Annotated in this window: 59 protein-coding genes (1 of these 59 cut by a window edge); 25 read left to right on the forward strand and 34 right to left on the reverse strand. The window is 65.5% G+C overall.

Translation table 11 applies throughout. The features are described from left to right. The first annotated feature begins 130 nt into the window (after positions 1–130). Complete coding sequence (locus AzCIB_RS17010) at positions 131–1,477, forward strand: sigma-54 interaction domain-containing protein (protein WP_050416964.1); 1,347 nt, start codon at positions 131–133, stop codon at positions 1,475–1,477. Positions 1,478–1,519: 42 nt separating this feature from the next. Here the strand turns inward: AzCIB_RS17010 and AzCIB_RS17015 are convergent, their stop codons facing one another. The 7 genes from AzCIB_RS17015 to trhA all read right to left on the reverse strand — a co-directional run bounded on the left by AzCIB_RS17015 (position 1,520) and on the right by trhA (position 9,681). After that, positions 1,520–1,867 carry a GFA family protein gene (locus AzCIB_RS17015; RefSeq protein WP_050416965.1) on the reverse strand — a complete coding sequence of 116 codons (348 nt, stop codon included), beginning with the start codon at positions 1,865–1,867 and terminating at the stop codon, positions 1,520–1,522. Between the two features lie 149 nt (positions 1,868–2,016). Next, on the reverse strand, positions 2,017–2,499 hold the full coding sequence (locus AzCIB_RS17020; RefSeq protein WP_050416966.1) for a GNAT family N-acetyltransferase: 483 nt from the start codon (positions 2,497–2,499) through the stop codon (positions 2,017–2,019). Positions 2,500–2,523: 24 nt separating this feature from the next. Further along, entirely contained in the window at positions 2,524–6,048 is a 3,525-nt protein-coding gene (locus AzCIB_RS17025) for a WD40 repeat domain-containing protein (protein ID WP_050416967.1), read from the reverse strand. Continuing rightward, the gene (locus AzCIB_RS17030; protein ID WP_232299254.1) at positions 6,045–7,595 is read right to left on the reverse strand and encodes an SIR2 family NAD-dependent protein deacylase; all 1,551 of its coding nucleotides are present in this window, start codon (positions 7,593–7,595) and stop codon (positions 6,045–6,047) included. The genes AzCIB_RS17025 and AzCIB_RS17030 overlap by 4 nt, the downstream gene beginning before the upstream one ends. 129 nt (positions 7,596–7,724) lie before the next feature. After that, positions 7,725–8,102, reverse strand: a complete 378-nt coding sequence (locus tag AzCIB_RS17035) for a hypothetical protein (protein ID WP_232299255.1) — start codon at positions 8,100–8,102, stop codon at positions 7,725–7,727. 112 nt (positions 8,103–8,214) lie between these two features. Continuing rightward, positions 8,215–8,676, reverse strand: a complete 462-nt coding sequence (locus tag AzCIB_RS17040; RefSeq protein ID WP_050416968.1) for an SRPBCC family protein — start codon at positions 8,674–8,676, stop codon at positions 8,215–8,217. A gap of 30 nt (positions 8,677–8,706) precedes the next feature. Beyond that, entirely contained in the window at positions 8,707–9,681 is a 975-nt protein-coding gene (gene trhA, locus AzCIB_RS17045; RefSeq protein WP_353611521.1) for a PAQR family membrane homeostasis protein TrhA, read from the reverse strand. Here trhA and AzCIB_RS17050 point away from each other — a divergent pair. Both AzCIB_RS17050 and AzCIB_RS17055 read left to right on the forward strand, forming a co-directional pair. Further along, positions 9,598–11,280: an ExeA family protein gene (locus AzCIB_RS17050; RefSeq protein ID WP_050416970.1), complete on the forward strand. Its 1,683-nt coding sequence runs from the start codon at positions 9,598–9,600 to the stop codon at positions 11,278–11,280. The genes trhA and AzCIB_RS17050 overlap by 84 nt on opposite strands. A gap of 1 nt (position 11,281) precedes the next feature. Next, the gene (locus tag AzCIB_RS17055; protein ID WP_050416971.1) at positions 11,282–12,130 is read left to right on the forward strand and encodes a general secretion pathway protein GspB; all 849 of its coding nucleotides are present in this window, start codon (positions 11,282–11,284) and stop codon (positions 12,128–12,130) included. A gap of 186 nt (positions 12,131–12,316) precedes the next feature. On the opposite strand, the gene AzCIB_RS17060 is transcribed toward AzCIB_RS17055, so the two are convergent. The 9 genes from AzCIB_RS17060 to AzCIB_RS24280 form a co-directional block, all read right to left on the reverse strand. Then, positions 12,317–13,225, reverse strand: coding sequence for a LysR family transcriptional regulator (locus AzCIB_RS17060; protein WP_050416972.1), 909 nt, complete (start codon positions 13,223–13,225; stop codon positions 12,317–12,319). 11 nt (positions 13,226–13,236) lie between these two features. Next, a complete protein-coding gene (locus AzCIB_RS17065; protein WP_050416973.1) occupies positions 13,237–13,824 on the reverse strand; it encodes an ankyrin repeat domain-containing protein in 588 nt (195 codons plus the stop codon). After that, the gene (locus AzCIB_RS17070; protein WP_050416974.1) at positions 13,808–14,266 is read right to left on the reverse strand and encodes a hypothetical protein; all 459 of its coding nucleotides are present in this window, start codon (positions 14,264–14,266) and stop codon (positions 13,808–13,810) included. Before AzCIB_RS17070 ends, AzCIB_RS17065 begins: the two co-directional genes overlap by 17 nt. Before the next feature lie 124 nt (positions 14,267–14,390). Further along, the gene (locus AzCIB_RS17075) at positions 14,391–15,089 is read right to left on the reverse strand and encodes a tetratricopeptide repeat protein (RefSeq protein ID WP_232299256.1); all 699 of its coding nucleotides are present in this window, start codon (positions 15,087–15,089) and stop codon (positions 14,391–14,393) included. Between the two features lie 260 nt (positions 15,090–15,349). Further along, entirely contained in the window at positions 15,350–15,748 is a 399-nt protein-coding gene (locus tag AzCIB_RS17080; RefSeq protein WP_050416976.1) for a DUF3597 domain-containing protein, read from the reverse strand. Positions 15,749–15,909: 161 nt separating this feature from the next. Beyond that, a complete protein-coding gene (locus AzCIB_RS17085) occupies positions 15,910–16,221 on the reverse strand; it encodes a hypothetical protein (RefSeq protein ID WP_050416977.1) in 312 nt (103 codons plus the stop codon). A gap of 150 nt (positions 16,222–16,371) precedes the next feature. Further along, positions 16,372–16,650 (reverse strand): hypothetical protein, encoded by a 279-nt coding sequence (locus AzCIB_RS24275; protein WP_157058518.1) that lies wholly within the window; start codon positions 16,648–16,650, stop codon positions 16,372–16,374. 35 nt (positions 16,651–16,685) lie between these two features. Beyond that, positions 16,686–16,907 (reverse strand): excalibur calcium-binding domain-containing protein, encoded by a 222-nt coding sequence (locus AzCIB_RS25000; protein ID WP_353611556.1) that lies wholly within the window; start codon positions 16,905–16,907, stop codon positions 16,686–16,688. A 265-nt stretch (positions 16,908–17,172) separates the two neighbouring features. After that, entirely contained in the window at positions 17,173–17,439 is a 267-nt protein-coding gene (locus AzCIB_RS24280) for a hypothetical protein (protein WP_157058519.1), read from the reverse strand. A 176-nt stretch (positions 17,440–17,615) separates the two neighbouring features. Here AzCIB_RS24280 and AzCIB_RS17095 point away from each other — a divergent pair, with 176 nt between their 5' ends. Further along, positions 17,616–18,695: an IS110 family RNA-guided transposase gene (locus AzCIB_RS17095; protein WP_050416979.1), complete on the forward strand. Its 1,080-nt coding sequence runs from the start codon at positions 17,616–17,618 to the stop codon at positions 18,693–18,695. Positions 18,696–19,078: 383 nt separating this feature from the next. Here the strand turns inward: AzCIB_RS17095 and AzCIB_RS17100 are convergent, their stop codons facing one another. The 7 genes from AzCIB_RS17100 to leuA form a co-directional block, all read right to left on the reverse strand. Then, entirely contained in the window at positions 19,079–19,921 is an 843-nt protein-coding gene (locus AzCIB_RS17100; RefSeq protein ID WP_050416980.1) for a hypothetical protein, read from the reverse strand. Between the two features lie 305 nt (positions 19,922–20,226). Continuing rightward, positions 20,227–20,988, reverse strand: coding sequence for a CBS domain-containing protein (locus AzCIB_RS24285; protein WP_157058520.1), 762 nt, complete (start codon positions 20,986–20,988; stop codon positions 20,227–20,229). Between the two features lie 86 nt (positions 20,989–21,074). After that, positions 21,075–21,656: a hypothetical protein gene (locus AzCIB_RS24290; RefSeq protein WP_157058521.1), complete on the reverse strand. Its 582-nt coding sequence runs from the start codon at positions 21,654–21,656 to the stop codon at positions 21,075–21,077. Then, entirely contained in the window at positions 21,637–22,182 is a 546-nt protein-coding gene (locus AzCIB_RS24295; protein ID WP_157058522.1) for an early set domain-containing protein, read from the reverse strand. The genes AzCIB_RS24290 and AzCIB_RS24295 overlap by 20 nt, the downstream gene beginning before the upstream one ends. A gap of 131 nt (positions 22,183–22,313) precedes the next feature. Continuing rightward, positions 22,314–22,619, reverse strand: coding sequence for a hypothetical protein (locus AzCIB_RS17110; RefSeq protein WP_050416982.1), 306 nt, complete (start codon positions 22,617–22,619; stop codon positions 22,314–22,316). 106 nt (positions 22,620–22,725) lie between these two features. Continuing rightward, the gene (locus AzCIB_RS23890) at positions 22,726–23,526 is read right to left on the reverse strand and encodes a S1 family peptidase (RefSeq protein ID WP_198149554.1); all 801 of its coding nucleotides are present in this window, start codon (positions 23,524–23,526) and stop codon (positions 22,726–22,728) included. A gap of 773 nt (positions 23,527–24,299) precedes the next feature. Next, positions 24,300–25,997, reverse strand: a complete 1,698-nt coding sequence (gene leuA / locus AzCIB_RS17115; RefSeq protein WP_050416983.1) for a 2-isopropylmalate synthase — start codon at positions 25,995–25,997, stop codon at positions 24,300–24,302. Between the two features lie 169 nt (positions 25,998–26,166). On the opposite strand from leuA, the gene AzCIB_RS17120 reads away from it, so the two are divergent. From AzCIB_RS17120 to AzCIB_RS17130, 3 genes are all read left to right on the forward strand, one after another. Beyond that, positions 26,167–26,637, forward strand: coding sequence for an Lrp/AsnC family transcriptional regulator (locus AzCIB_RS17120; protein ID WP_050416984.1), 471 nt, complete (start codon positions 26,167–26,169; stop codon positions 26,635–26,637). Positions 26,638–26,819: 182 nt separating this feature from the next. Beyond that, the gene (locus tag AzCIB_RS17125; RefSeq protein WP_050416985.1) at positions 26,820–27,455 is read left to right on the forward strand and encodes a response regulator; all 636 of its coding nucleotides are present in this window, start codon (positions 26,820–26,822) and stop codon (positions 27,453–27,455) included. Positions 27,456–27,468: 13 nt separating this feature from the next. Then, entirely contained in the window at positions 27,469–27,879 is a 411-nt protein-coding gene (locus AzCIB_RS17130) for a response regulator (protein ID WP_050416986.1), read from the forward strand. Here the strand turns inward: AzCIB_RS17130 and AzCIB_RS17135 are convergent. After that, positions 27,873–29,297: a CHASE3 domain-containing protein gene (locus AzCIB_RS17135; RefSeq protein ID WP_050416987.1), complete on the reverse strand. Its 1,425-nt coding sequence runs from the start codon at positions 29,295–29,297 to the stop codon at positions 27,873–27,875. The genes AzCIB_RS17130 and AzCIB_RS17135 overlap by 7 nt on opposite strands. Before the next feature lie 202 nt (positions 29,298–29,499). On the opposite strand from AzCIB_RS17135, the gene AzCIB_RS17140 reads away from it, so the two are divergent. From AzCIB_RS17140 to AzCIB_RS17175, 9 genes are all read left to right on the forward strand, one after another. Continuing rightward, a complete protein-coding gene (locus tag AzCIB_RS17140) occupies positions 29,500–29,919 on the forward strand; it encodes an EF-hand domain-containing protein (RefSeq protein WP_050416988.1) in 420 nt (139 codons plus the stop codon). A 63-nt stretch (positions 29,920–29,982) separates the two neighbouring features. Further along, positions 29,983–30,621: an MlaC/ttg2D family ABC transporter substrate-binding protein gene (locus AzCIB_RS17145; RefSeq protein ID WP_050416989.1), complete on the forward strand. Its 639-nt coding sequence runs from the start codon at positions 29,983–29,985 to the stop codon at positions 30,619–30,621. Between the two features lie 25 nt (positions 30,622–30,646). Then, entirely contained in the window at positions 30,647–30,955 is a 309-nt protein-coding gene (locus tag AzCIB_RS17150; RefSeq protein WP_050416990.1) for a BON domain-containing protein, read from the forward strand. A gap of 66 nt (positions 30,956–31,021) precedes the next feature. Continuing rightward, positions 31,022–31,219, forward strand: a complete 198-nt coding sequence (locus tag AzCIB_RS17155; protein WP_050416991.1) for a YMGG-like glycine zipper-containing protein — start codon at positions 31,022–31,024, stop codon at positions 31,217–31,219. Between the two features lie 159 nt (positions 31,220–31,378). Continuing rightward, positions 31,379–31,504, forward strand: a complete 126-nt coding sequence (locus tag AzCIB_RS24920) for a hypothetical protein (protein ID WP_286130867.1) — start codon at positions 31,379–31,381, stop codon at positions 31,502–31,504. A gap of 172 nt (positions 31,505–31,676) precedes the next feature. Continuing rightward, a complete protein-coding gene (locus AzCIB_RS17160) occupies positions 31,677–32,945 on the forward strand; it encodes a glycerate kinase type-2 family protein (protein ID WP_050416992.1) in 1,269 nt (422 codons plus the stop codon). A gap of 39 nt (positions 32,946–32,984) precedes the next feature. After that, complete coding sequence (locus AzCIB_RS17165) at positions 32,985–33,386, forward strand: GlcG/HbpS family heme-binding protein (protein WP_050416993.1); 402 nt, start codon at positions 32,985–32,987, stop codon at positions 33,384–33,386. A gap of 205 nt (positions 33,387–33,591) precedes the next feature. After that, positions 33,592–35,010, forward strand: coding sequence for a pyruvate kinase (gene pyk, locus AzCIB_RS17170; protein WP_050416994.1), 1,419 nt, complete (start codon positions 33,592–33,594; stop codon positions 35,008–35,010). Positions 35,011–35,124: 114 nt separating this feature from the next. Further along, on the forward strand, positions 35,125–35,514 hold the full coding sequence (locus AzCIB_RS17175; protein ID WP_050416995.1) for a DoxX family protein: 390 nt from the start codon (positions 35,125–35,127) through the stop codon (positions 35,512–35,514). A 28-nt stretch (positions 35,515–35,542) separates the two neighbouring features. On the opposite strand, the gene AzCIB_RS17180 is transcribed toward AzCIB_RS17175, so the two are convergent. The 6 genes from AzCIB_RS17180 to hyfB form a co-directional block, all read right to left on the reverse strand. After that, positions 35,543–36,106, reverse strand: coding sequence for an NADH-quinone oxidoreductase subunit B family protein (locus tag AzCIB_RS17180; protein WP_050416996.1), 564 nt, complete (start codon positions 36,104–36,106; stop codon positions 35,543–35,545). Further along, on the reverse strand, positions 36,106–37,650 hold the full coding sequence (locus AzCIB_RS17185) for a hydrogenase large subunit (RefSeq protein WP_050416997.1): 1,545 nt from the start codon (positions 37,648–37,650) through the stop codon (positions 36,106–36,108). Before AzCIB_RS17185 ends, AzCIB_RS17180 begins: the two co-directional genes overlap by 1 nt. A gap of 86 nt (positions 37,651–37,736) precedes the next feature. Further along, positions 37,737–39,191 (reverse strand): hydrogenase 4 subunit F, encoded by a 1,455-nt coding sequence (locus tag AzCIB_RS17190; RefSeq protein ID WP_050416998.1) that lies wholly within the window; start codon positions 39,189–39,191, stop codon positions 37,737–37,739. Then, positions 39,191–39,850, reverse strand: a complete 660-nt coding sequence (locus AzCIB_RS17195) for a formate hydrogenlyase (protein WP_050416999.1) — start codon at positions 39,848–39,850, stop codon at positions 39,191–39,193. Before AzCIB_RS17195 ends, AzCIB_RS17190 begins: the two co-directional genes overlap by 1 nt. 6 nt (positions 39,851–39,856) lie before the next feature. Beyond that, complete coding sequence (locus AzCIB_RS17200) at positions 39,857–40,804, reverse strand: respiratory chain complex I subunit 1 family protein (RefSeq protein WP_050417000.1); 948 nt, start codon at positions 40,802–40,804, stop codon at positions 39,857–39,859. Next, positions 40,801–42,801, reverse strand: a complete 2,001-nt coding sequence (hyfB, locus tag AzCIB_RS17205) for a hydrogenase 4 subunit B (RefSeq protein ID WP_050417001.1) — start codon at positions 42,799–42,801, stop codon at positions 40,801–40,803. Before hyfB ends, AzCIB_RS17200 begins: the two co-directional genes overlap by 4 nt. A gap of 113 nt (positions 42,802–42,914) precedes the next feature. On the opposite strand from hyfB, the gene AzCIB_RS17210 reads away from it, so the two are divergent. Continuing rightward, entirely contained in the window at positions 42,915–43,100 is a 186-nt protein-coding gene (locus AzCIB_RS17210; protein ID WP_050417002.1) for a ribbon-helix-helix protein, read from the forward strand. Between the two features lie 195 nt (positions 43,101–43,295). Here AzCIB_RS17210 and AzCIB_RS17215 read toward each other — a convergent pair whose 3' ends face one another. Both AzCIB_RS17215 and AzCIB_RS17220 read right to left on the reverse strand, forming a co-directional pair. Next, complete coding sequence (locus AzCIB_RS17215) at positions 43,296–44,144, reverse strand: UDP-2,3-diacylglucosamine diphosphatase (protein WP_050417003.1); 849 nt, start codon at positions 44,142–44,144, stop codon at positions 43,296–43,298. A 2-nt stretch (positions 44,145–44,146) separates the two neighbouring features. Beyond that, positions 44,147–45,373, reverse strand: coding sequence for a glycosyltransferase family 4 protein (locus AzCIB_RS17220; RefSeq protein WP_050417004.1), 1,227 nt, complete (start codon positions 45,371–45,373; stop codon positions 44,147–44,149). Between the two features lie 95 nt (positions 45,374–45,468). Here AzCIB_RS17220 and AzCIB_RS17225 point away from each other — a divergent pair, with 95 nt between their 5' ends. From AzCIB_RS17225 to AzCIB_RS17240, 4 genes are all read left to right on the forward strand, one after another. Further along, complete coding sequence (locus tag AzCIB_RS17225) at positions 45,469–45,726, forward strand: DUF3862 domain-containing protein (protein WP_050418429.1); 258 nt, start codon at positions 45,469–45,471, stop codon at positions 45,724–45,726. Positions 45,727–45,915: 189 nt separating this feature from the next. Further along, positions 45,916–47,118, forward strand: a complete 1,203-nt coding sequence (locus AzCIB_RS17230) for a cation:proton antiporter (protein WP_050417005.1) — start codon at positions 45,916–45,918, stop codon at positions 47,116–47,118. Beyond that, on the forward strand, positions 47,115–48,242 hold the full coding sequence (locus AzCIB_RS17235) for a YbdK family carboxylate-amine ligase (protein ID WP_050417006.1): 1,128 nt from the start codon (positions 47,115–47,117) through the stop codon (positions 48,240–48,242). The genes AzCIB_RS17230 and AzCIB_RS17235 overlap by 4 nt, the downstream gene beginning before the upstream one ends. After that, complete coding sequence (locus AzCIB_RS17240; protein ID WP_050417007.1) at positions 48,239–49,021, forward strand: gamma-glutamyl-gamma-aminobutyrate hydrolase family protein; 783 nt, start codon at positions 48,239–48,241, stop codon at positions 49,019–49,021. The genes AzCIB_RS17235 and AzCIB_RS17240 overlap by 4 nt, the downstream gene beginning before the upstream one ends. Here AzCIB_RS17240 and AzCIB_RS17245 read toward each other — a convergent pair. Then, positions 49,018–49,938 (reverse strand): DMT family transporter, encoded by a 921-nt coding sequence (locus AzCIB_RS17245; RefSeq protein WP_050417008.1) that lies wholly within the window; start codon positions 49,936–49,938, stop codon positions 49,018–49,020. The two genes, AzCIB_RS17240 and AzCIB_RS17245, sit on opposite strands and share 4 nt — an antisense overlap. Before the next feature lie 308 nt (positions 49,939–50,246). On the opposite strand from AzCIB_RS17245, the gene AzCIB_RS17250 reads away from it, so the two are divergent. From AzCIB_RS17250 to AzCIB_RS17265, 4 genes are all read left to right on the forward strand, one after another. Continuing rightward, positions 50,247–51,449, forward strand: a complete 1,203-nt coding sequence (locus AzCIB_RS17250; protein WP_050417009.1) for an ammonium transporter — start codon at positions 50,247–50,249, stop codon at positions 51,447–51,449. Between the two features lie 269 nt (positions 51,450–51,718). Continuing rightward, positions 51,719–52,165: an SRPBCC family protein gene (locus AzCIB_RS17255; protein WP_050417010.1), complete on the forward strand. Its 447-nt coding sequence runs from the start codon at positions 51,719–51,721 to the stop codon at positions 52,163–52,165. A 194-nt stretch (positions 52,166–52,359) separates the two neighbouring features. Beyond that, positions 52,360–52,938 (forward strand): YceI family protein, encoded by a 579-nt coding sequence (locus tag AzCIB_RS17260; protein ID WP_050417011.1) that lies wholly within the window; start codon positions 52,360–52,362, stop codon positions 52,936–52,938. Between the two features lie 90 nt (positions 52,939–53,028). Continuing rightward, positions 53,029–53,781, forward strand: a complete 753-nt coding sequence (locus AzCIB_RS17265) for a gamma-glutamylcyclotransferase (protein ID WP_050417012.1) — start codon at positions 53,029–53,031, stop codon at positions 53,779–53,781. Here the strand turns inward: AzCIB_RS17265 and AzCIB_RS17270 are convergent. Further along, a protein-coding gene (locus AzCIB_RS17270) for an FUSC family protein (RefSeq protein ID WP_050417013.1) crosses the window boundary here: on the reverse strand, positions 53,774–54,788 show its 3' portion. The gene runs 80 nt beyond the window's last position; only the last 1,015 of its 1,095 coding nucleotides appear in the window; the start codon falls outside the window, past its right edge; it ends in the stop codon at positions 53,774–53,776. The genes AzCIB_RS17265 and AzCIB_RS17270 overlap by 8 nt on opposite strands.

A 54,788-nucleotide genomic window follows, 5' to 3' on the forward strand; every position in this document is an offset into this window, starting at 1 on the left:
GCACCGTGCCACCTTCTACAAACGATTGATCCCAATCATTTTTCCCAGCGGCGATCGCTGTTGAAATGTGGTCGCCAGCACAACTGAACGTTCACGTTGAACGTTCAGTCTGAACGGAAGGAGGATTTCGATGCCGAGTCTGGCGACCTTGAGAGTGTTTCTCGACAGCCTCGAAGAAGGCGTGCTGTTTCTGGATGCCACGCGCCGCGTGCTCGAGATGAATAGCGCCGCCGCGCGGATGATCGGGCGCGACAATCCGCGCGTGGTCGATGCACTGTGCCCGACCTTGTTCCCGGGCACGGAGTGTGCCCGCGCCTGCGAAGCGCGCGGACAATGTTCGCTGACCCCGGCGACGGGCGAGGACGACAAGATCCAGGACATCGTGATCCGCTCGCCGACAGGCATCGACATCCCGCTGCGCATGTGGGCGATGCTGTTGCCGCCGAACGAATCCGGGCTGTACTGCGCGATCATCCTGCGTGACCGCTCGCGCGAGCTGGAACTGGAGGCCGAGGTGCGCGACCGCTGGCAGCTCGGCGGGCTCACCGGCCGCAGCCGTGCGATGCAGGACTTCTACCAGAAGGCGCTGCGCGTCGCGGCGAGCGAAGCGAACGTGCTGATCACCGGCGAAAGCGGCGTCGGCAAGGAGTTGGTCGCCCGTGCGCTGCACGACAATTCGCCGCGCGCGAAAGGCCCGTACGTGGCCGTGCATTGCGCTTCGCTGCCCGAGAACCTGCAGGAATCCGAACTCTTCGGTCACGCGAAAGGCTCGTTTTCCGGCGCCACCGGCGCGCGCATCGGCCGTTTCGAGGCGGCCAACGGCGGCACGCTGCTGCTCGACGAAATCGGCGAAATTTCTCCCGCGACGCAGACCCGGCTGCTGCGCGTGCTGCAGGAACGAGAGATCGTGCGTGTGGGCGAGAATCATCCGCGCAAGGTGGATGTACGCGTCGTCGCGGCGACGCACCGCGATCTGGCTGCGATGGTCGGCCGCGGCGAGTTTCGCGAGGATCTCTATTACCGCCTGCACGTCCTGCCGCTGCACGTGCCGGCGTTACGCGAGCGCCGGGAAGACATCGCACTGCTCGCGAGCCAGTTGCTCGGCGAGCTGAGCGGACGCTACCACCGGCCCGAGCTGCGGCTGTCGCCGGAGGCAATCGTGGCGATGGAGTCCTACGCCTGGCCCGGGAATGTGCGGCAACTGTTCAACGCGCTGGAATATGCGGTCGTAAACTCGGATGGCGCGACGATTCTGCCGCGGCACCTGTTGCCCGACGTGGCGGCGCGGGCCGGATCGCCCCCCGCCGCGCCCCCGCCCTTGCCGCTGACGCGCTACTACGCGACACCACTGACGCCGGACGAAGAGCACACGCAGATCCGCCGCATGCTCGACGCGTGCGGCGGAAACAAGGCCGAGGCCGCTCGTCGCCTCGGCATGTCGCGCACGACCTTGTGGAAACGGCTCAACCGCGCCTGAGCCGATCGGCAGCGGACGCCCTGGCCCGGCAGACAGGAGCGCCTAGCGCGAGCGCCCGTCGAAGTGCTTCACCGGAAGGGACGCGAGCTTCACGCCCTCGAGGCAACGCGCGTTGATCGCCGCCATGCGGTTACCCGCCGGATCGGTGCCCTCGCCGTAGGTATGGATGCCGCAGGTCGGACAGAAGCGGTGCTTGATCGTGTGCGTATTGAAGGTGTAGGTGCTGAGCTTGTCCTCCGGCGTCAGCAGGCGCAGCTTGTCGCGGGGAACGAACCACATCAACGCCCCCTTGCGCGTGCATATCGAGCAGTTGCAGTCCATCACCTGGGTGAGTTCGCCTTCGACCTCGAAGGTCACCTGACCGCAATGGCAGCTACCCTTGTAGATCATCACCTTGCTCCTTTCATCGGAATCGGCTCCGACGGAAACTCATCACCGGCAAGCCAGCGGTCGTCGCTTTAGCGCCTTCACGACGGGATTGATCGTCTGAAATTCGGGGATGTATCAGTTTCACTCCGGTTCCTCACGCCAAGGGGCACTCACGGCGCCCGGCAATAGAACTTCGAGTCGACCGCCATCACGGGAAAACTCGCGGGCAGGTCGCCACGGGCGATTTCGCGGAAGCCATTCTTCTCATAGAAGCGATGCGCTGCAAGAAACTTCGCCGTCGTGCCGAGATACACGGCATGCACCTCGCGTGTCCGGCACCATTCCAGCAGGGTTTCGAGCAGGTGCCGCGCGACGCCATGCCCCCCGCCGCGGTGCGAGGCCTTCACGAACATCTTGCGCAGTGCCGCCTGGTTCGCGCCGATATCGAGCAAGCCGATGGTCCCGACGGGCAGGCCGCCGTCCAGCGCAACCCAGAAATTGCCGCGCCCCTGCTGATAGAAGCCGGGAATGTTGCGCAGATCGGGTTGCCCCTCCAGCGTGATCGGGATACCGAATTCGGACTGCTGGATGGGCAGGATCACATCGACGACACCGTCGGCATGTGCCGGTGAGTAAGGGGCAATCTCGATCATTGCTTTTCCTCTCATATCGGGTGGCTAGTCCTCGCCATCGCGGGTCTCGCGCTGCAGGCGCTGCGCCGCTGCGTACAATTCGTCGAAACCTAGCGGCGACACGTTGAAGGTCTTGTCGCTGCTGGCCGTCGCCAGGCGGGTCCCGTCCGGGCTGAAGGCGAGGTCGCGCACGTCGTTCTTGTGCACGGTGATGGTCTTCACCAGTTCGAGCTTGTCCATGTCGAAGATCCTCACGCCGGCATCGTTGCACGCGACGGCAAGCTGCCTGCCATCGTGGCTGTACGCGATCGCGGCGCAGTAACGGACACCGTCGATGGTGAAGGTGGCGGCGGGCTCGGCGTCAGGCTGCCCGAAGGCGCTGACCGGCCACAGGTACACGCGGCGCTGCACGACCGCGGCGATATGGGCGCCATCGGGGCTGAAGGCGAATTCTGCGAAGCGCGTCCCGAGCTTGCGCGCCGCCTCGGGGAGCTGGATCGTGCCGACATTTTGCGCGGCGAAGTCCCACAGCTGGAGCTTGCCATCGAAGCCGCTGGTCACCCACCGATCCGTGCCCGGATGGAAGGCGACGGACGAGGCCTGCACGATGCTCTTGCCGCCATGCGATACCGATACGGCGGAAAATCCGCTGCCATCGAGTTCATACAACCACGCGTAGCCATCGGCGCCCGAACTCGCGAGCCGCTTGCCGTCGGGGCTGAACGCCAGCCCCCGCAACTGGTCCTTGTGCTTTTGCAGGACTGCCGTCTGGGCACCGGTCGCCACGTCCCAAAGCCTGACCGTGTTGTCCAGCCCGCCGGTGGCGACCTGCGCACCACCCGGAGCGAAAGCGACACGGAACACCTGACCGGTGTGGCCGCGCAGCATGTGGCGCAGGACCGGCGAGCCGCCGGAGAGATCCCAGATCCTTGCCGTGCGGTCGCCGCTGCCCGTGACGAGCTGGCGCCCATCGGCGCTGAAGGCGAGGCTGGTGACGGTCTTGAAGTGGCCCTCGATGTTCCAGAACTTGACCGTTCCGTCGCGACTCGCAGTGGCCACATGGCGCCCATCCGGACTGAACTTGACCGCCTCGACAAAGGATGTATGGCCGACCAGCGTCAGCAGGTTTTCGCCAGTCTCGCTGTCCCAGATCCTGGCCGTGGAATCGCCCGCGGAACTTGCGATGTACCGGCCCTCCGGACTCACGGCCACATCCCGCACCCGGTCGCCGTGACCGGCAAGGATGCGCACGCTCCAGTCCGGGTGGCTTGAAAGTTCGGCGCCCGGCGGCGGGTTCGATTCGCCCACCCGGGCGAGCAGCTCGTCGAGCGTCTCGCCGGCAGGCTGCCACACGCGCACCCACGCGTCGCGGCTGGCGGTGACCACGGACTTTCCGCCGTGCGTGAACGCCACGGCATCGCTTGCCTCGGTGAGCGGCAGCCGCAGGATCTCGGCGCCGGTTTTCAGGCTCCACATGCCGGCGGCCGTTCGGTCCCCGTCGCCCCGCTCCACGCAGGCCGTCGCCAGGCAGCAGCCGTCCGGGCTGAAGGCGAGCCCCATGACCCAGGCGCCACCGACATCGAGGGTGGTGAGCGGCACCGTTTCGGTCGCGGGGGAATCGAGATCCCACACCTTGATCACACGCCCCTTGTGTTCACTGTCACCGGCACCGCCCGTCGCAAGGCGCCTGCCGTCCTGGCTGACGGCGAAGGCGTTGTAGATCGGGCTTCCCTGATCGAACGTGCGGAGCGGCGTCTGCTGCGCATCGACCGCCCAAAGATAGGCCTTGTCCTCGGCGGACGTCACGAGGCGGTCGCCCGCGGGCAGGAAGGCGACATTGCGGACCCACTTGTCATGAACGAACGACGCTTCGGGTTCTCGCGGGCGCCCACCGGCAATCCTCCACAGCTTGACCGCCTTCTCCTGGTCCGCCGTGGCCAGCCGCTGCCCGTCGGGGCTGAACGCAAGGTCCGACACCCATCTCTTGCTCACCGGCAGCGTCCACACCAGGCGGGAGGCCTGGATCGCCTGGCGCAAGGCATCCTCGGCCACGGCCGTCGGCGCCAGGCCGACCCGCGCCGCGAAGGTCGGCGACAGGCCGAAGGGTGCCGTCGCTTCGACCGCTTCGAGCGCGAGATCGAGTGCGCGCCCCGCATCGAAGGGCGCGATGGAGATCGATTCGGCCGCCTTCTGGTTCGCCCCGGAGCGCCGCTCCTCCCACGACGCGTAGATCCAGCCCGTGATCGCGGCGCCGGCCATCACACCCATCGCGAAGAGCCACTGGCGCAGCGCGCGCTTCGCGGCCTGTTCGCGCGCCTTCCTGACCTCGTCGGCTCGCCCCTGATCGGCAACATAGCGGCGGCGCCAGTCGAGAATCGCCGGGGCCAGAACATCGTGGAACACCTCGTAGCGCGTCGCGTCCGGACGGTCGGGCACGGCAACGGTCCGCAGGATGCGGTTTCGCGCATCTGTGAGCGACCCCAGCACCGCGGGCACCTTGGGCGCCAGCTCGCCCGCCCAGCTGGTGAGGTCGGCCGCGCTGCAGGCAACCTTGCTGCCTGTCGGGGTGACGAGGCGATCGAAGAAAGTGGCGCACACTGCCTGACTGGTCTCGTCCAGCCGGGCCATCGCATTGTCCAGATGCGTGCGGACGATCTCGTTGGCGCCCTTCAGGCGGTCCAGCGTGGCGCGCTGCAGCAGGCACGAGTGCGCTTCGCGCTCCTCCTCCCACAACCGCACCATCACGAGCTGGAGGAAAGGCGCCTCGATGTAGCCATCGTCCGTCTGCGTGCCGCCGCTGCCCCCGTGGCGACCTGCCGATACCTCGCCGATGCGCACCTGGCGCAGCAGCTCATCGATCAACCCCTCCTCGATGTCGACGCGCGGCTGCCCCGGCGCCTGCCTGGCGTTCCACACCTCGAGCGGCTTGCGGATGGCGACGGCGGCCCCGGCCGTGTCGAGATGATTCAACCGCAGGCGGTTGCTCATCAGGTTGTGAATGCGTTCCTGGAAGCGGTCGAGCCGGGAGAGGCTGTCGTCGCGCAACGCGATGAGAAAGCCGACATCGACGTCATCACGATTCACCGCGCGTGCGAACTGCGCTTCGAAGGAGTTCGGGTCGGTGGACTTGGGGTGGTAGAGGAAGTACTCCTCGAACTGGTCGAAGATCACCAGGACGGGGCCGTGGGCCGCCTCGCCGCAGGCCCGCAGGACTTCGTCGAAGGGCAACGACTCCGCCGGCTTCGGCTGGTCCGCGTGCTGCGCCCACACGGCGTCGATGCACGCACGCGTGAGCGCACGCTGGAAGTCGCGGTCCACCCAGTTGCGAAACACCACCACGGGGGTTTTCGGCCGTTCGCGACGCAACTGCGGCACCACGCCCGCCAACAGCACCGAACTCTTGCCGACGCCGCTGGCGCCGTAAAGAATCGTCAGCGGCGAGGACAGCAGGTTGGAAATGATGATGTGTTGGTCGCGCTCGCGTCCGAAAAAGAACTCGTGGTCGCGTTCCTCGAACGGCTGCAAACCCACGTAGGGGCAGCGCACCCGTTCGTCGCCGCCCGCACTCACGGCGTCATCCTCGAACGCAGCGTGCGGACGAACTCGTCTATCGTCACCTCATACGGGTACACCCCGCGCTTCTGCCAGAATTTGAGTTCGAGCTCCGAGAACTGGTCGTCGATGGCCCAGGACTGGATCTCTTCGTCCCCCGCCGCTGCGGCCCGCTTGGCGAAGAAACGGTTGAGGCTCTGCAGGATCGTGCGGAAGCTCCAGTCGCGCAGGCTGTAACCGAGAAACAGCAGGTTGCGGTCGCGGCAATGCGTGGCGAACAGCGCCGGAATCGCGGACTTGCTGGCGATGCGCGACAGCAGCTCCACGTAGTCCGATTCGGTGATCACGAAGCTGTCCCATTCGGACGTCTCTGGGAGGATCGACCCGTGCATCTTGAAGATCACGGTGGTCGTGTCGAGATCGATATAAAGCTCGTTGGGCGCCGGGGTCTCGGGCCGCGCGGCCCCATGCGGCCACCACAGCACGGCATTGCCGAGATCCTTCAGTTCGGAATAGACGACCAGGTCATAGGGCCTCTGGGCGGCACGGAAAGCCTGCTCGATCTGGGTGTCGTAGTTGCTCGTGATGATCAACAGCGGCCGGGACACCTCTGCCAGGAATCCGTACAGCGAAGGAATGCCAACCCCGGCGACTGCCTGCGGCGCAAGGATCTGGCGCAGGCGCTCGTGCAGCGCGTCGCGCGTGTGGAAGGCCTCGTAGTACGACGCGACCTCGGCGAGCTGATCGCGCTCCTTCTCCGACGGGAACTCGGTATCGTCGGCGAGAAAGAGCGAAAGCTCCGCGCCGCTGGGCAGGAACTTCGGCTCCTGCGGATTCCAGCGGACATCGGCCGGACGCCCGGAATGGCTGATGCCGTTGCCGATGATCGGCACGACCATGCCCGAATTCAGCGCCTTGACGATGCGCCCGTAGGGTGGCGGCGCCTTGATCCGGGTTGCGCGCGCATCCGTTTTCCCTGCGGTGAGTTGATGCTCGACGAAGGCCCGCAGGTCGAGCCGCAGGCGGTCGCGAAATTCCTGCGGCGTGTCGTATTCCGCGTAGCCCCCCTTCAACGATCCGTCCGGGTTGCAGAACCGGTCGAAGAACGTCTTTACCCGGCGGAACTGCTGCACCCGCTCGTCGAAATCGGGATCGTTCGGATCACCGAAATCCGGCTTGCCCTTGCGGTGATAGACGAGGATGAAAGGCGGCGGCTTGGCCGCCAGCGCATCCTCGCACTCCCATTCGGTGCCGGAAAGATACGGGCTGCCGTCGGGCCGCGTGCAGGTATCCGGAAGCCGCGTGCCGAGTCGCGACCACAGGATGACGATGACGACGTCGCATTCCGATGGCTTCGCCAGGCCGCGATTGACCGCGTCCTGCGGGCTGAGGGTGGCGGGCATCGACACGGGCGCAGCCGGATCGTCCCAGCGCATCGCCTCACAGGTGATCTGGCCACGCAACAGCGGGTCTTTCGGCAGCTCCTGCTCGATGACCTGCTGCGCGAAGGTGCGCTCGTCGGCAACATCTCCGGGTGAAGACAGGAAAAAACGGAGATGCAGCATGCTCGCGCCCTCCCCGAAATACGTATGTACTAACCCCGGAAATATAGCTCATACCATCGGGTTTGCCGGCGCAGCACATTTTCCTGTCACGATGCCAATGGAGTTGCCGTGACGAAGCACGACCGCAGCTCAGCGGCTGCAGGACGTCCGCACGTGCGACGGGAACGCCAGCACGAGGAAGGTCAGCATCATCACCGCGACCAGCAGCGGCCAGAAGGCCGGCGGGCGCGAGAAGCTGAAGTGCTCGACAAGCACGCTCCCGACACGGTAGAGCTGATAGGCGGCCGCCCCCATGCCGAGCCACCACGCCCAGCGGTAGTGTTTCAGCAGCCCCCACGCGACCAGGATTCCGATCAAGCCCATGATCCACGTCACGGGCTGCGAGAAGCTGAAGCGCAGCATCAAGGCATCGCTCGACAGGGCGATACGGATCACGGTGCCGCCGAGCACGATGGCGGAGAAGGCCACGGCGGTCGCCGCGGCAAGGTGAATGCGGGTGATGGCCATAAGACTCGCGGTGAGTTGAACGATGGTCGCGCACGACGGGCGGAACCGTCCGCAGCGGCGCTGCAGCAATTCTGCATCAAGGCGCCCGCATTCGGCATGCCCGATGCACGACTCAAGCGACGTTCAGCACTTCGGCGGCGAGGCGATCGAGGTTCTGTTCGTTCGCCTCGGTCACGAAGTCGGCAATGCGCTGCTTCTCCGCCGCCGTATCGAATACCTGGCGCCAGCCGACCAGCGTCCGTTCGCCCTGCGCCGTCAGCGTGATCGTCAGCTCGAAATGGTGACCGACGACATGCTCGACCACGATCCGCTCCGGCGCGACGTCGACGAACACGTTTTCGTTCGGGTAGTTCCTGCCATCCGGCCCGTGCATGATGAACTGCCACCTGCCGCCGGACCGGAAATCGAATTCCTGGAACGTGTTGCTGAAGCCCTTCGGCCCCCACCAGCGCGCGAGGTGCGCGGGATCGCTGACGGCCTTGAAGACGCGCTCGCGCGGCGCATCGATCAGGCGCGAATGGACGAACTCGCGGTCCGCCGTCGATTCCCCCTTGGCTGCAGGCTTCTCGTTCATGTACATCCTCCTCGGAAACAACCGACGGAATCAGGCCGCATACCAGAGAATCGCAAAATAGTGACACGCTGTCCCGGCCAGAACAAACAGGTGCCAGATCAGGTGACCATATTGCAGCCGCGAATCGGTCGCGAAGAAAGCCACCCCGATCGTGTAGGACAAACCGCCGGCGACCAACAAGAGCAGGCCCGCGGAAGGCATTTGCGTAAGCAGGGGATCGATCGCGATCACGACAACCCACCCCATCAAGAGATAAAGGCCGGTGGAAAAAACGGGATTCGAGGCCTTGTCGAACACCTTGAGGACCACGCCGAGCATCGCAAGACCCCAAACAATCCCAAGTAGCGCCCACCCCCAGGCACCACGAAGTATTCCAAGCGTGAACGGCGTGTACGTACCGGCGATGAGCAGAAAGATCGCGGAATGCTCGATGACGCGAAAGATCCGCTTGGCTTTGCCGACCGGCAGCGCGTGGTACAGCGTCGACGCGAGGTAAAGAAAAATGCTCGTCGCAGCGAAGACAATCGTGCCGACGGTGAATGCAGTCTGTCCCTGCTCTGCCGCCCGGTTGATGAGAAATGGCGTCCCGATCAGCGCCGCGCCCAGCCCGATACCGTGGCTCACGCTGTTTGCGAGCTCTTCGTCTCGCGATTGCTCACGCCTGGGGCCAGAGGCCGACATACGCACGGCAGTTCCTTTCAAGGGCTCACATTCAAGCGGTCGGGGACCACTTGAGTTTAGTGCAGCCTGACGCAGAGGCAACCGGCCACCACGGGCGGTCGGCGCGGCGGCTCCGCAATCAGCGCGCGGTTTGCGAATCCGCGCCGCTAATGTGACACTAGCGTAGCGCGCCGCACTGATGGCGCGCTCCGGATCTCCCGCAACGACGCCCGGCCGCCCTGGCGGCGACGAGACGCACGCATGTACAACGAGTATTTCGGGTTTTCCGCGGCGCCCTTCTCGATCGCGCCCGATCCGCGCTATCTCTTCATGAGTGAACGTCATCGCGAAGCGCTCGCGCACCTGCTGTACGGGCTGCGCGTCGATGGAGGCTTCGTGCTGCTGACCGGAGAAGTCGGCACGGGCAAGACCACGATCTGCCGCTGCCTGCTGGAGCAGGTGCCGGACGGCTGCGACATCGCCTTCATCCTGAACCCCAAGCTCGACACCGTGGAACTGCTCGCGACGCTGTGCGACGAGCTGCATGTGCCGGTCGCGGCCGGCGAGCGCTCGATCAAGGTGCTGGTCGACCGCATCAACCGCCATCTGCTCGACGCCAACGCGCGCGGGCGCAAGACGGTGCTGATCGTCGACGAAGCGCAGAACCTGTCGAACGAGGTGTTGGAGCAGCTGCGCCTGCTCACCAATCTCGAGACCCACGAGCGCAAGCTGCTGCAGATCATCCTGCTGGGTCAGCCGGAGCTGCGCGAACGCCTCGCGCAGCCGGAACTGCGGCAACTCGCGCAGCGCATCGTCGCGCGCTACCACCTCGAGCCGCTGTCGCGACAGGAAGTCGGCGCGTACGTGAATCACCGCCTGGCGGTCGCCGGCGGGCAGCAGCGGCTGTTTCCGGACGCGGTGATCAGCCGCCTGTACCGCCTGAGCGGCGGCACGCCGCGGCTCATCAACGTGATCTGCGACCGCGCGCTGCTCGGCGCCTACGTCGAAGGCAAGACCAGCGTCGGGCGCAGCACGCTCGACAAGGCGGCGGGCGAAGTGCTGGGCGCCGTGCCGCGAGCATTCGCGGCGCGGCGGATCGTGCTGGCCTCGGCGCTCGGCATCGCCCTCGCAGGCGGCGCGGCCGCGGCCTGGCATTACGGCTTTTCGGGTCCCACGACCGGAACGGCAACACCCGCCGCAGTGGCCCCCACCGCGTCCGCGGAACCCGCTGCGCCCCCCGCGCCGGAACACCAGGCGCAGGACGCAGACAGCACTGAAACCGGTGCGCCGCCAGTCGCCACTGCGGCGGAACCGCCTCCGACACCGATCGTCTGGCCCAAGCCCGAGGAACACTGGCTGCACGAGGTGATGGCCGTACATAGCCTGTTCGCGCTGTGGGGGCTGGACGCACGGCTGGTGGGCATCGACGACGCCTGCCGCCTCGCCGCGCACCGCGATTTCGGCTGCCTGCAACGCGACGGCGGGCTGGACGAGCTGCGGGCGATGAACGCGCCGGCCATCGTCGAACTGCGCCAGCCCGACGGCCCGAACTTCCTCGCGACGCTGCTTGCGATCGACGGCGAGCGCGCCCGCATCTCGTTCGCCGGCGACACGCACGAGGTATCGCTCGACAGCCTGCGGCAGCAATGGCACGGCCACTACACGCTGCTGTGGCGGATGCCGTCCGGATGGCACCGCACCGTCGCCACCGGCATGCGCGGCGCCGACGTGGCGTGGGTGGTGCGCCAGCTCGGACGCTGGGAGGGTCTCGAAGAGCCCGAAGCGCCGGCCGGCGCCTACACCGCCCGCATCGAGGAGCGCATGCGCGCCTTCCAACGCAGTACCGGGCTGCCCGAAGACGGGGTGGTCGGCCCGATGACCATCGTGCGCCTCGCAGCCCTGTCCGATCCCGGCACGCCCGTCCTGACGAAGCAGGCCCCATAGCATGTCCTACATCCTCGAAGCCCTGCAGAAATCCGAGCACGCGCGCCATCGCGGCAAGGTACCGGACCTGAACACCCTTCCCGAGACCACGCCAAGCGCGACGGGTCACGCGGCCACACCCCGCCCCCCCTACCTCGCAGCAGGTTTCGCACTCGCACTCGCACTCGCGGCGGCGATTCTGGGCTGGTGGCGCCCGTGGCAGGTATCGGAGCCGCAGCCGGCCGCAACCCCGCAGCAGGCGTCGCAGAACGTGCAGGCGGACGCCGGCCGAACCCTCGCCCTCGCTGCACCCGCGGCGGCGCAGCCCGCTCCGCCCCCTGCTCCGCTTGCCGCAGCCGCACCGCCGACACTCGAACCGCTCGCCCCCGCACATCCGCCTGCCGCGGTGCCCGAACCGGCGAAGACCGCAGTCCCGGTCTCGAAGACACGCCCCGAACCGTCGACGCCCGAGCTCCCGGCGCAGGCCGCCAGGAGCGCACCGGTCCCCCGCAGCGAATCGGCTTCGCGGAAGACGGCTGAGTCCGCGCCCCCCTCGCCGCCTCCCGCTCCCGCCGCCACCCGCATCGCCGCGGCAACTCCTGCAGCACCCGCACCGGCAGTGAACCGCAAGCGATCGGACGGACGCATCCTGAGCATCCACGAACTGCCGCCCGCGGTACGCGGCAGCCTGCCACGCCTCGACATTTCGGGCTTCGCGGCGGCGCCGGACTCGGGCAAGCGGATGGTCGTGATCAACGACCGGCTGGTGCAGGAAGGCGAAGAGGTCGTGCCCGGCGTGACGCTCACCAGCGCCGAGAAGGACGGCGTGGTGCTCGACTTCCAGGGCTACCGCTTCCGCGCCCAGCAGTAGGCGCGGATGGGGTGGGCGCTAATTGCGCGGTGGCAGATTGTTCCTCCCCCTTCAAGGGGGGAGGTTAGGTGGGGGATGGGTTTCTGCGGCGTCTGCTTAACCCATCCCCACCCCAACCCTCCCCTTGAAGGGGAGGGAGTGACCGTGCGGCACTCAACCTGAGCCACGCACCTGCTTGCCGCCTTATTAACCGCGCTCCCAATAGCCGGGCGTGTTGTAGATCCCCTTCAGATACTCGACGAAGTGGCGCACCTTGGCCGGCAGGTAGCGCTGCTGCGGATACACGGCCTGGATGTCGTAGGTGGGCGCGGCGAACTCGTCGAGCACGGTCACGAGCTCGCCGCGCTTGAGCTCGGCCTGGATCTCCCAGGTCGAACGCCAGCCGATCCCCAGCCCCTGCCTGACCCAGCTATGGAGCAGCTCGCCGTCATTGCAGTCGAGATCGCCATCGACGCGCACCGCGACCGGCTTGCCATCGCGCACGAAGCTCCAACCGCGCTGTTGCCCGCCTTGCAGGTTGAACGCGAGGCAATTGTGGCGCGCGAGATCCTCCAGAACGCGCGGCTCGCCGTGGCGCGCAAAGTAGTCCGGCGTGGCGCAGACGACACGCCGGTTGGGGAAGAGGCGGAGGGCGACGTAGTTGGGGTCGGTGACTTCGCCGATGCGGATACCCATGTCGTAGCCCTCGCGCACCAGATCGACGACGCTGTCGGTGAGGTTGAACGACAGCTTCAGCTCGGGGTAGCGCGCCTTGAAGGCCGGGGCGTGCGCGGCGACATGGCGGCGACCGAACGCGGCGGGGGCGGAGACGACGAGGTGCCCGCGCACCGTGTCGCGCCCGGCGCTGACGCTGGTCTCGGCCTCGTCGAACTCGTGGATCAGGTGGCGGCACTGTTCGAGAAACTGCTCGCCGAGGTCAGTGAGTGTGAGGCCGCGCGTCGAGCGGTGCATCAGGCGCACGCCGAGGCGCTTTTCCAGGCCGTCGAGGCGGCGGCCCATGACGACCGGCGTCACGCCCTCGACCAGCGCGGCGGCGGCAAAGCTGCCCTTTTCGGCGACGAGGACGAAGCTGCGGATTTCGGTGTAACGGTCCATGCGGGGTCGGGTCAGTCGTGCGAACGGTTGGGGATCCGGCGCCGCCGCTCGTGCTCAGCGAGCCGTTCGGCCAATTGTACGAGCCCGGCGCGCTCGGCCATCTCGCGCGGCGTCTCGTAATCGTCGATGCGCGTGCGCAGCGCCGGGTCCGCCCCCGCCTCGAGCAGACGTTCCAGCACCGCGAGATTGCGTTCGCCCACCGCCATGTGCAGCGCGGTGTAGTCGTTGATGCCGCGCTGGTCGGGATCGGCGCCGAAGGCGAGCAGCAGCTCGACGATCTCCGCCACGTTCTTGCGTCCGGGTGCGCCAGGATGCGGATTCGTGCACGACAGCGCCGCGATCAGCGACGGAAAGCCGCCATCGTCCGGCGCATTCGGATCCGCGCCGACCTGCAGCAGCGTGCGGATGAACGCCAACGGGCTGTGGTAGATCGCGTATTCGAGGCAGGAGCCGACGGTGAGCGGCATCGGCCCGTTCGGCACATGCTCCGGGTCATCGACCGCGGCCCGCAGCGCGGCGAGATCGCCGCTGCGGAAGGCCGCATCGATCTTCGCGAACTGGCGGTATTCGGCGCAGCGCTCCTCATCCTGCCTGGACATGGTTCCCCCGCTCCTCCGGGCGCAGGCATTGGGCCGTGCTCACCACCGGCGCCCCGGTCGCACGCTGCTCGAAGCCCTGCGCCTCGAACTCGATCTCGCCCTTGGGCCAGTTGATGGCGATCTTCCACACCTGCGCCACATAACGCTCCCGCGGCTCGTCGCGGCGCTCGATGGCGTGGATCGAAAACGGCCCCATCGCCGCGCTCGGGCTCGCGTAGTCCAGCGCCAGCCGCAGGTTCGTGACTTCAAGAAAGCGCAACGTGGCCGGCACGATGCGGAAACTGCAGCCCCCCGCATCGCAGAGCCACTCGACGATGTAGTCCAGGTCGAGCACCAGCTCCCCCGCGCCGTATGCACCTTCCACAACGCGCAGCGCATGGACGTGGTTGTCGTGCCACGACATCTCGTCGAATTGCCGGTCGGTCCAGAGAAGCTCGGGCATCGGGACGGCGCTTACGGGTGGGGCGCGATGTGCCGATCGATCCACGCCGCCTCTGCGAACTCAATCACTCTGCAGAATGCGGCGCACGATGGGCCGTGACCCTGGAAGCGCCGAAGTGCGGTCATTACCTGCCGTCCTTCGCCACCTTGGCATCGCGTTGACTGACCTCGAGCGCCGATGACTGTGCCTGCGCAGCCTTCAACTGCTCCGGCGTCAGGCCGCGTGCGACGTCTGCGCGATGTCTTACCGCATCGACCTGCAGCGCCGCGGCCGCACGATTGAACCACACATAGGCGAGCACCGGATCCCGCGGAATACCGAGGCCGTCACGGTACAGCCGACCCAGTTCGAGCATCCCGTCGGGGTCGCCTCGTTCGGCTGCCGTCCGGATCCATTTCACGGCCTGGCCGTAGTCCTGCAGCACACCGAAGCCGCTACGGTAGAGTTTTCCGAGCATCACCATCGCCGCGGGATGGTTCTTCTCCGCCGCCGACTGCAACCACCGCACCGCCTCGGTCGCTTGCTCGCCGGCCTGCACGCCACCGAACAGCAGAACCTTCGCAATACGGACCTGGGCCTCGGCATTCCCCTCCTGCGCCGCCCTCAGCGTATGGGGATCGATCGCAGTTGCCGCCGGGACGGGCTCATGTGCCGCCTGATCGTCCACTCGCGGCTCGCCGAACACCCAAAACACCCCGATAGCAATGATCAACAGGGGCAGCGCCCCGGCCGAAAACCCGAAGCGTCGGCCCGACGACTCGCGGGGCGCCCAAAAACGGTGGTGACAGGCACGGCAACGATACGGCCGGAGCCCCGGATTCATCTGCCTTTCGCCGTCCGATCGCCAACCGGACTTGCGGCAGTCCTCGCTCATGCAAGCGGGGCATGTGACGTTGGCGTGAAGTGTCATGCTGGCTTCACAAGCTCAGTATGCTAGTTCGGGCGGCCAGGCTGACCGGCCAAGGATTCATCGAGCCAGATTATGCGCTGTCCCGCCCATGAGTGCCTGACACGTTGCGGCGAATGGTCGCCGGCTGAAATAAGGAGTGGCCAGGGAAATCAGTCCCTGGCCGCGCCTCTCGCCTACAGGAGCTCGCGGGGAATATTTCCGCCGTTGTCCGCCAAGCGCTGCAGGACAGTCTTGTGGAGCCAGATGTTCATCTGCGCGGAGTCCGCCATCTTGTCTGCCGGACAGCCCAGCTCGGTTGCCAGCTCCTTCCGCGCAGCAAGACTGCTGTCCAGGCCAAGCAGCTTCATGAGGTCGACGATCGAGACCTTCCAGTTGAGCTTCTGCGGATTCGCGGCCGAAAGTGCCTCGAGCTTCGCCACGACATCGACCTGCGAGATCGCAGCAGGGGCGGCGGACGCTGACGGCGCGGGTTGCGCTCCAGCGCTTGGCGAACCCGGGGCGGCCGAACCTGCGGGGGTTGGTGCCTCATCGCCGAACCCCAACTTCGCTAGGATGCTGCTGAAAAGTCCCATGACAACTCCTTCAGGATAATCCGCCGACCGCGGAATGCCATCGGCAACACTTCACCTTACCCCAACTTCGATACGCCGGGTTCACCCACCACGCCCAATGCTCACGGCGAGAAGCCGGGAAAAATGTAAGAAAATCAGTGACAGGCAAGGATGCGTGGCCATCATTGCTTTCCCTCAATGTCCGCCTCGTACCTCTCCAGCCGGTCCATCACCACCCGGCTGTCCCTGTATTTCGCTATCAACTCTCGAAGTGCCTTATCCGAGCCCATGCAGTGCTGATGCAACTGCGCGGCAATGAAGTCTCGCCGTTCCCGCTCTTCGCTCGAGTCCCCCTCGGGCCAAGGCTCTGCCCGGAAATGCTCACACACTTCGCGGCGCTCGATGTACTCGGAGACCTCCTGCGGGTAGATCTCGGTCGCGAGTGCAGCTCCTGACAACAGGACGCTGATCGCCACGAACAATTGCTTCGTCATGTCTCACCTCGCCCGATGCCAACCGGACTGCACCGCCAACCCCATCGGACGACAATCAGAGACCGCCACAATACGAGGAACGCTCTTTGCAGCGTAAGGCATCATGAATCGAGGCCTCCCCCTATTTCCCGATAAAGAACGAGGAGCAGACTATTCAACGGGCCGACTGCTCGGATGGCGAGACGCTTCGACGACTTCTTGAGGAACCGGCTCGACCAGCAATGCCCGCAGGCCGCGTACCAACGCTGCCAGTTCAGGCGAGAGGTTTGCATTTGGAGATACAAGAAGTTGGCGAAGGACTTCTGCAACATCCTGACCAAGACGAGCGTTGTCGGTAAAGATCAACTTGAACAGGGTTGAATTAAGCTGCAGTTGGGCGGCAACCATTTTTTCCAGATAGGCAACCCGGTCTTCAAGTGATTCGGCCATTGTCGTTTCCTTAAAGAAAAGCGTACGCGAAAACTCTAAAACCTGGAGTCGTTTTCACAAGGTATTCCGTCATTGTCGCCGTCCATCTTGGTGTTGGGGCAGTTCCTTACGAAATACTCGGCCTCGGCTCTTGATCGCATCTGGCTGCAATGCTGCCGCCCATCACATGAGAAGTTTTCTGCTGGTCGCGTGATTTCTGTTTCGGGCGCCTGAAACACTCTCGATTCTGTCTGAATTTCTGCCTGCGTTGACGCCACGTTCTTCTGGTAGTAATTCCAACCAGCAAATGCGATCAGTGCGTAAATTAATAGTTTCTTCAAGGCCTCACCTATTTCTAATCTTGCTTCCAATGTTCGAGTTCCCGGGCCTTGCGCGGCTTAATGCGCAAGGCCCCCAGCAACAAAAGATTGGGCGTCATAAGCCGCCCGGTCCGCTGCAAGCAGTTGTTACGCGAGACTTTCTTTACTGAATTGGTGTACCGGGTGCCGTGGGCACTTGCAGGGAGAAGGCATGGCAGTTGTTTCATTGGTCTTGAGAGTCATTTCCTGAACGCGGAGCAAAAACACCCGACCAGGCTGCAACTGAGAGTAAGCCTATCCCGGCAACAAGGAAGGCAACTGCGACCCAGTCGGAGGTAATTTCACCGTTCAGCAATAGGGCAAACACGAAGTCTCTTGCGTCCTTGAGTTGAATCCAGCCAATCAGTAAGCAAATTGCTCCAAAAAATGCACTGAGGCCGCCGCCGTACTCGACCAACGAGCTGAGGAGTGGGTTGTTCGAAAGGCTCATTCCAGTGTGGACGCCCAACGTCCGAATTCACCGGCCAGCGCGGCTTTTTGCGCAGATCCGGCGGAATGACTACAAAGGGACTTCCCACTTCCGCCAGCGGCATTGGCCGCCCGGCATCGAAGTGCCAAGATTGAATTGCTGAAGTTCAATCTGAGTACGCGAAAGGGGAAGTCCAAATGAATACTACGACGGTCGGTGTGGATCTGGCAAAGAACGTGTTCGTCGCCTGTGTGGCGGATGGCATTGGCCGGGTGATCGAGACGCGCGAGTTCAACCGCAGCGGGTTTCTCGCATGGTTGTCGGCGTTGCCGCGCGGCACGCTCGTCGGCATGGAAGCCTGCGGCGGCGCGCATTGCTGGGGTCGTACGATGCAGGCGCTGGGGCTGGAACCACGGCTGATGGCCGCCGAGTTCGTGCGTCCCTACCGCAAGCGCCAGGCGGTCAAGAACGATCGGGCAGATGCGGCCGCGATCGTCGCGGCGCTGCTCGCGCCGGGGATGCGCTTCATTCCCGTTAAGACCGAGGCCCAGCAACATCGGCTCGCCTGGCACAGCCTGCGGCTCGGATGGATCGAGGAACGCACAGCGCTCTTGAACCGCATCCGCGGCCTGCTCGCCGAGTTCGGGATGGTCGTCGACACCGGCGCCGCGCGGCTGCGGCGCAAGCTCGCCGAGCACGAATTCGACACTGCGCAGCCGGCGCCGATCCGCCACCTGATTCAAGGCGTGCGCGACCAGCTCGACGCACTCGATCTGCGGATCGCCGAGTGCGACCGGCAGATCGCGGCCCAGCAGGCCGATGACGCGGCCGCCCGACGTGCGCGCGAGTTGCCCGGCGTTGGGATGCTCACCGCCGATGCCGTGGTCGCCAGCGTCGGCGACGCCACGATGTTCCACAACGGCCGCCAGTTCGCCGCGTGGCTCGGACTCACCCCGAGCCAGTACTCCAGCGGGGGCAAACCCAAACTCGGCCGCATCACCCGGCGGGGCGATGACTACCTGAGAACGCTGCTCGTGCAGGGCGCCCGCAGCGTGCTTGCCGCCGCCTTGCGCAAGGCTCGCAACACGCCCGAGGCGCTCACGCGCCTGCAGCAGTGGATCGTGACGCTCAACGGACGCGTCGGTTACCACAAGACCCTGGTCGCCATCGCCAACAAGCATGCCCGCCAGCTGTGGGCGGTGCTCGCCAAGGGCGAAGGCTACAACCCCGAGGCGTGGCGCCAGTGGCACGACTCGGTCGAACAACCGGCATCCTGAAGCATCGGCGTTCTTTGAAGGTGTTCCCGTGACTGCGCGCACGCGATAGACAAACAGGTCAGGCCGACCGGCTGAGAGCCTGGCTAACCTGATGGCCGACCACGCAGGGTGTCGCGGCTGATCCCCGCGCCCCGGTCGCGCCGACGAATGATTGAGGCCAGCCGGTGCGGTTAATCGCAGGGCCCCGGCGCTGGCGCGCCGAACAAGGCCGATTGGGGAAAGGCAGTCTGTTCTGTCCTTGTCCATTGCGGTGTCAGCAGTCGAAAACCGGTCATGCACGCGCGTGATCGCGGAGGTCCGAAGATGAGTAGGTGATCGGCGTCATGATCGGCCTGCGGCCGGTCTGCAAGGAAGAGGTTGACGGGAAGTCCCTTGGGGAAGTGTTAGGCCTTGCGAGTGACAAATTCATGTAACTGTTCGTAAGTAATGGCATATCTTCCATGCATGAATAACTTGGCATACTTGTCAAAGGCTGCCTTGCTTGGTTTAACAAGCTGTTTAAGCTTCTTCCGAGAATTCCGGAGATTTTCCCTGTTGCGGGGCATTCCATTTTCTACCAACTGCGACAAAAGCTTTTCCACGCGCGCGCTACGACCTTGACCAACGCACTGCTGCTTGATATAGCGACCAAAGGCGACACAAAACATCTTTTCTACGTGGAATTGCTTAAATCTCTCATCCACTTCCTTCATGGCGGTTTGGAGCGAGTTGCTTTTAAAAAGTACCCTGTAGAATTTTTTCATAACATCATCAATTTCTCCGGCTGAAACCTTCTCGTCGCTGCCGATCAAAAAATAGAATGGTGATGGTTTTGTTATTTTGATTGGTTGAATGGCGTAAAGGCCAAAGCAGCCAGCCATTACAACGCCGAGATTATTTGTAGTGGCTTCGTTGATCTTTCCAAGACAGCTTGCAAGCTCGACCCAAGAAACTTGCTCTTCCTTATCACCAAGCACAATGCCTGTGCTCTTTCCCCCATGGGCTTCGATATGGATGATCGGCCTTATGCCGTCAACGCAAAGCTCTCGAACCTGATCGAGTGCGGATAACAATTCGGCTCTGGAAGCAATAGGAACAATCGAGCAGTAGGGTGTTTCGGTTTCATACTTGAGATCGCCCAGTTCTTCGTAGAGGTGCTTGGCTGTTTGAAGCTCTGAGGACTTTAAGCAATCCAAAATATAGACCGCATTGTTTGAAAAGCGGGAGTCAAAGGTAAGTGCGTTCATCGAGATGTCTAACGGCGGTGTAGAAAAACCCGATTTCCGGGCAAGCGATCGGTGTCGGCGATAGCCGACGATGTCTTGTTCGTCATTTTGCGGTACGGATCAGCCTGAGTCCGTCATGCGTTCGGTTTCCGTCGTTCGCGCCCGGTGCTCCCGTATGCGTAGCGGCGTGCTGCCGTGGCGTGCCCCGCTCATTGTGCATACCTGTGGTGCGCCAGCTTCTCGATGTTGTGCACCAGGCAGCGGAGAAATAAGGGACAGACCACAATTCCCAAACCGTGGTCTGTCCCTTATTCTTTGCGGTTTGTCTAGATCAGTTCAAAGGGAGACAACACACCGCAGAGCCTTTTGTGATTATCGACGACCAGCCAAAGGCGCGTTTCATTGTCGTCTTCCTGGATGAGTTTAGCCACTTCATCTTCAAGGCAAACGACTTTCGCGTCTATAAGGTTGAGGTTGGGTGCAGCGTGTTCTATTAGCTGGGAGAGAAGGCCGGCCCAGTCCTTGTCCGACCGCATGTAGCGCGCCAACCCAGTCTCGGAAAGCAGTTTCCAAGTACCAATGAAGACAGGAAGGAACGAAAATGAATGAGTTAACATCAGCTGACGGGCATGCGCAACAGGCTGCCACGGCTTGAGGGTAACAGGCGTCTTGACCATGAAGTCTTGAACGGTCTGCCGGGGAATCTGCTGCTCCTTCATCAATGCCTCTTCAAGTCCAATACAGAGTTCTATGGCGGCAGCCGTCGCGTGTCGCGCGTAGACGCCAGTGTGCATCGCATCGTTCCGGGCACTCTTGACGAAATCGAAGAGTGAGTTAAAGCGAGAGAAGCGCTCGGGGTGAATTTCGGCAAGTTTAGACAAGACGACTGACGATTGCGCAAGACTACTCATTGCGGTCTTGTATGCGCCGAGAGCTGCCTTTCTACCATTCAGACGCAAGCCGAGCGCTTCAAGGGCAAAGCAGATTGTGTGGAAGCCTTCAGCATCTGCCAGCGCGGCATATCGACCAGCGCGAAGCTCATCCCGGTGATACAAACGCTCGTGCCACTGCAATGTAGGAGTGTTCATACAGCTACGGACCAGAAAAGTGTGCGAGGGCTGACGTGGAGGTGACCGGCGCTGCGCGGCTTTATCGCGTCCGATGAACCGCAGGGTTATGCATCGGTGGGAGCAATGTGAGGAGGCCGCATACGCATTGCTGATAGCTCTCGCAGCCTTGCCAGATGCTGATTCGTCGCCTCCTTAGCTTCGGCACGAGAACATCCATTTCTTCGATAGGTTCTGCTCACCGAACTTCGATAAATGTCTTCCCATCCCGGCAGCGTCGTCTCGGGAGGAATCTCAACAACAATCTTTGGTTGATCAAGTCCTTCTCTTACCTTGGCGCCGGAGGCCGATGGCTGAAGATACACGGCTCTGGCGTTAATGATCCAATCAACGAGCCCACCCTGCTTTGAAACGTCGAAACAGAACGATGCGGACGTCGCGACTGGACGCGCAAAATCGAGTGAGAGATAGACGTGTTTCTTGTCAAACATTCGTCGCCCCCATCTCACAACAACATCGCCGGGCGGCGTGTCTGCATGAATCAGGATTAAGTCGTGAAGTGCGGGATGGTTCTCGCAGTCCACGATAAGCACGGGGACCAGGCGCCCATCGCCAATGTCGAGATTAGCAATTGCACCGTCACCGACTATAGGAACTAAATGTCGAAGTTCAATCTTGCCGATCCTCATTCCGCAGCCTCCGCAAGAGATACGACTCAACAATTGCACGCTCTCCGAGAGAAGTCACAGAGGCTAGCTCGTATTTATCTATCCGCTTTTTATTGATCAGTTGCTTGGGTACCTTAAAGCTGATCCAGCCTGAGACGGTCGATCTTGGCTCCAAGTTGATCGGCACACAGAGCGTTTTCAAATCCCAAAGCGGAGGAGCCTCCTGAACAACTGGGTGCAAGATTGCCTGAGATAGATTTCCGCTCTCGTCGTATGCATGAGTGATTAAATCAACTCGTATGACTGTGTTGGGGGCGTTGGCGCTATTGGTGAAAGAGCACGCAAACGCCACATAGTCCACGGCGTGGTCGTTCCGCCAACATGCTCCATCGATTAGATACACCTTGAGGGCGTCATGTTTTTCACGGTAATCAATTTCAGCGAGCGTCAAGGCTCGCCTTGCCGTTTTAGCACTGTGCCACGCCATTAAAGCCGAGATTACAGCTCCTAGGCAGGACACAATGGCGATTGTCGTTTCAGTTGTCACGGCTAAATCGATGCATAACGTCTGACATGCGCGGACCGTGGAGGCAAGCGCAGCGTACCGAAACTTGTGCGTTCGATGGAATAGTTTGACGTCATTGGACTACGATGAGTCACTGCACATGTGGGCCTGGTTCACTTGTGACAAACGTAGACCTTTCCCGCAACTTGCGACGACCCGTGGCCTTGCGAAACGGGCTCCCAAACGATATGCGTTCCCCGAAGGATGCGAGCCTTGTCGAAGGCAGAGAGCCGAGCATTCTCTATGCCCTTTTCGGCAAACACCCCATACCACGAAGAGGTTCCATACACGGTGTCGAGGTACTGACAGGCGGAAACCAGATCTGGGGAGGCGACTTGAATATCTGGCACCAGGACCGGATTGCCCGATGCGCAAGCAACAAGCGACGAGATGAGGAAAGCCAAGATGAAATTGCGCATATTGTCTCCTACGTTGCCCAACGTCGAAGCTCAGGCGACGGACAAAAGCGCAGCTTTTGTCCGTCCGACTGCAGCGTGGTTATGGACGTTTTCCCCCTAGCGTTCGTCATTTCTCGATCGCGTTTTCGCAGAGAATAAGCGCAGTTATGCGGTCAGCGTGACCTGCAATGAACATTGGGTCTTTTCTCTCCCACTTACCCCAAGCGTTGTATCGCAGTCCATGTTGATTCGCGAACACGAGCAGCGCATTATTATTGTATATAAATATCCATTTGTCTCCATACCCAACAGACCGGAGGTTGTCGTAGTCTGGCGCTGGAGCCACAGAACTGGCGAACACAATGCCAATGAGCAAACCAGCGTAGTCAAGAATTGGTGAACCGGATGCTCCTGGATATGCATCCATTCGCATGCGGTGCACGTACGGGAACTTGTTCGGATCCTTCCATGGCTGTATCTGTCCCCATTTGTACTGTAGTTTGAACTTATTGGCTTCTGGAGAAGAGAAACCTGCCGAAAATGCGTCTTCCATCTCATTGGGAACGGAGACTGAATTTGTTCCCGCAAACAGTCGGAAAGACGCGAAGGCTTCAACTTCTTTGTTGATCGCGAGGGCGGCAATATCGACGCGCGAGTCCATGGCCAAAATGCGCGCTTCATGCCAGTTTTGATCATGGGTTCTGACGCGAATACTGTTTGGCCGACAGTCAGCAATGACATGCCGGTTAGTAAACAAGTGCCCATCCGAATTATAGAAGAACCCTGTACCCGCGGACACATTACCGGGCTCAGCGTTTGCAGGGCTGGCGACTGCTACGAGGAGAACGAGTTGGATTATCTTCAAACGAACCATTATCTTTGCCATGCGCCTATCGTGAAGCTTCAGCGGACGGAAAAAGTCCTTCATCACGACGTCCCCACGTACGTCGCACTGGACTACTTTCGATCACTGAAACTCTCCGGAGATGAACGCATGATTTTCCATCGATGGAATTATTAGCCAGATCGCTCGATTAAAATCATGGATTATATGTCTAGCATGCTTACGCCGAATATGAACTTTGGTAGAACAATAGTGAAGAGTGCAACAATCGCTAAGGTTAGATGAAAGCTATGAGCGTAGATTGTCGCACCAAGATCACGCTTCCACTTTGATTGACTGCGAATCCCTGCTGCGTACAAACGCTCACCAAACAGTCTGGCGGGTAGTCGAATCAAAAGTACTGCGACGACAGCCACAACAAGAGTTACCGCCTTTTCCACTGAGAATATCCCTATATGCGCTAACCGCTGATAGACAGAATCTGCCTAATGTGACGTAAGACGCCCTACCAGTCCTCTACGGACTGTATTCGGGCGTTTCGGATTCACTGAACTTAGCCGAGCGGTATGCCCTTGTCAAATGCGCACGGCGTGCCGTATCCAGCCTTGCGCAACCCCATGATTTCTCACGCGAAACGTTGGGCGGCACAAACTACGGTTCGGTCGATGAAGGGTGTCTGTCGGCGGTCGCAACAGGGCGAATTCTGATGCACGATCAGTGCGGTGCAGCGCGGGAAATCGGCGACCGACTTGATGGCGAGCGGTAAGTGTGACGGGTCTCGGGCAGGTCCGCTTAACCCATCCCCACCCCAGCCCTCCCCTTGAAGGGGAGGGAGTGATCGTGCTGCGCTGGATCGGTCAGGCCGCGTGCGGCCTTTCGCTGACCAGCGCCGCGCCGCCGGCGCGGTTCAGCGCGCTCACCATCGCCTTGATCGACGCGGTGACGATGTTCTCGTCGATGCCGACGCCGTAGCAGTCGCCGCCCGCACCGGGCTTGGCCACTTCGATCAGCGCGTAGGCGCGGGCGTCGCCGCACTGGGCGCTGCTGCCGAAGGAGCGCTCTTCGTAGCTGCGCACCTGCAACTCGATGCCTAGGCTGTGGAGCGCGCGCACCGCAGCGTCGATGGGGCCGTTGCCTTCGGCGACGAGGGTGTGTTCCTGGCCATTGACGTCGAGCGTGAGGCGGATGCCCTGGGCGTCGCCGTGCTCGAAGAGGTGGTGCTCGACGTAGCGCACCGACGTGTCGTTGGCGAGGTAGGTGTCGGAGAACAGGCGCCAGATGTCGGCGGCCATGACTTCGCCCTTGTGCGTGTCGGCGTGCTTCTGCACGACGGCGGCGAATTCGACCTGCAGGCGCCGCGGCAGGACCATGCCGTATTCGGTTTCGAGCAGGTAGGCGATCCCGCCCTTGCCGGACTGGCTGTTGACGCGGATCACCGAGTCGTAGCTGCGGCCAACGTCGGCCGGGTCGATGGGAAGGTAAGGCACGTTCCACTGCTGATCCGCCTTGTGAGCGGCAAAGCCCTTCTTGATGGCGTCCTGGTGGGAGCCGGAGAAGGCAGTGAACACGAGGTCCCCGACGTAGGGGTGGCGCGGGGAGATGGGGAGCTGGGTACAGTGCTCGACTGTTCTGGCGACGGCGTTGATGTCCGAGAAGTCGAGGCCCGGATTCACGCCTTGGGTGTAGAGGTTGAGCGCGAGCGTGACGATGTCGACGTTGCCGGTGCGCTCGCCGTTGCCGAAGAGGCAGCCTTCGACGCGGTCGGCGCCGGCCATGAGACCGAGCTCGGCGGCGGCGACGGCGGTGCCGCGGTCGTTGTGCGGATGCACGCTGATGAGGACGCTGTCGCGGCGGGCTACGTTACGGTGCATCCACTCGATCTGGTCGGCGTGGATGTTGGGCGTGGCGACCTCGACCGTCGCGGGGAGGTTGAGGATGACCTTGTTGTTGGGGGTCGCGCCCCAGGCTTCGGTGACCGCATTGCAGACTTCGAGCGCGAAGTCGAGTTCGGTAGCGGTGAAGGTCTCGGGGCTGTACTGGAGGACGACTTCGGTTTCGGGCTGTTCGGCGGCGAGCTGCTTGATGAGCTTCACGGTCGACACGGCGAGCTCGACGATCTGCGGCTTGCTCATGCCGAAGACGGTGTCGCGGAAGGTTTCCGACGTGGCGTTATAGACGTGCACGATGGCGCGCTTGGCGCCGCGGATCGATTCCATTGTGCGGCGGATGAGCTCTTCGCGGGCCTGGGTGAGGACCTCGATGGTGACGTCATCCGGGATGTGCTTGCCCTCGATGAGCTCGCGCACGAAGTCGAACTCGATCTGCGACGCCGACGGGAAGGCGACTTCGATTTCCTTGAAGCCGATGTCGCACAGCGTGTGGAAGAGCTGCATCTTCTTCGCGGCGTCCATCGGCTCGAAGATCGACTGGTTGCCGTCGCGCAGGTCCGTGCTCATCCAGATCGGATGCTTGTCGATGACGCGGCTCGGCCACTGGCGGTCCGGGAGGTTCACCGGCGGGAAGGGGCGGTACTTGCGGGACGGGTCGGTCAACATGATGGGGTCCGGGGCTGAATATCGTTGTCGATGGGAAGCATGTTACGCAAAAGGCGTTGGCAGAGGCTTGCGTTCTTGCAGTGCATCACGGCGTATTTTGGCAGTTTATTGCGCACGTGACGTATTTTCGGATATATATACGAACACTCACCAACAATCCGGCAATCCCATGGAACTCGACCGCTACGACCGCGAGATCCTGCGCGTGCTGCAGCAGGACGGACGCATCAGCAACCAGGATCTGGCCGACCGCATCGGCCTGTCGCCTTCGCCCTGCCTGCGGCGCGTGCGGGCGCTGGAGGAATCGGGACTGATCGCGGGCTACCGCGCGCACGTGAATGCGAAGGCGCTGGGCCTGACGCTGATGGCGTTGATCCAGATCTCGATGGACCGGCACACGCAGGAGCGCTTCAAGGACTTCGAGGCGGCGGTGCTGGAGATTCCGGAAGTGCTGGAATGCCTGCTGATCACCGGACAGGCGTCCGATTACCAGCTGAAGGTGGTGGTGCGCGACATGGACGCCTACCAGGAGCTGCTGCTCAACCGCATCACGCGCATTCCGGGCGTGACGGGGGTGCATTCGAGCTTCGTGCTGCGGCGGGTGATCGAGCGCCAGGCGCTGCCGGTGGGGGATGCGTAGGGCGGGAGTAGCGCAGCGTATCCCGCCAAACGGCGCCGGAGCCGACCCGTACGTTGGATTGGCGGGATACGCTCTGCTCCTCCCGCCCTACGTGGGGTGCGGGCGCTGGACGACGTGCCGGGCACGAACTGAAACGGCGCTTCGGCGGACTAATTCGGCAGGAGCCGTTTCGGGGAGGCTGAATGCTGCGGATCGCCATTGTCGATGACCATCAGATCGTGCGCGCGGGGTTTCGCGAGATGCTTGCGGACGAGTTGGACCTGGAGGTCGCCTTCGAGGCGGCCTCGGGCGAGGATGCGCTCGACGCGCTGCGCGAGACGGGGTGCGACGTAGTGCTGCTGGACCTCGCCCTGCCCGGCCAGAGCGGGGTCGACGTGTTGCGCGCGATCCGTCAGCGCTTCGAGGGCGTGCGCGTGCTGGTGCTGTCGGGCTTTCCCGAGGAGCGCTATGCGATGGCGATGATCCGCAACGGCGCCGACGGCTACCTGTGCAAGGACTGCGAGCGCGACGAGTTGATCCGCGCGATCCGCACCGTGGCGGAGGGCCGGCGCTACGTGTCGGCGCGCACCGCGGAGCTGCTCGCGGAGGAGTTGGCGGGCGGCGGGACCGCGCCGCCGCACGAGTCGCTGTCCGACCGCGAGCTGCAGGTGTTCCTGCGGCTGGCGCGCGGCGAGTCGGTGACGGACATCGCGGACTCCCTCGCGCTGAGCGTGAAGACCGTGAGCACCTACCGTTCGCGCCTGCTGGAGAAGCTGGAGGTCGCGAGCAACGCGGAGCTCGCGGCCTACGCGATCCGGCACGGGCTGCTGGTGGAGTGAGGGCGGCAGGACGATGACGCCGCACGCCCACCCTCCGCTGAGAATCCTGCTGGTCGAGGATTCGCCGCTCCTCGGCAGCCTGCTGAGCGCGATGCTGGAGGAGCTGGAGGGCGTCGCGGTCGTCGCGGTCGCGGCCGACGAGGTCGAGGCGCTCGCGGCGCTGGAGGAGCGGCGCCCGGATCTGGCGATCGTCGATCTCAACCTGCGCGAAGGCAGCGGACTGGGGGTGCTGCGCGCGCTGCGGGCGAAACCCGAACGCTACGGTCGACCGGCGACGGCGGTGTTCACGAACCACGCCCACGCGCACCTGCGCGAACGCTGCCGCGCGCTGGGGGTGGATCGTTTTTTCGACAAGGCGTTGGAGATGGACGCCCTGCTCGACTACGTCGAATTCCTGCGCCGAGCGGCCACCGAGACTCACTGAGCGGCGTCGGCGGCCGGTTCTGCCTGGGTGACACGCTCGTACGGAAGACTCGCGCGGATTTGCGTGCCCTCGCCCGGGCGGCTGTCGATCGCGAACTCGCCGGCGAACATCTGCACGCGGTGGCGCATGCCCGCCAGACCGTGCCGGCCGTGTGCCGCGTCTGCGTCGAAACCTGCGCCGTCATCGGCCACGGCGAGTTGCAGGCGCTCGGGACCGACCCGTAGCGACAGGTCGACATGACTGGCATGCGCATGGCGGCGGACGTTGGTGAGGGCTTCCTGCGCGATGCGGAAGAGCGCGAGCGAGGTTTCGGGCGGCAGGGCCAGGTCGCTGTCGGGCAGATCGAGCGCGACGCCGATGCCGGTGTTCTTGGCGAATTCCTCGCCCAGTGTGCGCAGCGCGGCGACGAGGCCCAGCTCCTGCAGCAGCGGCGGGCGCAGGTCGTCGATGATGCGGCGCTTGAGCGCGATGCCGCTGTCGAGCGTGCGCAACAGGCGGTCGAAGCGTTCGCGGTGCGGCGCGAGTGCGGCCGGGTCGAGCTTGCGGGCGATCCACGCGACATCCATGCGCACGGCGGTGAGCAAGGCGCCCAGCTCGTCGTGCAGTTCGCGCGCGAGCCGCGCCTTTTCGGCCTCGCGCGTGGTGGTGAGGTAGCTGGCGAGGTCGGAGAGCTCGGCCGTGCGAGCGCGCACCTGCCTTTCGAGGCGGACGTTTTCCTGTGCGAACAGCCGCGTGATCTGTTCGCGCAGGCGCACCTGGGCGCGCAACACGAGGAACAGGACCACCAGCAGCGCGAGCGCACCGCCCGCCAGCGTCGCGACGACCCAGCGCGTGCGGTCGACGTGGGCGATCGACTCGTCGAAGGACTGCTGGCCCTGCACGCGGGTGCGGCGCTTGATCTCGCCCAGCGTCTTGCGGATCTCGTCCATGTAGCGCCGCCCGTCCGCGGAGGCCGAGCGGTCGACAAGCTGGCCGCGCTCGACTTCGTCGGAGAGGATGCGCATGCGCAGCGTGATGAGCCCGGTGAGCTGGGCGAGGATCTGCTCGTTCTCCGGCCCCTTGCCGAGGTCGAGATGGATGTCGTCCAGCGTGTAGGTGACCGTCGCGAGGCTGTTGAGGTAGGGCTCCAGATAAGCACGGTTGCGCGTGAGCAGGTAGCCGCGCACGCCGTTCTCCGCTTCGACAAGCTGGATCATCAGGCTGTCGACGCGCCCGGTGCGCTCGGCGTGCCGTTGCAGGTCCCCGAGCGCCTGCAGGCTGGTGCCGGCCTGCCAGAAGCTCGAGCCGAAGAGCGACAGCACCAGCGCGCAGCCCAGCGCCAGCAGGCCGTGGCGGCCGAAGCGCGCGATGCGCTCGGCGCGCATGTACGCGCGAAGGGACGTACCAAGGGACACACCTAAGGGCGTGATCAGTTTCATGGCGAATCTCCACGACGGGCCGCGTGCGCCCCGTGTCTTGCAGGAATCGTCCTACACGCGATTCCGCCTCGTCCGACAGACCCTCTCCTGCGCGATCCCTAACATGGGTCTTGCTCGCAGCGAGCCCCGCACATGGCGCGAAGCAGCACCGCCCAGCGAGGCCGCGAACGAACGATAGCCCCACAACTGCAGGAGAAGAGCGATGAAAAACATTCTTACCGTGCTCGCACTGGCAGTCGCCGGCTCGCTGCCGGTCGCAGTGACGGCGGCAGACCCGGCACAACCCGCGACACCGGCCCAGCGTGCAACGCCGGCAACGCCCGCGACGCCGACGCAGTCCGTAACGCCGGCAGTGCCTGCGACCCCGGCCCAGCCCGCGACACCGGCAGGCGCCGCGAAGACCCCGCCGCAGGGCGTGGCGCCCGAGGCCGGCCGCACCGAGCTGCCGCCGATGTTCAAGGAGCTGGACCAGGACAAGGACGGGCAGATCTCGAAGGATGAGAGCAAGCGCTCCGCCGAGACCCAGTCGAGCTTCGATTCGATGGACACCGACCGCAACGGAAAGATCTCGCTGGTCGAGTGGAGCGCGGCCGACAAGGCCAAACAACGCCCGAAACAGTAAGCACGGCCCGCTTCGACTGGAGTTTCAGCCGAACGACCGCCGCCCACTGCAAGGAGACCTTCCATGATCCGACAACTGAGAACCTGCCTCGTCTGCCTGCCGCTGATGCTCGCGCCCGTGGCGCTCCACGCGCAGGAAAGCAGCCCCGATGTGCTCGTCAAGGGCGTGACCGAGGACGTGCTGACCGTGCTGCGCGAGGACAAGGCGCTGCAGGCCGGCGACCAGCGCAAGGCGATGACGCTGATCGAGGAGAAGATCGGCCCCCACTTCGACTTCCCGCGCATGACCAGCCTGGCAGTCGGCCAAGGGTGGCGCCAGGCGGCGCCCGAGCAGCGCGAGGCGCTGACCCGCGAGTTCCGCACGCTGCTGGTACGCACCTACGCGAACGCGCTGACTTCGTACAAGAACCAGACGGTGAGCTACAAGCCGGCGACGCCGGGCCGTGAGGACGGTGCGGCGATGGTGCGCACGCAGATCAACCAGCCGGGTGGCCAGCCGATCGCGGTGGATTATCGGCTCGCGAAGAACTCCGGTACGTGGAAGGTGTTCGACGTGAGCATCGACAACGTGAGCCTGGTGACGAACTACCGCGGCAGCTTCGCGACCGAGCTGTCCAAGGGCGGCCCGGATGGGCTGATCCGCACGCTGCAGGAGAAGAACCGCGGCGCGGGGCCGCAGCCCGGCAAGGGCGGCAGTACCTGATCGCCGATAACAAGGAGGACTCATCATGCAACGCATCATTGCCAGAACGACCGTGCTCTTCGCCCTGCTGACCGCGCTGTCGGCGTGCAGCGGCTCGCCGACACGCGAAAGCACGGGCGAATACCTCGACGACAGCGTGATCACGACCAAGGTCAAGGCGGCCTTCGTCGAAGACAAGGCGGTCAATGCCCTGGACATCAAGGTCGTGACCTTCAAGGGCGCCGTGCAGCTCTCGGGCTTCGCGAACAACCCGCAGGAGATCGACCGGGCCGTGCAGATCGCCCGCACAGTGAAAGGCGTGACGTCGGTGAAGAACGACATCCGCCTGAAGTGAAGTAAGCGCGGCAACGCCGGCCCCGCCGGTTGAACCGGCGGACCAGCCTCCCGCAAGGAGCACATCATGAACAGCCAAAGCCTGAAATCGATTCTCGTCGTCGTGGCCACCGCCTTCAGCCTGTCGGCCTGCTCGACGACCGGCGGCACCATCCTCGGCGCCACGGTCGGCGCGGGTGTCGGTCACGCCGTGACCGGTTCGACTGCCGGCGCCGTTGGCGGTGCAGCAGTCGGCGGCATCATCGGCCACGAGATCACGCACTGATCCCGACGGCAACATGCCACCCCATGCCCCCGGCACTCCGCCGGGGGCTTTTCATTTCCGCGCATCCTCATCAACCGGCATTCGATACTTCAAGTATCGACAGAAATGATCCCCGCTCCAATTCATTCCGGCGGCGCTCTCCCCTATCCTGCATCCAACATGCCGAATACGGCGACCACGCAGGAACTGTTCAACGCCTGTGCCGCACACGGGGGCGCCGGCCGCGTCCACTCGGCGATGGCGCAGGCGCTGCAGAAGATGGGGAACTTCGGGATCGGACAGTGAGTGGCCAATGCGTTGCCGGCAAGGCACCGGCGTGCGCATACGCGTAATACCGGATATTCCCCGCGCCCCGCGCGGGCGAACATCCGGTCGCAGTTTGCCGACAAACGCGAAAGTGCCCTGTCGAATGCCCGAGCGTGCTGCCCCCCCCTTCTTCCCCGATACGGATCCCGCCATGAGCATTGAAACCGACATCCGCGCCCTACTGCGACAGATGTTCGCTGCGGCCGTGCAGGCCGCCCAGCCCGAGCGCTGCATCCCGTGTCACCTGCCTGCGCCGCCGAAGGGCCGCACCGTCGTCATCGGCGCCGGCAAAGCCTCGGCGGCGATGGCGCAGGCGCTGGAACGCAGCTGGCCAGGGCCGCTCTCCGGCCTCGTCGTCACCCGCTACGGCTACGCCGTGCCGTGCGAGCGCATCACCATCGTCGAGGCCGCCCATCCCGTGCCCGACGCCGCGGGGCTCGACGCCGCACGCGCCATGCTGGAAACCGTGAAAGGCCTCACCGCGGACGACCTCGTGATCTGCCTGATCTCGGGTGGCGGCTCGGCGCTGATGCCGCTGCCGGCCGAAGGCATCACGCTGGAGGACAAGCAGGCGATCAACCGCGCGCTGCTGAAGTCCGGCGCAACGATCTCCGAGATGAACTGCGTGCGCCGCCACCTCTCCGCGATCAAGGGCGGGCGGCTGGCCGCGGCCTGCCACCCGGCACGCGTCGTGAACCTGCTGATCTCCGACGTGCCCGGCGACAACCCGATCGACATCGCCTCCGGCCCTACCGTCGGCGACCCGACGCGCTGCGCCGACGCGCTGGAGCTCGTCGCGCGCTACGGCATCGATCTGCCTGCGGCCGCGCGCGCGCAGCTCGAGAGCGGCGCCGGCGAATCGATCAAGCCGGGTGACCCGCGCCTCGCGCGCGTGACGACAACGCTAATCGCGACGCCGCAGATGGCGCTCGAAGCCGCCGCCAAGGTCGCCGCCTGCGCGGGCTACACGCCGGTGCTGCTGGGCGACAGCATCGAGGGCGAGGCGCGCGACGTCGGCAAGGTCATGGCCGGCATCGCGCTGCAGGCGCGCCGCCACCGCCAGCCGGTCGCCGCCCCCTGCGTGCTGCTCTCGGGCGGCGAAACGACCGTGACCGTGCGCGGCCAGGGGCGCGGCGGACGCAACGTCGAGTTTCTGCTGGCGCTCGCGGTCGCCCTCGATGGCGAACCGGGCGTCTATGCGGTCGCGGGCGACACCGACGGCGTGGACGGCCTCGAAGAGATTGCCGGCGCCTTCGTCACCCCCGACACCCTGGCACGCGCCTGGGCTCTGGGTATACGTCCGCGCGATGCCCTCGCGAACAACGACGGCCACGGCTTTTTCGAAGCGCTGGGCGACTCGCTCGTCACCGGCCCGACGCTCACCAACGTCAATGATTTCCGCGCGATCGTCGTGCTGTAACGCCGACGCCGCACCATCACACATCAGGAGAAAACTGCAATGAAAACCATCAAGGCCCTCACCCTCGACGACGTCAAAAACATCGCTGCGGCGGCCGAAGCCGAGGCCCTCAGGAACGGCTGGGCCGTCACGATCGCCGTGTGCGACGCGGGCGGTCACGCGTTGTGGCTGCAGCGCCTGGACGGCGCCCCGCTCTCGAGCGCGCTGATCGCCCCCGAGAAGGCACGCACCAGCGTGATGGCGGGCAAGCCGAGCAAGGCGCTGGAGGATATGATCAACGGTGGCCGCTTCGCGGCGCTCGCGATGCCGGTCGTGCCGCTGGAAGGCGGAGAGCCCATCGTCGTCGATGGCGCGGTGATCGGCGCGGTCGGCGTGTCGGGCGTCAAGGCCTCCGACGACGCGCAGATCGCCCGCGCCGGCATCGCCGCGCTGGGCGAGTAACACAATTGAAAAAGCGACCGCTGTCGCACGCCTTGTTCCTCCCCCTTCAAGGGGGGAGGTTAGGAGGGGGATGGGTTTCTGCCGCGTCCGTTTAACCCATCCCCACCCCAGCCCTCCCCTTGAAGGGGAGGGAGCGGCCGCACCACACTCAGCCTGACATCACGTAAATGAATCCCGGGCTAGGAGAAACAATGAGGAGACACCCATGAGACGCCACCGCCAGTCGCGCATCCTCGCGACGCTCGGCCCGTCGAGTTCCACCCCCGAGCGCATCCGCGCGCTGGTCGACGCCGGTGCCGACGTGTTCCGCCTGAACTTCAGCCACGGCTCCCACGCCGACCACGCCGAACGGCTGCGCCAGATCCGCGACCTCGAGCGCGAGGTCGGCCGTCCGATCGGCATCCTGATGGATCTGCAGGGGCCGAAGCTGCGCATCGGCAAGCTCGCCGCAGGCAAGGTCATGCTCGCGGCCGGCAGCCGCTTCCGTCTCGACCTCGACGCGGCAGAGGGCGACGCCACGCGCGCCAACCTGCCCCACCCCGAGATCTTCGCCGCCCTCGAAACCGGCACCGAGCTGCTGCTCGACGACGGCAAACTGCGCTTGCGCGTGGAGGCTTTCGGCCCCGACTTCGCCGACACCACGGTGCTCGTCGGCGGCCCGCTGTCCGACCGCAAGGGCGTCAATGTACCCGGCGTCGTGCTGCCGATCTCGCCGCTCACACCCAAGGATCTCGCCGACCTCGATTACGGCCTGTCGCTCGGCGTCGACTGGGTCGCGCTATCCTTTGTGCAGCGCCCCGAGGACGTCCGCGAGGCGCGCGAAATCATCGGCGAGCGCGCGTGGATCATGGCCAAACTGGAAAAGCCGGCCGCGATCGAGCGCCTCGACGAGATCGTCGCGCTCGCCGACGGCATCATGGTGGCGCGCGGCGACCTCGGCGTGGAACTGCCGCCGCAGCAGGTGCCCATCCTGCAGAAGCGCATCGTCCGCGCCGCCCGCGCCGCCGGCAAACCGGTCGTCGTCGCGACGCAGATGCTCGAATCGATGATCAGTTCACCGGTGCCCACCCGCGCCGAAGCCTCCGACGTCGCCACCGCGATCTATGACGGCGCCGACGCGGTGATGCTGTCGGCGGAATCCGCCTCGGGCCAGTACCCGATCGAGGCGGTGACGATCATGGACCGCATCATCACCGAGGTCGAGCAGGACCCCGAATGGCGCGTGGGGCTGGATGCGAGCCACGTGCCCGCACAGGCGAACACGCCGGACGCCATCTGCTGCGCGCTGCGCGACGTCACCGCGCTGCTCAACCCGGCGGCGACCGTCGCGTATTCCAGCAGCGGCTTCAGCTGCCTGCGCGCGAGCCGCGAGCGCCCGAGCACGCCGATCCTCGGCCTCACGCCGCACCTGGCGACCGCCCGCCGCCTCGCCCTCGTGTGGGGCGTGCATCCGGTGCCCTTCGAGGACGTGCATGACGTCGCGGAGATGGTCGAGCACGCGAGCGCGGCGGTCGTCACGCACGGCTTCGCGCAACCCGGCGACAACGTCGTGATCATCGCCGGGCTGCCCTTCGGGCGCAGCGGCAGCACCAACCTGCTCCACGTCGTGAAGATCCCGCAGTAATCCCTGCCGGCAGCGCCTCCGCAGGCCGTTCCGCACCGGGACGGCCTGCAAATGCGTCACATTTCGACTACATCCATAGGAGGGCGACACGCCCGATCCTGAAAGGAGAGGTCGATGAAAGACGCAACCGTGCTCGTCGCGCGCATTCTTCTCGCACTCATCTTCATCATCGCCGGCTGGGGCAAGCTCGGCGCCGGCTACGCCGGCACACAACAATACATGGCTTCGATGGGTGTCGCCGGCGCCCTGCTGCCGCTCGTGATCTTCGCCGAGCTCGGTGGCGGTCTCGGCGTGCTGTTCGGTGCGCTCACCCGGTTCGCGGCCGCCGGGCTTGCCGCGTTCTGCATCCTCAGCGCGCTGTTCTTCCATACCGACTTCGCGAACCAGACGCAGTCCATCATGTTCATGAAGAACCTCGCGATCGCGGGCGGCATGCTGATGCTGGCCGTGCATGGCGCGGGCGCGTGGAGTCTCGACGCTTGGTGGCAGACACGCAGACACTGAACTGCCGGGGCGTTTCCCGGCTGCGGCGTCAGTTGAATCCGGGCGCGAAATCCGCCTGCGCGGCCTCGCCCTCGCCGATCGACGGCCGCGCCTGCACAGCGGCCAGGATCCCGGCGAGGATCTCCGCCGGCGGAGGCGGACAGCCCGGCACGGTCACGTCGACCGGGATCACGTTCGACACGCCGCCGCAGCTCGCATAGCTCTCGCCGAAGATCCCGCCGTTGCAGCCGCAGTCCCCCACCGCGACGACCAGCTTGGGCGCCGGCGTCGCGTCATAGGTACGCCGCAGCGCGACCTCCATGTGGCGCGACACCGGCCCGGTCACGAGCAGCATGTCGGCATGACGCGGACTGGCGACGAAGCGGATGCCGAGGCCCTCGATGTTGTAGTAGGGGTTGTTCAGCGCATTGATCTCGAGCTCGCAGCCGTTGCACGAGCCGGCATCGACGTGCCGGATCGCCAGCGCACGGCCGAGGATGGCGAGGAGCTCGTCATGGATCAGGTGCGCGGGGTGGCGCGCGCCCGCCAGCGGTTCGGGCGGCGGCTCGGTGACACGGCCGCGGCGCGCGACGTATTTCAGGATGTGCCACATTACAGGTCCTGCCCCGAATAGCTGAGATTGAAGGACTTGTTGATCAGCGGGAAGTCCGGAACGATGTTGCCGATGATCGCGTGCTCCAGCACCGGCCAGTTCTGCCACGACGGATCGTGGCAATGGCAGCGCGCGATGCGCCCCTGCGCGTTGGTCTCCAGCGCGACGAACACTTCGCCGCGCCAGCCCTCGACCCAGCCGGCGCCGACGCCGTCCCGCGTCGCGAGGACCGGCTCGTGGATCGCGCCGCCCGGCAGCCCGGCGATTAGCGCCTCGATCAGCCGCAGCGACTCGAAACACTCCTCGAAGCGCATCGCGACACGGGCCGCGACGTCGCCGTTGCGATGCGTGCAGGCCGTGACCGCGAGGCCGTCGTAGGGCGGCCACGGGAAGTCTGCGCGCAAGTCGGCCGCCTGCCCGCTCGCCCGTCCGGCAAGCCCCGTCAGCCCCAGGCGCGCGGCAAGTTCCGGGGTGACCCGGCCGGTCGTCACGAGACGGTCCTGCAGCCCGGCGTGCTCGTCGTAGATGTCCTTCAGCTCGGCGACTTCGCGCGCGATGTCCGCGACCTGGCGGCGCAGCTGCGCGCAGCCGTCCGCGTCGAGATCGCGCGCGACCCCGCCGGGACGGACGCCGTCCATCATCAGGCGGTGGCCGAAGCACTCGCGGTTCAGGCGCAGCCAGTCCTCGCGCAGGCGCGAGAACTGCGCGAGGGCGAAGCCGAACGCGGCGTCGTTGCCGAGCGCCCCGAGGTCGCCGAGGTGATTCGCCACGCGCTCGCGCTCGAGCATCAGTGCCCGCAGCCACACTGCACGCTCGGGCGCCTTCGCGCCGACCAGCGACTCGGCCGCCATCGCGTAGGCCCACGCGTACGCGACGGTGCTGTCGCCCGACACCCGCCCGGCGAGGCGTGCGCCCTCGTCGGTGTCCACGCCCATGAAACGGCGCTCGATGCCCTTGTGCTTGTAGCCCAGCCGCTCCTCGAGCCGCAGCACCTTCTCGCCGACCACCGAGAAGCGGAAATGCCCCGGTTCGATCGTGCCGGCATGCACCGGCCCGACCGGGATCTCATGCACGCCGTCGCCTTCGACGACCACGAAGGGGTAGGCATCGGCCTGCGCCTCGAAGCGCTCCTGGCCGGTGTTGTCGAGGCGCAGCGGGAAATAGTCCGCAGGCCACGCGCCGTGACGCAGCCACGGGCGATCGTCGCCCGCGTCCTCGGCCTCGACACCGACGAGGTCGCGCGTGGCGCGCTGCATGCGGATCGCGGCGGGGAAGAAGCGCGAGATGTCCGGGTAGACCGGCTTTGCCGCATCCAGGCCCAGCTTCGCCCACAGCAGTCCGTCCGCGCTCGCGTACGCCGCCGACACCGCGAAGCCGTCGCCCGCGGCGCGCTCGTCGCTGCCCCACAGGCTCACGAGCCGCCCCTTCGCCTCCGCCACGGCCAGCGCCAGCGCGCTCCACTGCGCGGCATGCACCCGTGCGGCGAAGATCGGCACGGGCGCATCGATCCGTTCGAAGCGGCAATCGAGTCCGAAAAACTCCACGTCAGGCCTCCCGCCGGGCCGCCCCAAGGGAGGCCTGCGCCCCCCCGGGGGGTAGCGAACAAAGTGAGCATGGGGGTTGTTGCACTCTAGCCTCCGATCATCTGGGCCGCCTGCCGGTACCAGCCGTCGAGATAGGGCGGGATGTAAAGCCCGAGCATCAGCGCGAGCCCGAGATGGACGAACACCGGCAGCAGCGCCGGCGGGTGGGCGAGCGGGCGCAGCGAGGTCTCGCCGAACACCATCGGCTGCACGCGCCCGAAGATCGCCGCGAACGCGACGCCCAGCGCGACCAGCAGGAAGGGCGTGGCCCACGGCGCCTCGCGCATCGCCGTCGTCAGGATCAGGAACTCGCTCGCGAATACGCCAAAGGGCGGCATGCCGAGGATCGCCAGCGAGCCCAGCATCAGGCCCCAGCCGACCGTCGGACTCACCTTCAGCAGGCCGCGGATGTCCTCCATCGCCTGCGAACCGGCCTTCTGCACCGCATGCCCGACGGCGAAGAAGATCGCCGACTTCACCAGCGCATGCACGGTCATGTGCAGCAACCCGGCGAAGTTCGCGATCGGGCCGCCCAGGCCGAAGGCGAAGGTCATCAGGCCCATGTGCTCGATCGACGAATACGCGAACATGCGCTTGACGTCGCGCTGGCGCGACAGGAAGAAGGCCGCGACGACGACCGTGACGAGGCCGAAGCCGATCATCATGCGCCCCGGCAGGCCGTTCGCGAGCGCCCCGTCGGCTAGCACCTTGCAACGCAGCACCGCGTACAGCGCGACGTTCAGCAGCAGACCCGACAGCACCGCCGAGATCGGCGTCGGGCCTTCCGCATGCGCGTCGGGCAGCCAGTTGTGCACCGGCACCAGGCCCACTTTCGTGCCGTAGCCGAGGAGCAGGAAGACGAAGGCCAGCGACAGGATCTCCGGGTCGAGCAGATGCTTGGACTGGGCCAGGTGCGTCCATAGCAACGCCTCGTCGCCGCCGCCGATCGCGCGCTCGGCCGCGAGGTAGAGCAGGATGGTGCCGAACAGCGCCTGCGCGATGCCCACGCCGCACAGGATGAAGTACTTCCACGCCGCCTCCAGGCTCGCCGGCGTGCGATACACCGACACCAGCAGCACCGTCGTCAGCGTCGCTGCCTCCATCGCCACCCACAGGATGCCGAGGTTGTTGGTCGTCAGCGCGACCAGCATCATGCCGTTGAAGAGCTGGTACATGCTGTGGAACAGCCGCATCCGACCGGGCGTCATCTTGCCGTGGTCGCGCTCGATGCGCATGTAGGGGCGCGAGAAGAGCGAAGTCGTGAAGCCGACGAAGGCGGTGAGGGTGACGAGGAAGACGTTGAGCGGATCGACGAAGAACCACTCGCCCCACGCCGTGAGCGGCCCGTCGCGCACGACGATCGCCGTGAGCCAGACGGACGCCGCCAGGGTGAGCAGGCTCACCGCGGCGTTCAGGTCGCCGGCCCGCTCGCGGTCGCCCCACACCGCGAGCAGCACGCCACCAAGCAGCGGAAACGCGAGGACGAGGAGGAGCGGGTCCATCAGTCTTCCTTCAGCTTTTCGAGATGGCGGATGTCCAGACTGTCGAACTGCTCGCGGATCTGGAACATGAATACGCCGAGGATCAGGATGCCGACCAGCACGTCGAACGCGATGCCCAGCTCGACGATCATCGGCATGCCGCTGGTCGCCGCAGTCGCCGCGAAGAACAGGCCGTTCTCCATCGACAGGAAGCCGATCACCTGCGGCACCGCCTTCGCGCGCACGATCATCATCAGGAAGGACAGCAGCACGCACGCGAGCGCGATGCCGAGCGTGCCGCGCGCGATCGAGGTCGACAGCCCCGCGATCGGCGCCGCCAGATTGAAGGCGAAGATCACCAGCACGATGCCGATCAGCATCGTCGTCGGGATGTTGAACAGGGTCTCGACGTCCCAGCGCACGTTCAGGCGCTGGATGACCCGGTGCAGCAGGATCGGGATCAGGATCACCTTCAGCACGAAGGTCAGCGCTGCGGAGAAGTACAGGTGGTGCTGGCCGGTGAGATAGCCGACGATCAGCGTCGCCACCGCCAGCGCCGCCCCCTGCAAGGTGAACAGGTGGATCAGCGTCAGGATGCGGCGCTGCGCGATCATCGCGAACGCGAGCACGAGCAGCACCACCGCGAAGAGGTTGATCGACTGGGCGAGGAGCGTGTTCATGAGGGTCTAGGCTCCAAGCAGCACATGCACCAACAACGCGATCACCGCGAGCAGGAAGGCCGTCGCGAGGAACTCCGGCACGCGGAACAGGCGCATCTTCGCGTTGATCGTCTCGATCAGCGCAAGCACCACGCCGCCGACGGCGAGCTTCACCACCAGCATCGGGATCGCGAACAGGATCGCGACCGGCGTCCCCGCCTCGGCCACGCCCCACGGTACGAACAGCGCGAGGCCGATACACGAATACGCGAAAAGCTTCAGCGACGCCGCCCATTCGACCAGCGCGAGATGGCGCCCCGAGTATTCGAGGATCAGCGCCTCGTGGATCATCGTCAACTCGAGGTGGGTGGCCGGGTTGTCGACCGGCACGCGCGCGTTCTCCGCCAGCGACACCATCGTGAAGGCGACGCCCGCCACCGCCAGGCTCGGGTAGATCGCGAAGGGCTGGTGCGCGAGCGTTTCGACGATCATCGCGAGCGAAGTCGACTGCGTGATCAGCGAGGCCGAGAACAGCACCATCAGCAGCGCCGGCTCGGCGAGGAAGCCGATCAGCATCTCGCGCCGCGCGCCGAGCGTGCCGAAGGACGTGCCGATGTCCATCGCCGCGAGCGAGATGAACACGCGCGCGAGCGCGAACAGGCCGACCAGCGCGATCGCGTCGGCCGCGGGCGCCAGCGGCAGGTCGGTCGACAGCGTCGGTGCGATGCCGCACGCGAGTGCCATGCAGCCGAACATGATGTAGGGCGCGACGCGGAAGATCGGCGTTGCGTGCTCGGCGACGACCGACTCCTTGTTGAACAGCTTGTGCAGCACGCGATAGGGCTGCAGCAGGCCCGGCGCGCGCCGCCCCTGCAGCCACGCGCGCCACTGGTTCCCCCACCCCGTCAGCAGGGGAGCCAGCGCCAGCGCGAGGAGGATGGCGAGCAACTGCGCGAACAGGCCGACGACGCTCATGACTTCACCACCAGCAGCAGGACGATCAAGGTCACGAAGCTGTACAGCAGGTAGATCGCGATGCGCCCCTGCTGCAGCCGCCCGACGCCGCGCGCGATGCCGGACGTGAGGCGCGCGACCGGCAGGTACAGCCAGTGCCAGAAATGGTCCTCGATCGTGACACGGTAATGCGGTTTCGCATCGAACGGCGACGGCAGCTCGCGCCGCATGCGGAAGAAGGGCTCGAAGATCTGGCGGATCGGCTGGCCGAAACCCTCCGCCGTATCCTGCATTCGCGCGGTCTGCGCCGGATAGCCGCAGTCCCACGCAGGCGCACGGCGCAGGCGACCGTGGTAGAACTTGCGCACGAGCACGACCGCGAGCAGCACCGCGACACTGACGACCAACAGGAATACCAGCGGACCGTAGCTTGCACGATCGATCGAGCTCGGCGACAGCAGCAGCCAGCCGTTCGCGCGCACCGTGTCGGCAATGCCGCCGCCGACCAGCAGCTGCGTTACCCGGTCGATCAGGCCGATGACCTGCACCGGAAAGAGGCCCAGCAATACGCAGCCCGCGCCGAGCCACACCAGGCCTGCACGTTCGAGCGGGGACGCCGGGTGCGCGTCGGCGAGCTTCGGCTCGCGCGGCTGGCCGAGAAAGATCACGCCGTAGAACTTCACCATCGTGTAGCCGGCCAGCGCGGCGACCAGCGCGATGCCCGCCGCGAGCACCGGCACGAGCATGTTGAGGAAGGAGTCCGGCAGCCCCGTCGTGAACAGGAAGCTCTGCAGCAGCAGCCATTCGGACACGAAGCCGGAGAACGGCGGCAGGCCCGAACTCGCCAGCACGCCGACGAGCGACAGCCACGCCACCCAGGGCATGCGCCGCATCAGGCCGCCGAGCTTGCCGAGACTGCGCTCGCCGGTCGCGTGCAGCACCGAACCGGTCGCGAGGAACAGCAGGCTCTTGAAGAAGGCATGGCCGACGACGTGGTACAGCGCCGCGGTCAGCGCCAGCGCGGACAGCGCCTTCATGCCGTAGGCGTTGAACAGCACGCCGAGGCCGATGCCGACGAAGAGCAGGCCGATGTTCTCGATCGACGAATACGCGAGCAGGCGCTTCATGTCCGTCTGCACCGCGCTGAACACCACGCCATACAGCGCGGTCGCGAGGCCTACCGCCATGAGCAGCACGCCCCACCACCATTGCTGCGCGCCGAGCAGATCGAAGCTCACGCGCAGCAGGCCGTAGATCGCGGTCTTCAGCATCACGGCGCTCATCAGCGCGGACACCGGCGACGGCGCCGCCGGATGGGCCTCCGGCAGCCACACATGCAGCGGCAGGATGCCGGCCTTCGCGCCGAAGCCCACGGTCGCGAGCAGGAACGCGGCCGAGGCCCACAGCGGCGACAGCGACTGAGCGCGCATGTTGGCGAAGGTGTAGTCGCCGGTGTTGGCCTGCAGCACGCCGAAGCACAGCAGGATGCCGATCGCGCCGATATGGGCGATGAGCAGGTACAGGAAACCCGCCTCGCGGATCGCCGGCACGCGATGGTTCGCGGTGACGAGGAAGAACGAGGACAGTGCCATCGTCTCCCACATCACCATGAAGGCGTAGGCGTCGTCGGCCAGCACGACCAGCGCCATGCTGGCGAGGAAGAGATGGTATTCGAGGCACATCAGCCCGGGCGGCGTGCCCTCGCCGTGGCGGAAGTAGCCCGCGGCGAAGATCGAGATGCCGAAGGAGATCGCGCCGATCACGAGCAGGAAGAAGGCCGACAGCCCGTCGAGCCGCAGGTGGAAAGGCAGATCCGGCAGGCCCAGCGCGAGCACCGCGGTTTCCGGGGTGCCGAGCAGCCCGGCGACGGCGAGCCCTGCGAGCGCCACCGCCAGCACGGCCCCGGCCGGAAACAGCACGCGGGCGACGAACGCGGTGTTGCGCAGTGCGCCGATCCCGGCGACCCCCAACGCGAGCCAGCCCGCGATGACGATCAGGATCCAGTCGAGAACCAGCACGCGCCCTCCTCCGAGGAGTGTTTCATTGCGTTCGTATTTGTTGCACACTACATTAATATCAATGCTGCTTTCAATGTTAATTTGATGTTAATCGCCGCAATCGCCAACGCGTGATGAAAGAGAATCGAACCGCCCGCCTGACCGTGCTGATCGACCCGGAGAAGAAGAAGCTCTTCGAGGAAATCTGCGCCAGCAAGGACCTGACGCCCTCGCAGGTCGTGCGCCGTCTGATCCGTCAGTACGTGCAGGAGAATGCCGGCAACCGGACGCTGCCGGAGTGGCTGAAGGACAACGACTGAAAGGTGTAGGCCGGCGCCGACGCTCGGGGCGCCGGACGCGCCCCCGTGATCCGTGCCCGTGGATGGGGACGCCGTAGGGCGGATGAGCCGCGCAGCGGCGTTATCCGCCGAATGCGAGGCGTGCGAGCGTGACCGCTGCATGGCGGAAGGCGCTGCGCTTTTCCGCCCTACGATCCGTTCATGCGGTTGAGCTGATCAGGGCATGCGCCGGCGCACGTCGCCCGATGCGGCAGGGTCCGCCATGCGGGCGGTCACCAGCCCCGGCAGATCCGCCCGATCGAACACCGGCTGTGCCGCAGCGTATGCGCGCGGCAAGCCCCAGCGCACCACCTCCATGCGCCCGTCGAGGTGCTCGACGATCGCGGTGCAGCTGTCCACCCAGTCGCCGCAGTTGAGGTAGCGCACGCCCTCGACCTCGGAGTCCGCCGCCCAGTGGATGTGGCCGCAGATCACCCCGTCCAGCCCCTTGCGCCGCGTCGCGTGGGCGATCGACGCCTCGAAGTCGAAGATGAAATTCACCGCGCGCTTCACCTTCTGCTTCGCGTAGCCCGCCAGCGACCAGTAGCCGGGCCGACGCAACAGCCGGCGCACGCGCGACAGCCACAGGTTGATGCGCACCAGCGTGTTGTACGCAACGTCGCCCAGCAGCGCGACCCAGCGGTGATGGCGCGTGACCTGGTCGTACTCGTCGCCATGCACGATCCAGTAGCGGCGGCCGTCGGCGGCTTCATGCACCCATTCGGATTCCACGCGAATGTCGCCGAACGCGATCCCCGCATACTCGCGCAGCGCCTCGTCGTGATTGCCGGGAACGAGGAACACCTTGCAGCCCTGGCGCGCGCGGCGCAGCACCTTCTGCACCACGGTGTTCTGCATCACGCTCCACTGGATGCCACGGTTCATGGCCCAGAAATCGACGATGTCGCCGACCATGTAGAGGTAGTCCGAAGGGTGCTCGCGCAGGAAATCGAGCAGCCGGTCGGCCTGGCACGCGCGGGTGCCGAGATGGACGTCGGAGATGAAAACGGAACGAACCTGGGGCATCGCTAACGCACCGTGGCCTTGAAGGGAAGAAAATCGGGAAGCGCGGCCTGCGCCTCGTCCACCACGCGCTGCAGCGAGGTCGCGAAGTGGTCGTTGATGCGCTCCCAGTCGAGCGATTCGCTGCGCCGGCGGGCTGCTTCGGCGATCCGCGCGCGCAGATCCCGGTCGGACGCAGCGACCACCGATTCGGCCACGAAGGCCGCCGCCGCACCGGGCCGCACCAGCAAGCCGTCGCAGCCGCTCGAGATAACCTCGGCGGCCGCTGCGCAGTCGTAGGCCACGACGCACAGCCCGCTCGCCATCGCCTCCAGCGTGACGTTGCCCCAGGTTTCCGACAGGCTGGGGAACAGGAACAGATCACCCGACGCGTAGTGCGCGGCCAGGTCCTCGCCGCGGCGCGCACCGGCGAACACGACATCCGGGTTGCCCTCCTGCAGGGACTTGCGCAGCGGCCCGTCGCCCACGATCACCAGCCGCGCGTTCGGCCTCCGGCGGCGGATCGCCGCGAACGCCTCCAGCACCAGCGGCAGGTTCTTCTCCGGCGCCACGCGCCCGACCCACACCACCGCCAGTGCGTCCGCAGCGACGCCCCAAGCCTCGCGCAAGGCCGCGCTGCGGCGCGCCGGGCTGAACAGCTCCGTATCCACCCCGCGCGCGACCACCTCCACGGAGCGGTAGCCGCGAGCGCGCAGGTCGTGCGCCATCACGCGCGTCGGCACGAAGGTCACGGCCGTGCGGTTGTGCATGCGCTTGAGCCACGCGGCGACCGGGCGCTCCAGCCAGCCGACGCCGTAATGCGCGCTGTAGCTGTCGAAGTTGGTATGGAAGTCCGACGTCACCGGAATGCCGAGGCGGATCGACGCGGACACCGCCGACCACCCCAGCGGCCCCTCGGTCGCCACATGCACGAGGTCCGGCCGCTGACGCGACCACAGGCGGAACAGCCGCGTGCGTGCGGGTAGCCCGAAGCGCAGGCCGTCGTAGTTCGGGATCTTCATCCCGTGCGCCAGCACCTCCTCGAAACCGGGGCCGTCCACCGCCCGGTCCGACAGGGCCTGACGCGGGCGCACCAGTTGCACCCGGTGCCCGCGCGCGATCAGGCCATCGACCATGCGTCCCAGCGTCATCGCCACGCCGTTGATCTCCGGCGCCCACGTCTCGGTGACCAGCGCGATACGCAGGCTGGGCCGCAGACAACGTTCTTCGGTCACGAAATCGACGTCTTTCATGAACCCGAACGCTAACGGGCGGAAACGAAAAACTCGTGACGTATGGATTAAGCTTCGATTACACAGCGCCTCTCACAACCGGACACACAATGCACATGAAACGTACCGCGCTCCTCGGCCTCGCCACCTTCGCCCTCATGCTGGGGGCCTGCAGCAAGCTCACCGTAGAAAACTACGACAAGCTCACGATGGGCATGACCTATAACGAGGTGAAGCAGCTGCTCGGCGCGCCGGACAAGTGCAGCGACCTGCTCGCGGTGAAAAGCTGCACCTGGGGCAACGACGCCCGCTACGTGCAGGTGAATTTCGTCGCCGACCAGGTCGTGCTGTTCAACTCCGCGAACCTGCGCTGAGATCGGTTCCGCCCGGCCGGCCGCGAACGGACCCCGGGCGGGCGACGTAAATAGTTACATTTGCACAAATTCATCTTTCTAAAATAGTATTAATTCTCTCGATGCCTCTCCAACCTTCCGGATAAATCACTCCCCCGCCGCTGTCGGAGGGAGACAGAACACCACACCGGCTTCGGAGGACTCCCCTCGATGGATCTGCTGATCTGGCCGGACTGGCCACTGGCGCTTGGCGCCCTTTTTCCCGTTGCGATCGCCCTCGTGCTCACCGCCCTCGTCGGCGAAGCCGGCGGGCGCTTCGGCCTGCCGCGCGTAAGCGGCTATGCCCTCGCCGGCCTCGTGCTCGGCCCGCTCGTGCTGGGCTGGTTCGACATCAACGACCTTGCCGGCCACCGCCTCGTCATCGATTTCACGATCGCGCTGGTGCTGTTCGAGCTCGGCATCCGCCTCGATGTGCGCTGGCTCGCCGCGAACCGCTGGGTCGTCGCGACGAGCACGGGAGAAATCGCCCTCACCTTTGCCCTCACCTTCGGTGCGCTGTGGGCCGCAGGCACCGGCGCGGGCGTCGCCCTGGCCGTCGCCGCGATTGCGGTCGGCACCTCGCCGGTCATCCTCATGCACGTCACCAACGAGCTGCGCGCCTCCGGCCAGACCACCGACCGCCTGCTCGCGCTGTGCGCGCTCAACGTCGCGGTGTCGGTGATCCTGCTCAAGCTCCTCGTCGGCGCCCTGCACGGCGTGCACTCGGGCTGGCAGCTCGCGCTGCTCCACCCCCTCTACCTGCTGCTCGGCTCCGCGCTGGCCGGTGCGGTCATCGCCGCGGCCTATCTCGGGCTGCGCCGACTGGTCGACCCGGCCACCGAGCAGGGCCTTGTCGCGATGATCGCGCTGCTGCTCGCCGCCATCGCGCTGCTCAGCGCGCTGCGCCTGCCTACCGCGCTCGCGCCGCTGTTCGCCGGCGCCCTGATCAAGTGGCGCGACCGGCGCCCCCACCTGTGGCCACAGCAGTTCGGCAGCTTCGGCGGCGTGCTGGTGATCGTCGCCTTCATGCTCGCGGGCGCAGCCGTCACCGCCGGCGAACTCTTCGCCGGCGCCGGAATCGGACTCCTCGCGATCCTCGCCCGCGCTGCGGGCAAGCTCGGCGGTGCGATGGCCTTCGGCCCGCCCAGCGGGCTCGACCTGCGCAAGAGCCTCGCCCTAGGCGTCGGCCTGATGCCCCTGTCGGTGCTGGCGCTATTGCAGGCCGTGGATGTGCGCCTGCTGTATCCCGAATTCGGCTCCCGCCTGATGCCCATCGTGATCGCGATGACCGTGGTGCTGGGCCTCCTCGGGCCGATCGCGACCCGGCGGGCACTGATCCGCGTACGCGAAACCCGTCGCGGAGAAACGTCATGAGCCTGGAAAACTTTGCCTCCTCGCGCGCCCTCTCGCTGGGCGTCGAACTCGAACTGCAGCTCGTCAGCACGCACGACTACGACCTCGTTTCCTCCGCGGAGGACCTGCTGCGCGTGATGGCGAGCAAGGACGTGCCGGGCGAGGTCAAGCCCGAGATGACGTGCTCGATGATCGAAGTATCCACCGGCATCTGCAACGACTACGCCAGCGTCGCCGCAGAGCTGGAAGCCCTGCGCGCCGCGCTCACCGACGCCGCACGCAAGCTCAACATCGGCATCTGCGGCGGCGGCACCCATGCCTTTCAGGACTGGAGCGAGCGCCGCATCTTCGACAAGCCGCGCTTCCACTATCTCTCCGACCTGTACGGCTACCTCGCCAAGCAATTCACCGTGTTCGGCCAGCACGTGCACATCGGCTGCCCGGGCCCCGACGCCGCGCTCTACCTGCTGCACGGCATGTCGCGCTACATCCCCCACCTGATCGCGCTGTCGGCCTCGTCACCCTACGTGCAGGGCAAGGACACGGGTTTCCAGTCCGCCCGCCTCAACTCGGTGTTCGCCTTTCCCCTGTCGGGTCGCGCCCCCTTCGTCGAGACCTGGCAGGATTTCGAGGCTTACTTCCGCAAAATGAGCGACACCGGTGTCGTCCAGAGCATGAAGGACTTCTACTGGGACATCCGTCCCAAGCCCGAATACGGCACCATCGAAGTCCGCGTCATGGACACCCCGCTCACCGTCGGCCGCGCCGCCGCGATCGCCGCCTACATCCAGTCGATCGCCCGCTACCTGATGATCGAGCGCCCGATCCGGCTCGCCGAGGACGACTATCTCGTCTACACCTTCAACCGCTTCCAGGCCTGCCGCTTCGGCTTCGCCGGCACCTACGTGCATCCGGAAACACACGAACACTGCACCATCGCCGAGGAAATCGAGGCCAGCTTCGCCCGCATCGAACAGCACGCCATCGAGCTCGGCTGCGACGGCGCGCTGGGCGAGTTGCTGCGTCAGGTGCGCGAAGGGCGCAACGACGCGGCCTGGCTGCGCGAACGCCACACCGGCGGCGAATCGCTGCCCGAACTCGTGATGAATCAGTGCGCCCGCTGGATGGGAGGAGAGGCAATGTGAGCAGGACTCCGCTGCGCATCGGCCTCTCGGCCCGCCTGCTGCACACGCCGCCGGCGGAACTCGGCTTTCCGGGCAAGACGTTGCAGTACCTGGAACAGTCGATGGCCCACTGGATCATGTCGCACGGCGCGCTCGTCCTCATGGTGCCCACCATAGGCCAGCACCTCGGCCTGCGGCGGGCGCAGATCTCGGTGCACGACTACGTCAGCGTCCTGGACGGGCTCGTGCTGCAGGGCGGCGCCGACGTCAGCCCCACCACCTACCGGCAGGAACCGCTGCGCCCCGAATGGACCGGCGACCGCGTGCGCGATCTCTACGAGATCGAGCTGCTGTGGGAATTCGCAATCCAGGGCAAGCCGGTGCTGGGCGTATGCCGCGGCGCGCAGCTCATCAACGTCGCGTGCGGCGGCACACTGTGGCAGGACATCTCGGAATATGTGCCCGGCGCTACCGCGCACCGCGATGTCGACCTCTACGACAAGCACCACCACGAGATCGAGTTCGTCGCCGACAGCCGCCTCACCACGCTGTACGGCGGCACCGCCGGCGGCCTCGTGAATAGCATCCACCACCAGGCCGTGCGCGACCTCGGCTCCGACCTGCGTATCGAGGCCTACTCGCGCGGCGACAACGTCGTCGAGGCGATCCGCTGGCAGGGCAACGGCTACCTCTTCGGCTGCCAGTGGCACCCGGAATTCCACGGCGGGGCCGGCGGCCTGCTCGACGGCAGCCCCATCCTGCAGGACTTCCTCGACGCCGCCGAGCGCGCCCGCGGCTAGCCCCTCGTCCCCGAATCCGCGCGCGCCGGCAGCGCATTGCGCCCGCGCATCGCGATCGCGCTGATCCCCACCAGCGCCGCGCCGATGCACACCATGCCCCATGACTCCATCGTGCTCGGCCGCTCACCGAGCTCGATCCAGCCGCTCAACACCCCCACCGCGGGAATGACCAGCGACGACAGTCCCGCCAGCCCCGCCGGCAAGCGGTCGAGGATGAACAGCCACATCAGCCACGCCAGGCCCGTCGCGAACAGCGCGTTGTACGCCAGCGCACCGACGAAATAAGGCGTGATGCGCGGCGGCTCGGACGGCAGCAGCCACGCAATCACGCACAGCACCAGCGAACCGAGCAGCATCTGCCACGCCGTCAGCGACAACAGGTCGATCTGCACGTTGCCGCGCAGCCGCTTCGCCCACACCGCGCTCGCAGCCCACACCAACCCTGCCAGGACCGCCAGCAGCGTGCTCTGCAAATCGCCGCGCAAGGTCCACGGCTCCACAATCAGCATCAGGCCGGCGAACGCCAGCCCCACCGCAACCCACTGCGAGCCGCGCATCCGCTCGCCGAGGAAGGTGCGCGCGAGCATCAGCAGCCAGAACGGCATCGTGTACACCAGCACCGCCGTCTTGCCCGCACCGCCGCTCACCAGCGCCCACTGGATCAGGCCCGTAAACGCCGCCGTCTGCAGCAAACCCAGCCACAAGGTCCCGCCCAGCGCCACCGGCCGCAGCGAGCGCCTGCGCAAGGCGAGCACGACGAACAGGGAGAGCGCGCCGAAGAAGGTGCGCAGCGCGGAGAAGTCGAAGGGATCGACGTCGCGCAGCACCTTCTTCATCACCACCCAGTTGTAGCCCCAGATCAGGGAGAGGAGAAGAAGCACCCCCGCCGCGACCAGCAGCCTGCGATCACGAATCATCAGCGAATCCCGGAGTCGGGGTACCGTCGGCACGGAACCCGTATTTTGTATGCAATTTGCCCATTGATTGTACGCGGCCAGCAACCCGAGCCGGCCGCCCCATCATGTTGCATGGATGCGCACCATAACAAACGCGCCGCGGGACAGAACGCCCCAGTTTCGTGCGCATTTTCATGCTCGCGCACCACATCGGGGCTGCACACGCTTCAAATTCGTGCGTTACGCCTGCAAGCCATTGTTTTATCGCAACAACACAATCGGCACGCGAGTTGCTACAAGCGACCATTCACGCCATCCGGAGCACACCAATGGAGCAGTTCAAGACATCCGCCGACGTCCTCTTCGTTCTACTGGGCGCCATCATGGTGCTCGCGATGCACGCCGGCTTCGCCTTCCTCGAACTCGGCACCGTGCGCAAGAAGAACCAGGTGAACGCCCTCGTGAAGATCCTCAGCGACTTCGCGATGTCGACCCTGGCCTACTTCCTGATCGGCTACTCCCTCGCCTACGGCAACGGCTTCTTCGTCAACGCCGAGCAGCTCGCCGCCAACTCCGGCTACGAGCTGGTGAAGTTCTTCTTCCTGCTCACCTTCGCGGCCGCGATTCCCGCGATCATCTCGGGCGGCATCGCCGAACGCGCGCGCTTCATGCCGCAACTCATCGCCACCTTCCTGATCGTCGGCGTCCTCTACCCCTTCTTCGAAGGCATCGTGTGGAACGGCAACCTCGGCCTGCAAGACTGGCTCGAAGGCGCGTTCGGCGCGAAGTTCCACGACTTCGCCGGCAGCGTGGTCGTGCACGCCTTCGGCGGGTGGATCGCGCTCCCCGCCGTGCTGCTGCTCGGCGCCCGCCGCGGCCGCTACCACAAGAACGGCCAGATCTCGGCGCACCCGCCGTCGAGCATCCCCTTCCTTGCGCTGGGCGCGTGGATCCTCGCCGTCGGCTGGTTCGGCTTCAACGTCATGAGCGCCCAGCGCCTCGACGCCATCAACGGCCTCGTCGCCCTCAACTCGCTGATGGCCATGATCGGCGGCACCCTCGCCGCGCTCGCCGCCGGCAAGAACGACCCCGGCTTCGTGCATAACGGCCCCCTCGCCGGCCTGGTCGCCGTGTGCGCCGGCTCCGACCTCATGCACCCGCTTGGTGCGCTCGCCGTCGGCACCATCGCCGGCGTGCTCTTCGTGCAGCTCTTCACCATCGCGCAGAACCGCTGGAAGATCGACGACGTCCTCGGCGTGTGGCCCCTGCACGGCCTGTGCGGCGCCTGGGGCGGCATCGCCGCCGGCATCTTCGGCACCAAGGCCCTCGGCGGCATCGGCGGCGTCAGCTTCGCCGCCCAGCTCATCGGCACCCTCGGCGGCATCGCCATCGCGCTCGCCGGCGGCGTCGTGGTTTATGGGCTGATCCGCGCAACCTTGGGCCTGCGCCTCGACCCGGAAGAAGAGTTCGCCGGCGCCGACCTCTCGATCCACAAGATCTCGTCGACCGCAGAGCACGAGACCTCGTGGTGAGCTGGGACGAGAAAATCGGCTTGCCCGGAGCGGAATGAAGCCAGCCGGGCCGGCCCGATGAAGATGGCGCGACCAGGGTCGCGCCATTTTTTTGCCCCTTGCGTGCGCGGCGCGATCGTCACCGCACGCGGGATCGATGTCGTGACCGGGGGAGTCAATCGAACTTGCGTCCCGTGCGGGAGCAAGCCCTCGCTTTTTCGCCCTGCGGTTCTAAGGTACGAGAAGCGGCGACAACAGCCGCGAATCCAACCCCGACGAAAGGAGCGATCATGCCTACCGGTACCGTCCGCCTGCATCGCGTGCTGCGCGCAAAACCCGAGAAGATCTACCGTGCCTTCCTCGATGCGGAGGCCCTTGCCCGTTGGTTGCCGCCCAACGGCTTCACCTGCACGGTCGACCACCTGGATGCCACGGTGGGCGGCACCTTCAGGATGGCGTTCAGGAATTTCAGCACGGGCAACGGCCAGTCCTTCGGCGGCAGCTATCTGGAACTCGTGCCGAACGAGCGCATCCGCTACACGGACAAGTTCGACGACGCGAACCTGCCCGGCGAGATGGTGACGACGGTCACCCTGCGCGCGGTGGTCTGCGGGGCGGAGATGAACATCGTGCAGGAAGGCATCCCCGAGGCGGTTCCGGTGGAGTTCTGCTACCTCGGCTGGCAGGAGTCGCTCGAGCATCTGGCGCGGCTCGTCGAGCCCGAAATTCCGGACTGAAACCCTGCGCGCCCATCGGATCCGGAGCGCAGCGAGCGAAGCCGCTCCGGATATCGAATTGTTGCGCATTTAGCAATCTAATATTTGCGATTGTTGTCTTTTTGGCCGAGATCGACGCACGTAGAGTTCACCCAACGCCGCGAACAAGCGGCTGGACGAATCGCCTCGATCCCTTATCCAACTGGAGCCTTCAAATGCACAACTTCGCCAAACTCTTCGCCGCCATCGCCCTCTCGACCGCCGCTGCTGCTCCCGCACTGGCCGCGCCGGAAACCTACACGGTCGACGGCACGCATACCTTCCCGCGCTTCTCGTACAGCCACTTCGGCATGTCGACGCAGCTGAGCCGCTTCAACTCGACGACCGGCACCGTGGTGCTGGACAAGGCGGCGAAGACCGGCGCGGTCGACGTCGTGATCGACATGAAGTCGGTCGACACCGGCTACGCGACCTTCAACGGCCACATCCAGGGCGAGGACTTCCTCGACACCGCGAAGTACCCGACCGCGAGCTTCAAGTCGACCAAGGTGACTTTCCAGGGTGACAAGCCGGTGAGCATCGACGGCAACCTGACGATCAAAGGCGTGACCAAGCCGGTGACGCTGAAGGTGACGAACTTCATCAACATGCCGCACCCGATGCTGAAGGCGGACGCGATCGGCGCCGACGCCAGCGTCGTGATCAAGCGCTCCGAGTTCAACGCGGGCAAGTTCGCCCCCCACGTCGGCGACGACGTGACGGTCACGATCTCGCTCGAAGCGGTCAAGGGCTGAGCGAAACCTTCGCCGGATGCGGGCGCCCTTCGCGGGGCGCCCGCCGCCCGCCGGCGGGGGACGACCGCCTTCCGGCAACAGGGGAAATCGATGAATGACGCATTCCGGTACCTCCCCGAGTTGCACGGCGCGATCGTCGGCGCGGAAGCGTCCGGGCTGCGCATCTCGAACGAGATGCTCGCCGCGTGGGATGTCCAGGCGCACGCCCGCGGCCTCGGCGCGAATTGGCGGGTGTCGGACGACGCCCTCGAAGCATCCCGCCGTGCCACGCTCTCGGGCATCGCGGCGTCGCAGGACCTGTGGATCTTCGCCTACGGATCGCTGATGTGGGATCCGGGCTTTCACTTCGCCGAGGTGCGTCGCGCCTCGCTGCCGGGCTACCAGCGCCGCTTCACGCACAAGACCACGATCGGACGCGGATCTCCCGAACACCCCGGCTTGGTCCTGTCGCTGGAACCGCGGGCGGGACGCTGCGATGGCCTGGCCTTCAGGATCGAACGCTCGCTGCTCGAGCGGGAATCCCTCATCTTCTGGCGCAGGGAAATGATCCTGGGCGGGTACCAGCCCAGCATCCTGCCGGTTTCGACGCCCCAGGGCGCGCTCGACGCCCTGGTGCTGGTGTCGGACCCCGCGGATGAAAACGGGGCAGCGGAAATGCCGCTCGATGACGTGGCGAACGTGATCATGCATGCCTGCGGCAATCGCGGCACCAATCTCGACTACCTCCGCCAGGTGGTGGAGCAGCTCGATCGCCTGAGCGTGACGGACGACTATGTCAGGCGCCTTGCCTGCCTGGTCGGCATCGGCCCGCGCACCGGATGCGCGGCGACGCCGGCTAACTGAAGAGGCGCGCGGGAACCAGCCGCCGCATCTGCGCACCGACGACGGCCCGGAAACGCGGGCTGTGCAGGCAGATGCCGCCGGCGAAGCCGACCAGGCAACCGAGCAGGGTGTCGAAGAAGCGCGCCTGGATCAGTTCGGTGGCCGAGCCGTGCCCCAGCGTCGCGGCCTCCGCCAGCAGGATCGTCAGCGGCGTGATGAAGATCGCCGCGAAGCCGTAGTGGCGCACCACGGCGGTTTCGACGACGAAGGCCAGCCCGATCATCACCAGCGAGATGGACCATTTGTCCAGCGGCAGGCTCAGCAGGCCCCACGACACGAGCATGCCGATGGCGGTGCCGAGCAGGCGGTGCATCTGCTTGTCCCACACGGCGCGCAGATTCATGCCCTGCATCACCGCGAGGCAGCTTACCGGCACCCAGTAGGCCCGTTCCAGTTGCAGCAGCTGCGCGAGCGCGAGCGACACGCCGACGCTCAGGCCGATGACAACCGAGTCGAACACGACGAAATCGAAGGTCGGCGCGGGCAGCGGCTCGACCGGACTGGGATCGCGCCGGCGCAGGATATACACGCTGTAGAAGAACGCGATCAGGCTCGCCAGCAGGCAGCCCATCGCAAACAAACCGACCTTGAGCGGCACCTCCAGGAGGTCGCCGGGCGAATACGCGCCGATCGACGCCGCCATGATGAAGAACAGGCTCCCCGGCGGCCCGACGCGGTAGAAGCGGCACACCATCGTGACGAGGATCGCGGTGAAGGTCAGCACCATCATCATGACCGGCGGAACGAGGTGGCTCATCACCCCCAGCGCGTAGCTCGCCGTCATCGCGAACGCACTCGCCATCAGCGCGACCATGCGATGATGCAGCGGCGTTTCGGGCAGATACAGGAAGACCAGCCCGCCCAGCGACGAGATCAGGCCATAGTCCATGCGGTCGAACCAGGCGCCCACCAGCAGCGGCAGGCCCGTGGCCAGCGCCGCGGCGAACGGCATCTGCCACGGGCGGTCG

Origin of the sequence: Azoarcus sp. CIB (assembly GCF_001190925.1) — a bacterium.
GTDB lineage: Bacteria > Pseudomonadota > Gammaproteobacteria > Burkholderiales > Rhodocyclaceae > Aromatoleum.

Excerpts from the sequence above, each read along its gene's own strand:
- AzCIB_RS17095 (WP_050416979.1), top strand. The coding sequence starts at position 17,616 with ATGAATACTACGACGGTCGGTGTGGATCTGGCAAAGAACGTGTTCGTC.
- AzCIB_RS17160 (WP_050416992.1), top strand. The coding sequence starts at position 31,677 with ATGAGCATTGAAACCGACATCCGCGCCCTACTGCGACAGATGTTCGCT.
- AzCIB_RS17135 (WP_050416987.1), bottom strand. The coding sequence starts at position 29,297 with ATGAAACTGATCACGCCCTTAGGTGTGTCCCTTGGTACGTCCCTTCGC.
- AzCIB_RS17015 (WP_050416965.1), bottom strand. The coding sequence starts at position 1,867 with ATGATCTACAAGGGTAGCTGCCATTGCGGTCAGGTGACCTTCGAGGTC.
- AzCIB_RS17125 (WP_050416985.1), top strand. The coding sequence starts at position 26,820 with ATGCTGCGGATCGCCATTGTCGATGACCATCAGATCGTGCGCGCGGGG.
- AzCIB_RS17175 (WP_050416995.1), top strand. The coding sequence starts at position 35,125 with ATGAAAGACGCAACCGTGCTCGTCGCGCGCATTCTTCTCGCACTCATC.
- AzCIB_RS17065 (WP_050416973.1), bottom strand. The coding sequence starts at position 13,824 with ATGTCCAGGCAGGATGAGGAGCGCTGCGCCGAATACCGCCAGTTCGCG.
- AzCIB_RS17060 (WP_050416972.1), bottom strand. The coding sequence starts at position 13,225 with ATGGACCGTTACACCGAAATCCGCAGCTTCGTCCTCGTCGCCGAAAAG.
- AzCIB_RS17225 (WP_050418429.1), top strand. The coding sequence starts at position 45,469 with ATGAAACGTACCGCGCTCCTCGGCCTCGCCACCTTCGCCCTCATGCTG.
- AzCIB_RS17075 (WP_232299256.1), bottom strand. The coding sequence starts at position 15,089 with ATGAATCCGGGGCTCCGGCCGTATCGTTGCCGTGCCTGTCACCACCGT.
- AzCIB_RS17120 (WP_050416984.1), top strand. The coding sequence starts at position 26,167 with ATGGAACTCGACCGCTACGACCGCGAGATCCTGCGCGTGCTGCAGCAG.
- AzCIB_RS17180 (WP_050416996.1), bottom strand. The coding sequence starts at position 36,106 with ATGTGGCACATCCTGAAATACGTCGCGCGCCGCGGCCGTGTCACCGAG.
- AzCIB_RS17145 (WP_050416989.1), top strand. The coding sequence starts at position 29,983 with ATGATCCGACAACTGAGAACCTGCCTCGTCTGCCTGCCGCTGATGCTC.
- AzCIB_RS24275 (WP_157058518.1), bottom strand. The coding sequence starts at position 16,650 with ATGGCCGAATCACTTGAAGACCGGGTTGCCTATCTGGAAAAAATGGTT.
- AzCIB_RS24285 (WP_157058520.1), bottom strand. The coding sequence starts at position 20,988 with ATGAACACTCCTACATTGCAGTGGCACGAGCGTTTGTATCACCGGGAT.
- AzCIB_RS17230 (WP_050417005.1), top strand. The coding sequence starts at position 45,916 with ATGGATCTGCTGATCTGGCCGGACTGGCCACTGGCGCTTGGCGCCCTT.
- AzCIB_RS17235 (WP_050417006.1), top strand. The coding sequence starts at position 47,115 with ATGAGCCTGGAAAACTTTGCCTCCTCGCGCGCCCTCTCGCTGGGCGTC.
- AzCIB_RS24280 (WP_157058519.1), bottom strand. The coding sequence starts at position 17,439 with ATGAGCCTTTCGAACAACCCACTCCTCAGCTCGTTGGTCGAGTACGGC.
- AzCIB_RS17130 (WP_050416986.1), top strand. The coding sequence starts at position 27,469 with ATGACGCCGCACGCCCACCCTCCGCTGAGAATCCTGCTGGTCGAGGAT.
- AzCIB_RS17260 (WP_050417011.1), top strand. The coding sequence starts at position 52,360 with ATGCACAACTTCGCCAAACTCTTCGCCGCCATCGCCCTCTCGACCGCC.
- trhA (WP_353611521.1), bottom strand. The coding sequence starts at position 9,681 with ATGACGTTCACTCATGAAGAGATAGCGCGGATCGGGCGCGATCGAGAA.
- AzCIB_RS17215 (WP_050417003.1), bottom strand. The coding sequence starts at position 44,144 with ATGCCCCAGGTTCGTTCCGTTTTCATCTCCGACGTCCATCTCGGCACC.
- AzCIB_RS17080 (WP_050416976.1), bottom strand. The coding sequence starts at position 15,748 with ATGGGACTTTTCAGCAGCATCCTAGCGAAGTTGGGGTTCGGCGATGAG.
- AzCIB_RS23890 (WP_198149554.1), bottom strand. The coding sequence starts at position 23,526 with ATGAAGGACTTTTTCCGTCCGCTGAAGCTTCACGATAGGCGCATGGCA.
- leuA (WP_050416983.1), bottom strand. The coding sequence starts at position 25,997 with ATGTTGACCGACCCGTCCCGCAAGTACCGCCCCTTCCCGCCGGTGAAC.
- AzCIB_RS17110 (WP_050416982.1), bottom strand. The coding sequence starts at position 22,619 with ATGCGCAATTTCATCTTGGCTTTCCTCATCTCGTCGCTTGTTGCTTGC.
- AzCIB_RS17155 (WP_050416991.1), top strand. The coding sequence starts at position 31,022 with ATGAACAGCCAAAGCCTGAAATCGATTCTCGTCGTCGTGGCCACCGCC.
- AzCIB_RS17070 (WP_050416974.1), bottom strand. The coding sequence starts at position 14,266 with ATGCCCGAGCTTCTCTGGACCGACCGGCAATTCGACGAGATGTCGTGG.
- AzCIB_RS17255 (WP_050417010.1), top strand. The coding sequence starts at position 51,719 with ATGCCTACCGGTACCGTCCGCCTGCATCGCGTGCTGCGCGCAAAACCC.
- AzCIB_RS24290 (WP_157058521.1), bottom strand. The coding sequence starts at position 21,656 with ATGAGGATCGGCAAGATTGAACTTCGACATTTAGTTCCTATAGTCGGT.
- AzCIB_RS17030 (WP_232299254.1), bottom strand. The coding sequence starts at position 7,595 with ATGCTGCATCTCCGTTTTTTCCTGTCTTCACCCGGAGATGTTGCCGAC.
- AzCIB_RS17010 (WP_050416964.1), top strand. The coding sequence starts at position 131 with ATGCCGAGTCTGGCGACCTTGAGAGTGTTTCTCGACAGCCTCGAAGAA.
- AzCIB_RS17220 (WP_050417004.1), bottom strand. The coding sequence starts at position 45,373 with ATGAAAGACGTCGATTTCGTGACCGAAGAACGTTGTCTGCGGCCCAGC.
- AzCIB_RS24920 (WP_286130867.1), top strand. The coding sequence starts at position 31,379 with ATGCCGAATACGGCGACCACGCAGGAACTGTTCAACGCCTGTGCCGCA.
- AzCIB_RS17055 (WP_050416971.1), top strand. The coding sequence starts at position 11,282 with ATGTCCTACATCCTCGAAGCCCTGCAGAAATCCGAGCACGCGCGCCAT.
- pyk (WP_050416994.1), top strand. The coding sequence starts at position 33,592 with ATGAGACGCCACCGCCAGTCGCGCATCCTCGCGACGCTCGGCCCGTCG.
- AzCIB_RS17200 (WP_050417000.1), bottom strand. The coding sequence starts at position 40,804 with ATGAGCGTCGTCGGCCTGTTCGCGCAGTTGCTCGCCATCCTCCTCGCG.
- AzCIB_RS17040 (WP_050416968.1), bottom strand. The coding sequence starts at position 8,676 with ATGAACGAGAAGCCTGCAGCCAAGGGGGAATCGACGGCGGACCGCGAG.
- AzCIB_RS17140 (WP_050416988.1), top strand. The coding sequence starts at position 29,500 with ATGAAAAACATTCTTACCGTGCTCGCACTGGCAGTCGCCGGCTCGCTG.
- AzCIB_RS17035 (WP_232299255.1), bottom strand. The coding sequence starts at position 8,102 with ATGGCCATCACCCGCATTCACCTTGCCGCGGCGACCGCCGTGGCCTTC.
- AzCIB_RS17195 (WP_050416999.1), bottom strand. The coding sequence starts at position 39,850 with ATGAACACGCTCCTCGCCCAGTCGATCAACCTCTTCGCGGTGGTGCTG.
- AzCIB_RS17165 (WP_050416993.1), top strand. The coding sequence starts at position 32,985 with ATGAAAACCATCAAGGCCCTCACCCTCGACGACGTCAAAAACATCGCT.
- AzCIB_RS17150 (WP_050416990.1), top strand. The coding sequence starts at position 30,647 with ATGCAACGCATCATTGCCAGAACGACCGTGCTCTTCGCCCTGCTGACC.
- AzCIB_RS17020 (WP_050416966.1), bottom strand. The coding sequence starts at position 2,499 with ATGATCGAGATTGCCCCTTACTCACCGGCACATGCCGACGGTGTCGTC.
- AzCIB_RS17190 (WP_050416998.1), bottom strand. The coding sequence starts at position 39,191 with ATGGACCCGCTCCTCCTCGTCCTCGCGTTTCCGCTGCTTGGTGGCGTG.
- AzCIB_RS17245 (WP_050417008.1), bottom strand. The coding sequence starts at position 49,938 with ATGATTCGTGATCGCAGGCTGCTGGTCGCGGCGGGGGTGCTTCTTCTC.
- AzCIB_RS17050 (WP_050416970.1), top strand. The coding sequence starts at position 9,598 with ATGTACAACGAGTATTTCGGGTTTTCCGCGGCGCCCTTCTCGATCGCG.
- AzCIB_RS17210 (WP_050417002.1), top strand. The coding sequence starts at position 42,915 with ATGAAAGAGAATCGAACCGCCCGCCTGACCGTGCTGATCGACCCGGAG.
- AzCIB_RS17100 (WP_050416980.1), bottom strand. The coding sequence starts at position 19,921 with ATGAACGCACTTACCTTTGACTCCCGCTTTTCAAACAATGCGGTCTAT.
- AzCIB_RS17265 (WP_050417012.1), top strand. The coding sequence starts at position 53,029 with ATGAATGACGCATTCCGGTACCTCCCCGAGTTGCACGGCGCGATCGTC.
- AzCIB_RS17250 (WP_050417009.1), top strand. The coding sequence starts at position 50,247 with ATGGAGCAGTTCAAGACATCCGCCGACGTCCTCTTCGTTCTACTGGGC.
- AzCIB_RS17085 (WP_050416977.1), bottom strand. The coding sequence starts at position 16,221 with ATGACGAAGCAATTGTTCGTGGCGATCAGCGTCCTGTTGTCAGGAGCT.